The organism is Pseudomonas sp. PA-7-1E (genome assembly GCF_021605325.1).
GTDB lineage: Bacteria > Pseudomonadota > Gammaproteobacteria > Pseudomonadales > Pseudomonadaceae > Aquipseudomonas > Aquipseudomonas fluorescens_BV.
The window spans coordinates 57672-115342 of record NZ_WKFA01000012.1 but is presented as its reverse complement, the minus strand read 5'-3'; the positions used below and the strand labels follow the sequence as shown (position 1 = coordinate 115342).

General features: G+C 58.4%; 46 protein-coding genes (1 of these 46 only partly in view). 19 read left to right on the top strand and 27 right to left on the bottom strand.

Going from position 1 to position 57671, the window contains the following annotated elements; all coding sequences use genetic code 11:
- Together GIW79_RS10830 and GIW79_RS10825 are read right to left on the bottom strand one after the other, a co-directional pair.
- Positions 1-199, bottom strand: the beginning of a protein-coding gene (locus GIW79_RS10830; protein WP_236453583.1) for a methyltransferase. The gene continues 926 nt to the left of window position 1, outside the view; only the first 199 of its 1125 coding nucleotides appear in the window; it begins with the start codon at positions 197-199; the stop codon falls past the left edge of the window.
- A gap of 140 nt (positions 200-339) precedes the next feature.
- On the bottom strand, positions 340-1050 hold the full coding sequence (locus tag GIW79_RS10825) for a helix-turn-helix transcriptional regulator (protein WP_034126948.1): 711 nt from the start codon (positions 1048-1050) through the stop codon (positions 340-342).
- Positions 1051-1496: 446 nt separating this feature from the next.
- On the opposite strand from GIW79_RS10825, the gene GIW79_RS10820 reads away from it, so the two are divergent.
- Entirely contained in the window at positions 1497-2273 is a 777-nt protein-coding gene (locus GIW79_RS10820) for a ferredoxin--NADP reductase (protein WP_096144101.1), read from the top strand.
- A gap of 41 nt (positions 2274-2314) precedes the next feature.
- On the opposite strand, the gene mscL is transcribed toward GIW79_RS10820, so the two are convergent.
- Positions 2315-2731, bottom strand: coding sequence for a large-conductance mechanosensitive channel protein MscL (gene mscL / locus GIW79_RS10815; RefSeq protein WP_014720019.1), 417 nt, complete (start codon positions 2729-2731; stop codon positions 2315-2317).
- A gap of 287 nt (positions 2732-3018) precedes the next feature.
- Between mscL and katB the strand changes: the two genes are divergently transcribed.
- From katB to radA, 3 genes are read left to right on the top strand one after another with little or no spacing between them, the layout of a single operon-like run.
- The gene (gene katB, locus GIW79_RS10810; RefSeq protein ID WP_057975521.1) at positions 3019-4560 is read left to right on the top strand and encodes a catalase KatB; all 1542 of its coding nucleotides are present in this window, start codon (positions 3019-3021) and stop codon (positions 4558-4560) included.
- A gap of 57 nt (positions 4561-4617) precedes the next feature.
- Positions 4618-5157 carry an ankyrin repeat domain-containing protein gene (locus tag GIW79_RS10805; RefSeq protein ID WP_054918034.1) on the top strand — a complete coding sequence of 180 codons (540 nt, stop codon included), beginning with the start codon at positions 4618-4620 and terminating at the stop codon, positions 5155-5157.
- Between the two features lie 35 nt (positions 5158-5192).
- Positions 5193-6560 carry a DNA repair protein RadA gene (gene radA / locus GIW79_RS10800; protein WP_003194313.1) on the top strand — a complete coding sequence of 456 codons (1368 nt, stop codon included), beginning with the start codon at positions 5193-5195 and terminating at the stop codon, positions 6558-6560.
- A 128-nt stretch (positions 6561-6688) separates the two neighbouring features.
- Here the strand turns inward: radA and GIW79_RS10795 are convergent, their stop codons facing one another.
- Positions 6689-7057: a PilZ domain-containing protein gene (locus tag GIW79_RS10795; protein ID WP_034126952.1), complete on the bottom strand. Its 369-nt coding sequence runs from the start codon at positions 7055-7057 to the stop codon at positions 6689-6691.
- A gap of 174 nt (positions 7058-7231) precedes the next feature.
- Between GIW79_RS10795 and GIW79_RS10790 the strand changes: the two genes are divergently transcribed.
- The 3 genes from GIW79_RS10790 to yjiA all read left to right on the top strand — a co-directional run bounded on the left by GIW79_RS10790 (position 7232) and on the right by yjiA (position 10651).
- A complete protein-coding gene (locus GIW79_RS10790) occupies positions 7232-9298 on the top strand; it encodes a carbon starvation CstA family protein (RefSeq protein WP_003194310.1) in 2067 nt (688 codons plus the stop codon).
- A gap of 14 nt (positions 9299-9312) precedes the next feature.
- Positions 9313-9510 (top strand): YbdD/YjiX family protein, encoded by a 198-nt coding sequence (locus GIW79_RS10785; protein WP_003194308.1) that lies wholly within the window; start codon positions 9313-9315, stop codon positions 9508-9510.
- A gap of 184 nt (positions 9511-9694) precedes the next feature.
- Positions 9695-10651, top strand: coding sequence for a GTPase (gene yjiA, locus GIW79_RS10780; protein ID WP_014720013.1), 957 nt, complete (start codon positions 9695-9697; stop codon positions 10649-10651).
- 270 nt (positions 10652-10921) lie between these two features.
- Here yjiA and glyA read toward each other — a convergent pair whose 3' ends face one another.
- Together glyA and GIW79_RS10770 are read right to left on the bottom strand one after the other, a co-directional pair.
- Positions 10922-12175 (bottom strand): serine hydroxymethyltransferase, encoded by a 1254-nt coding sequence (gene glyA, locus GIW79_RS10775; protein WP_003194304.1) that lies wholly within the window; start codon positions 12173-12175, stop codon positions 10922-10924.
- Between the two features lie 242 nt (positions 12176-12417).
- Positions 12418-16269: a sensor domain-containing protein gene (locus tag GIW79_RS10770; protein ID WP_220382898.1), complete on the bottom strand. Its 3852-nt coding sequence runs from the start codon at positions 16267-16269 to the stop codon at positions 12418-12420.
- 285 nt (positions 16270-16554) lie between these two features.
- Between GIW79_RS10770 and ettA the strand changes: the two genes are divergently transcribed.
- On the top strand, positions 16555-18219 hold the full coding sequence (ettA, locus tag GIW79_RS10765; RefSeq protein WP_014720011.1) for an energy-dependent translational throttle protein EttA: 1665 nt from the start codon (positions 16555-16557) through the stop codon (positions 18217-18219).
- Positions 18220-18285: 66 nt separating this feature from the next.
- On the opposite strand, the gene GIW79_RS10760 is transcribed toward ettA, so the two are convergent.
- Positions 18286-19215 (bottom strand): LysR family transcriptional regulator, encoded by a 930-nt coding sequence (locus tag GIW79_RS10760; protein ID WP_205548070.1) that lies wholly within the window; start codon positions 19213-19215, stop codon positions 18286-18288.
- A 95-nt stretch (positions 19216-19310) separates the two neighbouring features.
- Between GIW79_RS10760 and GIW79_RS10755 the strand changes: the two genes are divergently transcribed.
- From GIW79_RS10755 to gdhA, 7 genes are all read left to right on the top strand, one after another.
- Positions 19311-20504, top strand: coding sequence for an MFS transporter (locus tag GIW79_RS10755; RefSeq protein ID WP_236453581.1), 1194 nt, complete (start codon positions 19311-19313; stop codon positions 20502-20504).
- 34 nt (positions 20505-20538) lie between these two features.
- Positions 20539-21363: a hypothetical protein gene (locus tag GIW79_RS10750; RefSeq protein ID WP_019818016.1), complete on the top strand. Its 825-nt coding sequence runs from the start codon at positions 20539-20541 to the stop codon at positions 21361-21363.
- 33 nt (positions 21364-21396) lie between these two features.
- Complete coding sequence (locus GIW79_RS10745) at positions 21397-22614, top strand: MFS transporter (RefSeq protein WP_236453579.1); 1218 nt, start codon at positions 21397-21399, stop codon at positions 22612-22614.
- Between the two features lie 39 nt (positions 22615-22653).
- Positions 22654-23883, top strand: coding sequence for a pyridoxal phosphate-dependent aminotransferase (locus GIW79_RS10740; RefSeq protein ID WP_236453577.1), 1230 nt, complete (start codon positions 22654-22656; stop codon positions 23881-23883).
- A 24-nt stretch (positions 23884-23907) separates the two neighbouring features.
- The gene (locus tag GIW79_RS10735) at positions 23908-24753 is read left to right on the top strand and encodes a hypothetical protein (RefSeq protein ID WP_072448311.1); all 846 of its coding nucleotides are present in this window, start codon (positions 23908-23910) and stop codon (positions 24751-24753) included.
- Between the two features lie 48 nt (positions 24754-24801).
- Complete coding sequence (gene aepX / locus GIW79_RS10730) at positions 24802-25692, top strand: phosphoenolpyruvate mutase (protein ID WP_072448313.1); 891 nt, start codon at positions 24802-24804, stop codon at positions 25690-25692.
- Between the two features lie 350 nt (positions 25693-26042).
- Entirely contained in the window at positions 26043-27380 is a 1338-nt protein-coding gene (gdhA, locus tag GIW79_RS10725) for an NADP-specific glutamate dehydrogenase (RefSeq protein WP_034126961.1), read from the top strand.
- Here the strand turns inward: gdhA and GIW79_RS10720 are convergent.
- From GIW79_RS10720 to GIW79_RS10705, 4 genes are all read right to left on the bottom strand, one after another.
- Positions 27377-27874, bottom strand: coding sequence for a GreA/GreB family elongation factor (locus tag GIW79_RS10720; RefSeq protein WP_072448315.1), 498 nt, complete (start codon positions 27872-27874; stop codon positions 27377-27379). The two genes, gdhA and GIW79_RS10720, sit on opposite strands and share 4 nt — an antisense overlap.
- 172 nt (positions 27875-28046) lie before the next feature.
- Entirely contained in the window at positions 28047-28403 is a 357-nt protein-coding gene (locus GIW79_RS10715; protein WP_072448317.1) for a hypothetical protein, read from the bottom strand.
- Positions 28404-28600: 197 nt separating this feature from the next.
- Positions 28601-30454, bottom strand: coding sequence for an Lnb N-terminal periplasmic domain-containing protein (locus GIW79_RS10710; protein WP_236453575.1), 1854 nt, complete (start codon positions 30452-30454; stop codon positions 28601-28603).
- A gap of 92 nt (positions 30455-30546) precedes the next feature.
- A complete protein-coding gene (locus GIW79_RS10705) occupies positions 30547-31035 on the bottom strand; it encodes a DUF3015 domain-containing protein (RefSeq protein ID WP_003194274.1) in 489 nt (162 codons plus the stop codon).
- 263 nt (positions 31036-31298) lie between these two features.
- Here GIW79_RS10705 and GIW79_RS10700 point away from each other — a divergent pair, with 263 nt between their 5' ends.
- Both GIW79_RS10700 and GIW79_RS10695 read left to right on the top strand, forming a co-directional pair.
- The gene (locus GIW79_RS10700; protein ID WP_034126964.1) at positions 31299-33737 is read left to right on the top strand and encodes a Lon protease family protein; all 2439 of its coding nucleotides are present in this window, start codon (positions 31299-31301) and stop codon (positions 33735-33737) included.
- Between the two features lie 400 nt (positions 33738-34137).
- Positions 34138-34455, top strand: a complete 318-nt coding sequence (locus tag GIW79_RS10695) for a PA4575 family protein (protein ID WP_003194269.1) — start codon at positions 34138-34140, stop codon at positions 34453-34455.
- A 59-nt stretch (positions 34456-34514) separates the two neighbouring features.
- On the opposite strand, the gene GIW79_RS10690 is transcribed toward GIW79_RS10695, so the two are convergent.
- Positions 34515-36338 (bottom strand): hypothetical protein, encoded by a 1824-nt coding sequence (locus GIW79_RS10690; RefSeq protein WP_236453562.1) that lies wholly within the window; start codon positions 36336-36338, stop codon positions 34515-34517.
- A 162-nt stretch (positions 36339-36500) separates the two neighbouring features.
- Here GIW79_RS10690 and GIW79_RS10685 point away from each other — a divergent pair, with 162 nt between their 5' ends.
- Positions 36501-36989, top strand: coding sequence for a TIGR00645 family protein (locus GIW79_RS10685; RefSeq protein ID WP_014719996.1), 489 nt, complete (start codon positions 36501-36503; stop codon positions 36987-36989).
- 15 nt (positions 36990-37004) lie between these two features.
- Here GIW79_RS10685 and GIW79_RS10680 read toward each other — a convergent pair whose 3' ends face one another.
- The 5 genes from GIW79_RS10680 to GIW79_RS10660 form a co-directional block, all read right to left on the bottom strand.
- The gene (locus GIW79_RS10680; RefSeq protein ID WP_198790909.1) at positions 37005-38438 is read right to left on the bottom strand and encodes an ArnT family glycosyltransferase; all 1434 of its coding nucleotides are present in this window, start codon (positions 38436-38438) and stop codon (positions 37005-37007) included.
- Positions 38439-38554: 116 nt separating this feature from the next.
- Positions 38555-39580, bottom strand: coding sequence for a hypothetical protein (locus tag GIW79_RS10675; RefSeq protein ID WP_236453560.1), 1026 nt, complete (start codon positions 39578-39580; stop codon positions 38555-38557).
- A 106-nt stretch (positions 39581-39686) separates the two neighbouring features.
- A complete protein-coding gene (locus tag GIW79_RS10670; RefSeq protein WP_236453558.1) occupies positions 39687-39941 on the bottom strand; it encodes a DUF6124 family protein in 255 nt (84 codons plus the stop codon).
- A 368-nt stretch (positions 39942-40309) separates the two neighbouring features.
- Complete coding sequence (locus GIW79_RS10665; protein ID WP_236453556.1) at positions 40310-41167, bottom strand: NYN domain-containing protein; 858 nt, start codon at positions 41165-41167, stop codon at positions 40310-40312.
- A 271-nt stretch (positions 41168-41438) separates the two neighbouring features.
- Positions 41439-41957, bottom strand: a complete 519-nt coding sequence (locus GIW79_RS10660; protein ID WP_236453554.1) for a cysteine hydrolase family protein — start codon at positions 41955-41957, stop codon at positions 41439-41441.
- Positions 41958-42336: 379 nt separating this feature from the next.
- On the opposite strand from GIW79_RS10660, the gene GIW79_RS10655 reads away from it, so the two are divergent.
- The gene (locus GIW79_RS10655) at positions 42337-43140 is read left to right on the top strand and encodes an HNH endonuclease (protein ID WP_236453551.1); all 804 of its coding nucleotides are present in this window, start codon (positions 42337-42339) and stop codon (positions 43138-43140) included.
- A gap of 663 nt (positions 43141-43803) precedes the next feature.
- On the opposite strand, the gene GIW79_RS29665 is transcribed toward GIW79_RS10655, so the two are convergent.
- The 10 genes from GIW79_RS29665 to mads1 form a co-directional block, all read right to left on the bottom strand.
- On the bottom strand, positions 43804-44049 hold the full coding sequence (locus GIW79_RS29665) for a hypothetical protein (RefSeq protein WP_042608884.1): 246 nt from the start codon (positions 44047-44049) through the stop codon (positions 43804-43806).
- An 812-nt stretch (positions 44050-44861) separates the two neighbouring features.
- Entirely contained in the window at positions 44862-44957 is a 96-nt protein-coding gene (locus GIW79_RS29795) for a transposase (protein WP_150804654.1), read from the bottom strand.
- Between the two features lie 274 nt (positions 44958-45231).
- Positions 45232-45534, bottom strand: a complete 303-nt coding sequence (locus GIW79_RS10645) for a hypothetical protein (protein WP_200645675.1) — start codon at positions 45532-45534, stop codon at positions 45232-45234.
- A gap of 713 nt (positions 45535-46247) precedes the next feature.
- Positions 46248-46679 carry a hypothetical protein gene (locus GIW79_RS10640; RefSeq protein WP_150804655.1) on the bottom strand — a complete coding sequence of 144 codons (432 nt, stop codon included), beginning with the start codon at positions 46677-46679 and terminating at the stop codon, positions 46248-46250.
- A 75-nt stretch (positions 46680-46754) separates the two neighbouring features.
- Positions 46755-49529: a DEAD/DEAH box helicase gene (locus GIW79_RS10635; RefSeq protein ID WP_200645674.1), complete on the bottom strand. Its 2775-nt coding sequence runs from the start codon at positions 49527-49529 to the stop codon at positions 46755-46757.
- 9 nt (positions 49530-49538) lie between these two features.
- The gene (locus tag GIW79_RS10630) at positions 49539-50057 is read right to left on the bottom strand and encodes a hypothetical protein (RefSeq protein WP_034115125.1); all 519 of its coding nucleotides are present in this window, start codon (positions 50055-50057) and stop codon (positions 49539-49541) included.
- On the bottom strand, positions 50054-53266 hold the full coding sequence (locus tag GIW79_RS10625) for a DUF1156 domain-containing protein (RefSeq protein WP_236453547.1): 3213 nt from the start codon (positions 53264-53266) through the stop codon (positions 50054-50056). Before GIW79_RS10625 ends, GIW79_RS10630 begins: the two co-directional genes overlap by 4 nt.
- Before the next feature lie 67 nt (positions 53267-53333).
- Positions 53334-54341 (bottom strand): hypothetical protein, encoded by a 1008-nt coding sequence (locus GIW79_RS10620; RefSeq protein WP_042608839.1) that lies wholly within the window; start codon positions 54339-54341, stop codon positions 53334-53336.
- Positions 54341-57085, bottom strand: a complete 2745-nt coding sequence (locus GIW79_RS10615; RefSeq protein ID WP_034115122.1) for a DUF499 domain-containing protein — start codon at positions 57083-57085, stop codon at positions 54341-54343. Before GIW79_RS10615 ends, GIW79_RS10620 begins: the two co-directional genes overlap by 1 nt.
- Entirely contained in the window at positions 57085-57351 is a 267-nt protein-coding gene (mads1, locus tag GIW79_RS10610) for a methylation-associated defense system helix-turn-helix domain-containing protein MAD1 (protein ID WP_325167889.1), read from the bottom strand. Before mads1 ends, GIW79_RS10615 begins: the two co-directional genes overlap by 1 nt.
- Positions 57352-57671: the final 320 nt, after the last annotated feature.

Below are 57671 nucleotides of genomic sequence, written 5' to 3'. Positions count from 1 at the left end.
CCTGGCCTTGAAGGCTGGCTGCCAGGGCGCCGAAGCTGTCATTGAGCACCAGCACGCGGGTGGCGGCAGTGGGCTGTTGCGCGGCGAGGTGGCTGAGCAGGTATTCGTCGGCGGCATCGAAGGCTTGCAGCGGATCATTGTGTTGCTCTGGCTGACGAATCAGGTCGAGCTGGGCGAAAGGGCTGTCAAGCAGGGGCATGGCGGGGCGAGGCTCTGGGTAATCGACGGACCGTCTGAGTGAACGGCGGGGCCACCGTGGAAAGCGCACCCTCAACACTCAGAATTGGCCGTAAATGTTACGTTTTTTTCAACGCGATGACATGCGGTGTTTTACGTGGGCTAAAACAGCCCGGCTTTAGCGGCGCGCAGCACCGCCTGGATCTTGTTATGCACGCCCAGTTTCTTGAAGGTACTGCTGATATGAAACCCCACGGTGCGCTCGGACAGGCAAAGAATCGCGGCAATCTCCGAGGCGGTCTTGCCCATCGCCGACCACTTGAGGATTTCTGTTTCCCGGGCAGTCAATTTGCTGGGCGCTTTGATGTCGGGGGCGTCGGCGTACTTCTGCGCGACGACCGCATGCATCGCATGGCAAAGCCACAACACCTGGCCGGCTTTTTCGTAAAGCTCTTCAGGGCTGACCTCGCCCTTGCTGCGAACCAGGGTCAGCATGCTGAATACACCCTGGAAGTCATGCACGGCTTGGGTCCAGCCTAAATGCACCCCGCATGACTGGGCCAATTCCCACAGCTTGGGGGTGTTGGCAAAGGTTTTTTGTTCCCAGAGAATAGGCAGTACCGAGGTTTTACAGTGGGTTACAACGGGGTCTACATCGAAGAAGTGCGCTTGTTTATAAATACTAAGCCATTCATTTGGGTAGTTATTAAACAAAATGGGTTTTGTTTGAGTGCTTTGTGATTGGGAACTCATGGTAAAGGAGCAATATTCGAAACCTAGTTCATAAGTGTGGTTTATCACCATCTCAAACACACTGGTGATTTCACTCTCGCCGTCCAGCTTGGGCAGCCGGGCATTATGCCAATTGACCATCGGTGACTCTCCATGCGTGTATATGTGACCTGGGTACGTCCTGATCCCCCATTGCAGCTCGAAAACAAGTGTAGGGTAAGTCCTACAACTGAGCTTGAAAAATATTTTACTTGTAGGGTTTGTCTAGTTGGCCGGTTTTGTACAAGACTTGGAGCTTTGTATAAGAGCGCTAGGCAGGTATCTTTTTTTCAATACTTTTAAGGTCTTGAAGGTAGTGTCAAAGTGATGTCGCTTTAAGTACCGCTTCATCTAGTGAGGTATTCAGGGCGCGTTAATAGCCAAATAATTAGTGCCAGCGTGGAGCCATGGCTGACCTGTTGGACTGGTTAAAAAACGCGCAGGCCACCCGCGTGAACCTTGAGTGACGGCAAAGCCAGTACCAATCATCAGTGTTTGCGCGGTCTGTTTTGAGGGACACTAACGGCCTGTGCAAAACGGAGCCCCCCATGACGGCCAGTGCTGAGAAATTTACCCGCCAGACCCTGCTCGATGTGCAATCGCTGACCCCCAGCCTGTTCACCCTGCGCACCACCCGCGATGCCGGTTTTCGTTTTACCGCCGGCCAGTTCGTGCGCCTGGGCGTTACCAAGGCGAATGGCAGCACCGTCTGGCGTGCCTATTCCATCGTGTCTTCGCCGTTTGACGAGCATCTGGATTTCTTTTCCATCGTGGTCCCCGGTGGTGAGTTCACCAGTGAACTGAGCCGCCTGAAGGTGGGCGATACCTTGCTGGTCGAGCGCCAGGCCACCGGGTTTCTGACCCTCAACCGCTTTGTCGACGGGCGTGACTTGTGGTTGCTGGGAACCGGAACGGGCGTCGCGCCGTTCCTGTCGATCCTGCAGGACTTCGAAGTGTGGGAAAAATTCGAGCGCATCATCCTGGTGTACAGCGCCCGGGAAGCCAAGGAACTGGCCTACCAGTCGCTGATCGACACGCTGGGTGAGCGCGAGTACCTGGCCGAGTACGCCCACAAGCTCACCTACATTCCCATCGTCACCCGCGAGCAGCATCCGGGCGCGTTGAATGGGCGTATTACGGCCTTGATCGAAAATGGCGAATTGGAGCGGGCCGCCGGCGTGGAGCTGACGGCACAGGATTCGCGTGTACTGATTTGCGGCAACCCGCAGATGGTCGATGATACGCGCCAATTGCTCAAGCAGCGGGACATGCAACTGAGCCTGAGCCGACGACCTGGCCAGGTGGCGGTAGAAAATTATTGGTAGAAAAAAGGCGCCTTGCGAGGCGCCTTTTTTGCATCCGCAGGTTAAAGCGGCTTGTTGTTCTGTGCCTTGAGCAGATCGCGGATCTCGCCCAGCAGCACTTCTTCTTTGCTTGGCGTCGGCGGCAAGCTTGGGGCCACGGCTTCTTCACGTTTCAGACGGTTGATCGCCTTCACACCCATGAAGATTGCAAACGCGACGATTATAAAGTCGATGATGCTCTGGATGAACTTGCCGTAAGCCAGCACAACAGCGGGTACATCACCCTGTGCTGCCTTGAGCGTGACGGCCAGATCGGCAAAGTCCACGCCACCGATCAGCAGGCCGATGGGAGGCATTATCACGTCGCCTACAAATGAGGAAACAATCTTGCCGAAGGCAGCACCGATGATGATACCGACGGCCATGTCGACCACATTACCTTTGACCGCGAAGGCCTTGAACTCACTGATCACGCCCATAGGTTATTCCTTGTTACAGTTGAGGAGGGTGGAGGTCAGTGTAATTCAGTCGAACAGCGCTTGCTCGAAACAACTGTTAACACTGTCGGTTTTTATCGACACATCAAATCGCAAATAGTTTGCAAAGTGCCACTAGTCGCGCGCGAATTAGCCGCTATTTCAGCGGGTTACCAGATTTTTTTCTTAATCGGGCCTGTGGTGTTTTTCTATTTATCTTCTGACTCGCAGGTCACTAGCCTCTGGCAAGCACAACTGAATGTGCATTAAAAAAACCAGAGGAAACCTCGATGAATACTCCAATCAGCCGCAGGCCCGTGTCGGCGCGCCACGCGCTGGCACTGGTGACCGCCAGCCTGCTTTCCCTCTCCGTACAAGCCGCCAACCTGACCCGCGATAACGGGGCCAACGTCGGTGATAACCAGAACTCCCAAACCGCCGGTGCCAATGGCCCGGTGCTGCTGCAAGATGTGCAACTGATCCAGAAACTGCAACGCTTCGACCGCGAACGCATCCCAGAGCGCGTAGTGCACGCACGCGGCACGGGCGCCCATGGCACCTTCACCGTGACCGACAACCTCAGCGACCTGACCAAGGCCAAAGTGTTCGCCGCCGGTGAAACCACACCAGTGTTCGTACGCTTCTCGGCCGTGGTGCATGGCAACCACTCCCCGGAAACCCTGCGTGACCCACGGGGCTTCGCCACCAAGTTCTATACCGCCGAAGGTAACTGGGACCTGGTCGGTAACAACTTCCCCACGTTCTTTATTCGGGATGCCATCAAGTTCCCGGACATGGTCCATGCCTTTAAACCGGACCCACGCACTAACCTGGACGATGACTCGCGCCGTTTCGACTTCTTCTCCCATGTTCCAGAGTCCACTCGTACACTGACCGAGTTGTACTCGGACTCCGGCACCCCAGCCAGTTACCGCGAAATGGACGGCAACGGCGTACATGCCTACAAGTTGATTAACGCCAAAGGCGAAGTGCACTACGTCAAGTTCCACTGGAAGAGCCAGCAGGGCATCAAGAACCTTGATCCCAAGCAAGTTACCGAGGTGCAGGGGCGTGACTACAGCCATATGACCAATGATTTGGTCACGCACATCAACAAAGGCGACTTCCCTAAGTGGGACTTGTATGTGCAGGTGCTCAAGCCTGAAGACCTGGCCAAGTTTGATTTCGACCCACTGGATGCCACCAAGATCTGGCCGAATGTGCCCGAGCGCAAAGTCGGGCAAATGGTGCTGAACCGCAACCCGGCCAATGTGTTCCAGGAAACCGAGCAAGTCGCGATGGCCCCGGCCAACCTGGTACCGGGTATCGAGCCGTCGGAAGACCGCTTGCTGCAGGGGCGCGTGTTCTCCTACGCCGATACGCAAATGTACCGCCTGGGCGCGAACGCCCTGCAGTTGCCGATCAACGCTCCACGGGTCACCGTCAACAACGGCAACCAGGACGGCGCGATGAACGTCGGCAAGACCACCACCGGCGTCAACTACCAGCCAAGTCGCCTGTTGCCGCGGGAAGAGCCGCAAACCGCACGCTACAGCCAGTCGCCGCTGTCGGGCAGCACCCAGCAGGCCAAGATTCAACGTGAGCAGAACTTCAAGCAGGCCGGTGACCTGTACCGCTCCTACACCAAGAAAGAGCGCGAAGACTTGATCAACAACTTCGGCGGCTCATTGGCCACCACCGATGACGAGAGCAAGCACATCATCCTGTCGTTCCTCTACAAGGCGGATCCGGAATACGGCACCGGCGTGGCCAAGGTCGCCAAGGGCGACCTGGCTCGCGTGAAGGCGCTGGCGGAAAAACTGACTGACTGATTCGTTGGTTGCGGTCGGCGCCTTCACGGGCGTCGACCTTTGGCAGGAGAACACCCTATGCGTATCTCTATCGGCTTACTGATGGCCATGCTGGCCTTTACCGTTCATGCCGAGTCCCCCGACCCGGTGGCGCTCAAGGCGCAGTTGCAGGGCTACTATTTCGACGCCGCCCGTCGTGGCGACCTCGACATGCTCAACACCTTCATAGAGTCCGGCTACGGCCTCAACGCCCAGGATGACAAGGGCTACACCGCGTTGATCCTGGCTGCTTATCACGGCCAGGGCCCGTATGTGGGGCGTCTGCTCGATGCCGGCGCGGACGCCTGCGTCCAGGATAAACGCGGTAACACGGCGTTGATGGGCGCCATCTTCAAAGGCGAGCTGAAAATCGCCCAGCGCCTGTTGGCCACCGACTGCAACCCTGACCAGCGCAACGGCGCAGGGCAGACCGCCGCCATGTACGCCGGGTTGTTCAAGCGCGTCGAATTGTTGGGGGCGCTGCAAGCCAAAGGCGCAGACCTGAACGCCGAGGACCCCGTGGGTAACAGTGCTTCACGTTTAGCCAAGGGCGAAATCCGGACCCCAGCGTCGCGCTGAGCTATCATCGCGGTTTTTCGGTTGGAGGTTCTCACATGGCAAAGGCCAAGCGCATGTACGGCTGCACAGAGTGCGGCGCGACCTTTCCCAAATGGGCGGGCCAGTGCTCCGAATGCGGCGCGTGGAACACCCTGACTGAAACCATGATCGAGAGCGGCGGTGCCGCGGCCCCCACTGGTCGTGCCGGCTGGACCGGGCAACAGGCGCAGATCAAGACCCTGGCCGAAGTCAGCGTCGAAGAGATTCCGCGCTTTTCCACCGCCTCCGGCGAGCTGGACCGGGTCTTGGGCGGTGGTCTGGTGGACGGCTCGGTGGTGCTGATCGGCGGTGACCCGGGCATCGGCAAGTCCACGATCCTGCTGCAAACCCTGTGCAGCATCGCCAGCCGCATGCCTGCGCTGTATGTCACCGGCGAAGAGTCCCAGCAGCAAGTGGCCATGCGCGCCCGGCGCCTGGGCTTGCCCCAGGACCAACTGCGGGTCATGACCGAAACCTGCATCGAAAGCATCATCGCCACGGCGCGCATCGAAAAGCCCAAAGTCATGGTCATTGACTCGATCCAGACGATTTTCACCGAACAACTGCAATCGGCACCCGGCGGCGTGTCTCAGGTGCGCGAAAGCGCGGCGCTGTTGGTGCGTTACGCCAAGCAGAGCGGCACGGCGATCTTCCTGGTCGGCCACGTGACCAAAGAAGGCGCACTGGCCGGGCCACGGGTGTTGGAACATATGGTCGACACCGTGTTGTATTTCGAAGGGGAATCCGACGGTCGCCTGCGCCTGCTGCGGGCGGTGAAGAACCGTTTTGGCGCCGTCAACGAACTGGGTGTGTTCGCTATGACCGATCGGGGGCTGAAAGAAGTCTCGAACCCCTCGGCGATTTTTCTCACCCGCGCTCAGGAAGAAGTCCCAGGCAGTGTGGTGATGGCCACGTGGGAAGGCACCCGGCCGATGCTGGTGGAAGTCCAGGCGCTGGTGGATGACAGCCATTTGGCAAACCCACGGCGGGTCACACTGGGCCTGGACCAGAACCGCCTGGCGATGTTGCTGGCGGTGCTGCACCGGCATGGTGGCATTCCGACTCACGATCAGGATGTGTTCCTTAACGTGGTGGGCGGGGTCAAGGTGCTGGAGACTGCGTCCGACCTGGCGTTGATGGCGGCGGTGATGTCCAGCCTGCGTAATCGGCCGTTGCCCCATGACTTGTTGGTGTTTGGCGAGGTGGGTCTGTCGGGCGAAGTGCGCCCGGTGCCGAGTGGGCAGGAGCGCTTGAAGGAAGCGGCCAAGCATGGCTTCAAACGGGCGATTGTGCCCAAGGGCAATGCGCCGAAGGAGGCGCCGCCGGGGTTGCAGATTATTGCTGTGACGCGGCTGGAGCAGGCGTTGGATGCCCTGTTCGAATAATCCGCAGCACCGCTGAACCCCTGTGGGAGCTGGCTTGCCTGCGATCGCGGCGGGTCAGCTCACCCATCCTTGTCTGATACACCGCCATCGCAGGCAAGCCAGCTCCCACCCTTGATTCATGTTGGCGGCTAGAACTCCAGCAGGGCGCCCAGCTCGCGCTCCAGTTCTTGCTCATCACCCAGGTTCAACTCAACGAACCTACGCAAATGGCTGATCGAATCCAGATCAATGTGTTTGCACACAAAGCCCAATTGACCCTGCTCTTCATGGGTCAGCCGCGCTTGCATCTTTATATGCGTCTTCTGGTCCAGGCGTATGTCGACGTCAAAGGGCAGCGCTTTATTTCCCTTCCAGTTGTCAGGCCGTTCCACCAGCAATCCCTTGAGTGATAAATCCACCAGTTTTACCGGCCATTCGCTGCCGCTTTGCCGAAGTTCGGCCGTGGCATCAAAGGCGATCCGGCGAAAACGGCGACGTTCGGACGCATGCTCGGTCATGGTAAAGCCCTCTGTGAATGGGAGGAGTGTAGCCCGGGGCCATCAAGGGGCGTTTATTTCGGCTTTTTTTAGCGGTTGAAGGCTCTAGACCAACGTAGGGGGCTGGTCTTTGAGGCCAGTAGCGCTAAACTCGGGCTGGCTGTCCTTTCTGTCCACCCTGGCTGGAATATAAAAATGAAAAATAATAATAGCCTGCTACGCCACTTACCCTGGCTGGTGCTGGCAATTGTAGGAGCGTGCGCCCTGGGCGTAGTGGCCTTGCGCCGCGGCGAGGCGATCAACGCCTTGTGGATTGTGGTCGCTGCTGTGGCCATCTACCTGGTTGCGTACCGTTACTACAGTCTGTTCATCGCCAACAACGTGATGCAACTCGATCCACGGCGGGCAACCCCTGCGGTGGTCAACAACGATGGTCTGGACTACGTACCAACCAACAAACACATTCTTTTCGGTCACCACTTTGCGGCGATTGCCGGTGCAGGCCCGTTGGTCGGCCCGGTGCTGGCGGCGCAAATGGGCTATCTGCCCGGCACCCTCTGGCTGATTGCCGGGGTGGTGCTGGCCGGTGCGGTGCAAGACTTCATGGTCCTGTTCCTGTCCACTCGTCGCAACGGCCGTTCCCTGGGGGACATGGTTCGCGAAGAGATGGGCCGCATTCCGGGGACCATCGCGCTGTTCGGCTGCTTCCTGATCATGATCATCATCCTCGCGGTGCTGGCGCTGATCGTGGTCAAGGCCCTGGCCGAGAGCCCATGGGGCATCTTCACGGTGATGGCGACCATCCCGATCGCGATGTTCATGGGCATCTACATGCGCTACATCCGCCCGGGCCGCATCGGTGAAATCTCGATCATCGGCGTGCTGTTGCTGCTCGGTTCGATCTGGCTGGGCGGGCAGATTGCCGCTGATCCGGTGTGGGCCAAGGCGTTCACCTTCACCGGTATCCAGATCACCTGGATGCTGATCGGCTACGGTTTCGTGGCCGCTGTGCTGCCGGTGTGGCTGATCCTGGCGCCCCGCGACTACCTGTCGACGTTCCTGAAAATCGGCACCATCATCGCCCTGGCGATTGGCATCCTGGTCACCATGCCTGACCTGAAAATGCCGGCACTCACCCAGTTCATCGACGGCACCGGCCCGGTGTGGAAGGGCGGCCTGTTCCCGTTCCTGTTCATCACCATTGCCTGTGGCGCGGTCTCGGGCTTCCATGCGCTGATCTCCTCGGGCACCACGCCCAAGTTGCTCGCCAGTGAGAGCCATGCCCGTTACATCGGTTACGGCGGCATGCTGATGGAGTCGTTCGTGGCCATCATGGCGATGGTTGCCGCCTCGGTGATTGAGCCTGGCGTGTACTTCGCCATGAACAGCCCGGCTGCCATTGTCGGCACCGACGTGGTCACCGTGGCGCAAACCGTCAGCAGCTGGGGCTTTGCCATTACGCCTGAGGCGCTGTCGGCCGTTGCCCACGATATCGGTGAAACCACCATCCTGGCACGTGCCGGCGGTGCACCGACTTTGGCGGTAGGTATCGCGCAGATCCTGCACAGCGTGCTGCCGGGTGAAAACACCATGGCGTTCTGGTACCACTTTGCGATCCTGTTCGAAGCGCTGTTCATCCTTACGGCAGTGGATGCCGGTACCCGCGCCGGTCGTTTCATGCTGCAAGACCTGCTGGGGTCGTTCGTGCCTGCGCTCAAACGCACCGAATCCTGGACCGCCAACCTGATCGCCACGGCCGGTTGCGTGGCCATGTGGGGCTACTTGCTGTACCAAGGCGTGATCGACCCGCTGGGTGGCATCAATACCTTGTGGCCGCTGTTCGGTATCTCCAACCAGATGCTGGCCGGTATCGCGCTGATGCTGGCGACCGTTGTGCTGATCAAAATGAAGCGTCAGCGCTACATTTGGGTGACCATGTTGCCGGCTGTCTGGCTGCTGATCTGCACCACCACCGCAGGCTTCATCAAGCTGTTCGACGCCAACCCGGCGATCGGCTTCCTGTCGCTGGCCAAGAAATACAGCGATGCCCTGGCTAACGGCCAGATCCTCGCCCCGGCCAAGAGCATCGACCAGATGCAACACGTGATCTGGAACGCCTACACCAACGCAACGCTGACGGCGCTGTTCCTGTTCGTGGTGTTCAGCATCCTGTTCTATGCGCTCAAAGTCGGCGTCGCCGCCTGGGGCAACAAAGAGCGTACGGATAAAGAAGCCCCGTTCCAGGCTGTACCGGACGCATAACGAGGATTGCAGACATGTTCAATGACATCAGTCGCCTCGGTAAATACCTCGGTCAGGCCGCCCGCCTGATGGTCGGCATGCCCGACTACGACACCTACGTCGAGCATATGCAAACCAAACACCCGGACAAGCCGGTGATGGACTACAAGGCGTTCTTCCGGGAACGCCAGGAAGCCCGTTACGGCGGCAAGGGTGGGCCCAAATGCTGCTAACCCGGTAACGCGGGCCAATGCGATACCCCTGTGGGAGCAGGGTTTTCTGTGGGAGCTGGCTTGCCTGCGATAGCATCACCTCGGTCTGACGCAAGCACCGAGTTGTCTGCATCGCAGGCAAGCCAGCTCCCACAGAGGCCTTTGCTCCCACATTTGTTTCTGTGTTTCTTCAAGGAGAATCTCTTTGTCCTCTCCCATCCCCGTCACCATCCTCAGCGGCTTCCTCGGTGCCGGCAAGACCACCTTGCTGCGCCACCTGCTCAAAGCCGAGCACGGCTTGAAAATCGCTGTGATCGAAAACGAATTCAGTGACGCCGGTATCGACACCCAATTGCTGGGCGACGAGCCAGTGCAAGTGATGACCCTGTCCAACGGCTGCGTGTGCTGCACCATCCACACCGACCTGACCAAAGCCCTGTACCTGTTGCTGGAACGCCTGGACAGCGGCGAGATCGCCTTCGACCGGCTGGTGATCGAATGCACCGGCCTGGCCGACCCTGCGCCGGTGGCCCAGACCTTCTTCATCGACGAAGAGCTGCGCGAACGCTATATCCTCGACGGCATCATCACCCTGGTGGATGCGGCCCACGCCGAGCATCATCTGACCCAGACTATTGCCCAGGCCCAGATCGGCTTTGCCGACCGCCTGCTGGTGAGCAAGCGCGACCTGGTAGACGACGCCAGCTTCGACGCCCTCAGCCAGCGCCTCACCCGCATCAACCGTCGTGCGCCAATTCGTGTGGTGGATCACGGCAAGATTGACCTGGCCGAATTGCTGGATGTGCGCGGCTTCAACCTCAATGCCGGCATGAGCCTGCGCCCGGTCAGTGCAGCGCCTTCGGTCGACCGTATTTCCAGCCTGGTGCTGCGCACCGACCAGCCGCTGGATATCGACCGTCTCAGCGAGTTTATGAACGAACTGCTGGAAGACCATGGCAAGCAACTGCTGCGTTACAAGGGCGTATTGAACATTGCCGGAGAAGACCGACGCATGGTGTTCCAGGGCGTGCTGAAGCTGTATGGCTTCGACTGGGATACCGAATGGGCCGAGGGCGAGGCGCGGGAGAGTGTGATCGTGTTTATTGCCGATGAGCTGCCCGAAGACAAGATCCGCCAAGGCTTTGAGCGGGTCTACCAATAAACCCGACTTGAAATGCACTCCAATGTGGGAGCTGGCTTGCCTGCGATAGCGGCGGGTCAATCACTGATGGGCTGACTGCAAAACCGCCATCGCAGGCAAGCCAGCTCCCACACTTGACCCTGTTTCAAATTGAAATCGGCATAAAAAAGCCCACTTGTAGGAGCGAGCTTGCTCGCGAAGAACTCACAGGCAACGCGTGCACCCAAGATGCACGCGTTATCGTTGACGTTTTTCGCGAGCAAGCTCGCTCCTACAGTGGGCTTCTTGGTATTACGCGCCGTATACCGGCAGCTTCTTGCAGATGGCCTTGACCTTCTCACGTACCGCGTCGATCACGGCTTCGTTGTTCAGGTCGGCCAGGATGTCGCAGATCCAGCCCGCCAGTTCCTTGCACTCGGCTTCCTTGAAGCCACGGGTGGTCACTGCCGGGGTGCCGAAGCGCAGGCCGGAGGTGACGAACGGCGAACGTGGGTCGTTCGGCACGGAGTTCTTGTTCACGGTGATGAAGGCTTTGCCCAGGGCAGCGTCAGCATCTTTACCGGAAATGTCCTGCTTGATCAGCGACAGCAGGAACAGATGGTTTTCAGTACCGCCGGACACCACGTCAAAGCCGCGCTCGATGAACACGCTGGCCATGGTCTTGGCGTTCTTGACCACTTGTTGCTGGTAGGTCTTGAACTCAGGCTGCAGTGCTTCCTTGAAGCAGATCGCCTTGGCCGCGATCACGTGCTCCAGCGGGCCGCCTTGGGCGCCCGGGAAAACGGCGGAGTTGAGCTTCTTCTCGATCTCGGCGTTGGCGCGTGCCAGGATCAGGCCGCCACGTGGACCGCGCAGGGTCTTGTGGGTAGTGGTGGTGACCACGTCAGCGTAAGGCACTGGGTTGGGGTAAACGCCCGCAGCTACCAGACCGGCCACGTGGGCCATGTCGACGAACAGGTAGGCACCGACCTTGTCGGCGATTTCACGGAAACGTGGGAAGTCCAGGATCTGCGAGTAGGCAGAGAAACCGGCCACGATCATTTTTGGCTTGTGCTCGACGGCCAGGCGCTCGACTTCATCGTAGTCGATCAGGCCGTTGGCATCGATACCGTACTGAACGGCGTTGTACAGCTTGCCGGAGGACGAAACCGTGGCACCGTGGGTCAGGTGACCGCCATGGGCCAGGCTCATGCCCAGGATGGTGTCGCCGCCTTGCAGCAGGGCCAGGTACACGGCGCTGTTGGCTTGGGAGCCGGCGTGTGGCTGGACGTTGGCGTAATCGGCGCCGAACAGCTCTTTTGCACGATCGATGGCCAACTGCTCAACCACGTCGACGTACTCGCAACCACCGTAGTAGCGCTTGCCTGGGTAGCCTTCGGCGTACTTGTTGGTCAGAACCGAACCTTGAGCCTCCATCACCGCAGGGCTGGTGTAGTTTTCCGAAGCGATCAGCTCAATGTGCTCTTCCTGGCGCACGGCTTCTTGCTCCATGGCGGCGAAGAGATCGGCGTCGTACTTGGCAATAGTCAAATCACGGCTGAACATGGCGGTCCTCAAGGATCGGGGGCAGAAAAGGAGGGCATTCTAACTCAATGGGTTTTAGATGGCATATGAAAGGACATCATGTCGCGGACAAGTGGGGTTCATCTGGGGATGATCGTTCCCACGCTCTGCGTGGGAATGCATCCCGTGACGCTCTGCGTCACATTTAAAAGCGGACGCAGAGCGTCCAGAATTGCGTTCCCACGCGGAGCGTGGGAACGATCAGGGAAGCCCCGGCACAGCTTTTAGTCAAACATGAACAGCGCATCATTACTGAACTGCACTTCAAACCGATTCGCCGGCATTGGCCGCCCGAACAGGTAACCCTGCACCTCATCACAGCCATGCTCACGCAGGAAGTCCAACTGCTCATGGGTTTCCACGCCTTCGGCAATCACCGCCAGGTTCAGGCTGTGGGCCATGGCAATGATAGCCCGGGCAATCTGTGCGTCCTGCTCACCCGAGGGCAGGCCGTCAACGAAGGTGCGGTCGATCTTCAGCACGTCGATGGGGAATTGCTTGAGGTAGTTGAGCGACGAATAGCCGGTGCCAAAGTCATCCACCGCGATGCTCAGGCCCAGGTTTTTCAGGCTGGCGAGGATCTGCAGGGCTTCGTTGACTTCACGCATCAGGATACTTTCGGTCAGTTCCAGCTCCAGGCACGCCGGCGGCAGGCCGGTGTCCTTGAGGATGGTGGCGATGCGCGTGCCCAACTGGCCGTCGGAGAACTGCCGCGCCGAGATGTTCACTGATACTTTCGGCACGCGCACTTTGTTCTGGTGCCAGGTCTTGAGCTGGCGGCAGGCTTCGCCGATCACCCAGTCGCCCACATCCACCACCAGCCCGAGCTCTTCCAGTACCGGGATAAAGTCCCCGGGCGGTACCAGTCCACGGCGCGGGTGGCGCCAGCGCAGCAGGGCTTCGGCGCCGGTCAGGCGTTTGCCGTCTCCGCTGAATTGCGGCTGGTAATAGAGCACGAATTCGTTCTGGTCCAAGGCGTGGCGCAGGTCGCTTTCCAGTTCCAGGCGCTCCAGGGCGCTGGCGTTCATGTCGGCCTGGTAGAACTGGAAGTTGTTCTTGCCGCGCTCTTTAGCGTGATACATCGCCGTGTCGGCGTTTTTCATCAATTGGCTCAGCTCGTTGCCGTCTTGCGGGCTGAGGGCGATGCCGATACTGGCGGTCACGAAGAATTCGCGGCCCTCCAGCACAAAAGGTTTGACCAGGCTGGCGAGGATCTGCTCGGCCACATGGATCGCACGGTTCAGCGCCATATCGCGGCTGACCCGTGGTTGCAGGAGCAAGGTGAATTCGTCGCCGCCCATGCGCGCCACGGTGTCGTCCTCGGCCACACAACCGAGCAGGCGCGTGGCCATTTCCTTGAGCATCCGGTCGCCGGCCGCGTGGCCGAGGGAGTCGTTGATCGGCTTGAAGCGGTCCAGGTCGAGGAACATCAGCACCACCCACGACTTCTGCCGTTCGGCGGACTGCAACGCGGTGTGCAGGCGGTCCTGGAACAGGGTGCGGTTGGGCAGGTGGGTCAGGGCGTCGTAGTAGGCCAGGCGGTGGATGCGCTGCTCACTGGCCTTGCGCTCGCTGATATCGCTGAAGAAACACACGTAGCTGGCCAGGTCGCCTTCGTCGTCGAACACCGCGGTAATGCCGACCCAGGCCGGGTAATGCTCGCCATTGAGACGCTTGAGCCACACCTCGCCTTCCCAGGTGCTGTGCTGGTGCAATTGCTTGAGCACATAACGCAGATGGGCTTCCTGCTGCTCATCGACGGTGAGCATATTGGGCAACTGGTCGAGCACATCGCTCACCGCATAGCCGCTGACCCGGCTGAACGCCTCGTTGGCCTGCACGATATAACCGGCTGGGTCGGTGATCAGGATCGCCGAAGTGGAATGTTCGAACACCGTGGCTGCCATGCGCAGATCTTTTTCGGCGCGTCGTTGCTGGCTGATATCGCGGCCCACGCCGAGGATGCCTTCAAACGCGCCATGTTCATCCCACACCAGCACCAGGCGCAGTTCGATCGGCACTTTGCGCCCGTCGGCGCGCAGGCAGTCGAACAGAAACAGTTGGGTCTGGACTTCATCGCGCAAGGTGTTCAAGGCGTCGGGGTTGCCGAGGGCGCGGCTGACCTGTTCCATCAGGCTGTAAATGCCGGTCAACTGCTGAGGGTTGGCAACGATCGACTGCCAGCCGTTCTTGAACACCCAGTCCACGTCATAGCCCAGGACGGTGTTGACCGAGGGGCTGATGTAGTTGAGGGCCAGTTGGCTGTCGGTGGAGCAGATCACGTCGCTGATGCTTTCGGCCAGCATCCGGTAGCGCTGTTCACTGTCGCGTAGTGATTCACTGGCCTCGATCTGGTCGGTAATGTCCTTGGCCACGCCGATGATCCGGGTGACCACCGTAGAGGTATCGCGGGCCAGCGCCTGTTCGCGGATATCGAAGCGGCGCCACTGGTTATTGCGGTGGCGAAAGCGCAGTTGGCAGTGCAGTTGGGTCGTATAGCCGACCTGGCGTTGCTGTTCGCGCGCGTCATGGTAGTGCTCGGCGTCTTCGGGGTGTAGCAGGATTTCCCAGAAGTACTCACCCATTTGCTGCAGTTCGGCTTTGTTGTAGCCCAGGGTGTGACCCAGGTGATGGTTGCTGAAAATCATGCGCTGGCTGATCACGTCCTGCACATACAGGTGATCGGGCACGGTGCGCACCACATCCGACCAGAAGCTCTCGCGCTCCACCAGCGACAACTCGATCAGCTTGCGGCTGGTGATGTCGCTGATGCTGAGAATCACGGCCTTGACGTCATCCTGCTGCTCCGGCAAACGCATCACCAGCCACAGGTACTGTTCGTTGCCGGCTACGTCGTTGAGCTGGATTTCCAGCTCCAGCTGTTTTTGCCGGGTCAGTACCGCTTCCAGCACTTGATAGCCGATGGACGTGGCATTGCTCGGGCAATCATCGATCAGGCGCTCCCACGCCTCCTCGCAAGACGCGACGTTGAGCAGGCGCACGGCCATCTGGTTGACCTCGGTGACGCGCAACTCCTTGAGCAGTTGCTTGCGCTCGGCGGGGTTGGCCTGCAACCAGGCGTGCAACTGCTCACGGCTTTGCACCTGGGTCTTGTTGCAAAACGCCTTGAGCCCCGACAGGTCCAGCACGCACAACGCGACGCCGGTGCCTTCGAAGATGTCCTGGTAGCGTCGCCGGCCTTCGTTCACCTGGCGTTGGCGACGGCGCATGTTGAGCAGCACGATCACCGGGATCAGCGAAAACGCCAGGCCGAGCAGGCACTTGCCGATAAAGGCCGGCAGCAGTTGTTCCAGCACCGCACTGCGGTCAAACATGCCGCGCAGTTGCCAATCGCTTTTGCTCAACGGCGTGACCAGCACGCTGCGGTTCAATTCTTCCGGCGTGAGGGCGCCGGACCACTGCGCCGGCATGCCGCTGTCACGGCTGACCACACGATGGTTCAGGCTGTTCTCGATCGCCCACATCGGGCGCTGGCCCTGGACATCCTGGCGCGTGAGGTTGGCCAGATAATTGGGCGCCAGGCGCAAGGCCCAGTACACTTTGGAGCCACCGCTGGGTTGGTGCAGCAACAGATAGATGACCGTGCCGTCATTGTCGTTGCTCAGGTAGTAGGACTGGGCGTGACTGCGCTTGACCAGGTCTTCGAGCAGGGCACTGTCTTGGCTGCCTTCGGCAGTATCGCTGATCAGTGCGCCGCTGGGGGCGAGCAGGGCGAAGCTGCGCAGGTCCGGCAGTGAGCGCTGCAACGTGCGCATCAGGGCCTGCTGCTGTTCGGGGTTGCGCGGCGGCTCGACAATCGGCAACAGGTTCAGGGCGATCTGCGCGCTCAGGGCCATGCTCTGGCTGATCTGCTCGGCCAGGTCGGCACTGTAGTCGATGGTGTATTGCTGTTGGTTTTTCTGGTTTTGCTGCAATTGGTCCAGCAGTTGCCAGAACAACAAGGCGAGCAACAGCAGGACAAGCGTCGCCAACGCGCCTTTCAAGGTGCCGTGCAGGGGCGCTCCCGGCGCAATATGAGCGGCGCGCAAGGGCGTGGGCGGCGTGACGTTGGACAAACTGTGATCCTGCGGTTTGGCTGGACTGGCGCGCGACGTGCACTATAAGCCGGACGCCCGAAGGGCGGCTAGCATGCCTTGAGTTGTGGCAAAGTGCCAGTCCTGCCTGGCTGGACTGCCCCAGCGCATTCAGGTAGCTTTGCCGGTTACGCGGGGGCGTTCCAGCCCCAGACATTCAGGCTTTTTTTGCTCGCTGGCATTGATGATAGTCAAAGGCCCGCGCGGCGCATGGCCTGGCACGGGCTTCGTCCGCTTAATTCATCAGTCACTGACGCTAGGTTCACCATGGCTCAATACGTCTTCACCATGCATCGGCTGGGAAAAGTTGTTCCGCCGAAGCGGGAAATCCTGAAAAACATTTCGCTGTCCTTCTTTCCAGGCGCCAAGATCGGCGTGCTCGGCCTCAACGGTTCGGGTAAGTCCACCCTGCTGAAAATCATGGCGGGCGTCGACACCGAGTTCGAAGGCGAAGCCCGCCCGATGCCGGACCTGAACATCGGTTACCTGCCTCAAGAGCCGATCCTGGACCCGACCAAGACCGTGCGCGAAGTGGTCGAAGAAGCCGTCAGCGTGATCAAGGACGCCCAGGCCCGCCTCGATGAGGTGTACGCCGCCTACGCCGAACCGGATGCCGACTTCGACAAGCTGGCCGCCGAACAGGCCAAGCTCGAAGCGATCCTGCAGGCGGGCGATGGCCACAACCTGGAGCGCCAACTGGAAGTCGCCGCCGATGCGCTGCGCCTGCCAGCCTGGGACGCCAAGGTTGAACACCTGTCCGGTGGTGAGAAGCGTCGTGTGGCCCTGTGCCGCCTGCTGCTGTCGGCCCCTGACATGCTGCTGCTCGACGAACCGACCAACCACCTGGACGCCGATTCTGTCGCCTGGCTGGAGCATTTCCTCCACGATTTCCCGGGCACCGTGGTTGCGATCACGCACGACCGTTACTTCCTGGACAACGTCGCCGGCTGGATCCTGGAGCTCGACCGCGGCGCCGGTATCCCTTACGAGGGCAACTACTCCGGTTGGCTGGAAGCCAAGTCCGACCGTCTGGCCGCCGAATCCAAGCAGCAATCGGCCCACGAAAAAGCCATGAAGGAAGAACTGGAGTGGGTGCGCAAAGGCGCCAAGGCCCGCCAGTCCAAATCCAAGGCGCGTCTGCAACGCTTTGAAGAAATGCAGTCGCAGGAATTCCAGAAGCGCAGCGAAACCAACGAGATCTACATCCCGGCTGGTCCGCGCCTGGGTGACAAGGTCATTGAGTTCAAGAACGTGACCAAAGGCTATGGCGACCGCGTGCTGATCGACAACCTGTCGTTCGCCATGCCAAAAGGCGCGATCGTCGGCGTTATCGGCGGTAACGGTGCGGGTAAATCCACACTGTTCCGCATGCTGATGGGCAAGGAAACCCCGGACTCCGGCAGCATCGAGATCGGTGACACCGTGCAGTTGGCCTGTGTGGACCAGAGCCGCGACGACCTCGACGGCAGCAAGACTGTGTTCCAGCAGATCTCCGACGGTTCCGACCAGATCCGCATCGGCAACTATGAAATCCCGTCGCGCACCTACGTCGGCCGTTTCAACTTCAAGGGCGGCGACCAGCAGAAGTTCGTCAAGGACCTGTCCGGTGGTGAGCGCGGTCGCTTGCACCTGGCCCTGACCCTGAAAGAGGGCGGCAACGTCCTGCTGCTCGACGAACCGTCCAACGACCTCGACGTTGAAACCCTGCGTTCCCTGGAAGAAGCCCTGCTGGACTTCCCGGGCGCCGCCATTGTGATCTCTCACGATCGGTGGTTCCTTGACCGCGTCGCGACCCACATCCTGGCGTACGAAGATGACTCCCAAGCGGTGTTCTTCGAAGGTAACTACACCGAGTACGAAGCCGACCGTAAAAAGCGCTTGGGTGAGGCCGCTGCCCAGCCGCACCGCGTACGCCACAAAAAACTGGCCTGATGCTGCAATAGCCGCAACAGCCTGTTGAAAAAATACCCCTCACGCAGGGGTATTTTTTTGCCCGCGTTATGCCGGGAGCGTCGTGGGCGCCAGCGCTGGGCGGCTGCGCAGCAATTCTTCGACCACCCCCATGAACGCCTCGACCAACAATGAGCGTGACGGTGAGCGCGTGAGTATCAGCAGGTGTACCCAGGCTTCGGGGTCTGCCAAGGGGCGGTAGACCACGCCTTTCCTGGCCAGGGTTCGGGTGCACTGGGGCACGAGCGAGACACCTTGGCCTGCCGCCACCAGGGCGATGATCGAGGTGATCTGGCGCCCCGCAGGGCCCGGGCGCAGCGCCAGGCCACGGCGTTGATACAGGTGCTCGATGGAGCCGTTGAGGCCCGAACCGTAATCGCTGGGGAACAGAATCAACGGGTACTCACTGAGCTGGGCGAGGGTGACTTCGCTCTGCTCCGCCAGCGCGTTGTCGCTGCAAAGAGCCGCCACCAGCGGTTCTTGCCCCAACGACAAAGCCTCGACGCCGGTTTGCCCGGCCTCAGGCAGCAGGCGGCTCATGCCGACGTCGATGCGCCCGTCCAGCACGTGCGTGTGCAGGCTGCCGGAAGCGCTCTCCACCAGGGTCAGTTGCACATCGGGAAAACGCTGGGCGAAGGCTTGCAGGGTTTGGCTGAAGAGTTCCGACAACGCGATCGAGCTGGCATAGCCTACGACCAGTTGGCCGGTCGAGCCGGCAGCCAGTTTGGCGGCGATGTCTTGTGCAAGCCTGGCGTGTTCCAGCGCTGCGCGGGCATACGGCAAAAAGTGCTGGCCTTGGGCGGTCAGTGTGACCGTACGACTGGTGCGGTCGAACAGGCGAAAGCCAAGCTCGGTTTCCAGGGCCGAAATCTGCCGCGTCAGGGGCGGCTGGGCAAGGTGCAGACGCTGGGCTGCGCGGCCGAAGTGCAGCTCTTCGGCGACCGTCAGGAAGTACCGTAACTTGCGTAGATCAAGCATTCTGTTTCCTGGGTATTGATCGGTCCGAATTCGGTATTGGTGTTCGCTGCGCTGGGTATTCTATAAACATCCTCGACTATAAGACGAGAGGCCACATGAACCCGCGCATGCATCACGCCCGCTTCGCCGTGTTCCTGTGTGGCTGTGCGGCGTTTCTGAATCTCTATGCGACACAGAGCATCCTGCCTGCGTTTGCCGAAAGCTTCCAGGTGAGTGCCCGGCAGGCAGGGTGGAGCATTACGGTGACCACGCTGGCGGTGGCGGTGACCGCGCCGTTTGTCGGGCGCCTGACCGGCCGTTTCGAGCAGCGCACGGTGATTGCCGTGGCCGCGTTGCTGCTGGCGCTGCCGACGCTGCTGACGGCCTATGTGGACAGTTTTGCCGAGCTGCTGGTGTGGCGTTTTGTCGAAGGGATGTTGATCCCAGTGGTGTTCGCCACCAGCGTGGCTTATATCGGTGATCGCTGGCGTGCGGCCACGGTCACCGAGATCACCAGTTTGTACGTCGCGGGGACGGTGCTCGGTGGGTTTGCCGGGCGCTTTGTCTCGGGTGTCATGACCCAATATGTGGGCTGGCGCGAAGCCTTCGAACTGTTGGCGGTGATCAGCCTGCTGGTCGGCCTGCTGATTGTGTGGCTGTTGCCGGCCAATTCGGTGGCGCGGCCCGGCGTTGCGGCCGTGGGCATGCACGGGGTGCGCCGGCTTCTGCGCAAACCCTTGCTGGCGGCCTATGGCGTCGGTTTCTGCGTGCTGTTCTCCCAAGTCGCAACCTTTACCTATGCCGGGCTGTATCTCAGCCAGGCCCCGTTCAACCTGGGCGCCGCCGCCTTGGGCACTTTGTATGCGGTGTTCCTGCTGGCGCTGGTGGTCATTCCTGTTGCGGGGCGCTTGAGCAAATCGCGACCACAATCGCAGTTACTGACCGGCGCTGTTGCGCTCGGCATCTGTGGCTCGGCGCTGACATTGTTGCCGTCCCTGTGGCTGATCGTGTTGGGGCTGGCCCTGAGTTCGACCGGCGTATTCCTGGCACAGGCATCCGCCAATGCGTATATCGCCACCACGGCAGGCCCGGACAAGTCCGGCGCCGTGGGGCTGTACCTGACCGGCTATTACCTGGGCGGCAGCGCCGGCGCCGTGGTCCCGGCCATGCTTTGGAATCAATGGGGCTGGCCGGGCTGCGTCGCGTTGGTCGCAGGTTTTCAGCTGTTGTCGCTGGCGATTGCCCTGCTGGGCTGGAAACCGGTAAAGCCCCAGGCCCTGATCGCCGGACAGCGCGGCAAACCAGCCTGATTTTTCATCCAATAAAGGACTATGAGAGGTGAACATGACTAACACCGTGATCAAGCGCAGCCAGTTGTTGAAGCTCATCGAACCGGTATTGAACGACATGCCGGCCGGTGCCTTGCGCCACGCGCTATTCGAAGCCTTCTGGGCTCAGGAAGACGCGCTGGTGGATATCGAAGACGCTTTTGCGCGACTCACCTCGCGTCGGCATTCGCCGGCGGTACTGCGCAAGTTCTTCGCCAGTTGGTCCAAGACCAATAATTCGGCGGCCAGTGTGTCCGGCCTGGCCAACCGCATTACATTGCTGGCGCGCTCCGATGAAGGCTCCGCCGCCGCCGCGCAGTTGTACCGCGCCTGCGGCAGCCTGCAACGCATCACCGATGAAGATCTGGGCGCGTTGGGTAATACCTTGCACGCGGACCTGTTCTACACCATGGCCACCGCGCTGTGCGGTGATGACCAGTGGATATTGAAGGACAATTGCCTGCCCTCGGCACAGGCGTTCAAAGACTGGACCGACACCCGCCGCCTGCGTGATCGCGACCTGTTGCAGGGGTTACTGACCACGTTGATCCACGAGGTGTACACCCACGGCGAAGTGGAATTCATCCACCCGCTGTACTCGCAGTGGTTCGTGCGGGACATGGGCGTGCCGCCGGAGAAATCCCGGGCGACGGTGGCCTGGGTCACGGTGCACACCGGCGGTACCGAGAGCAACCATTTCGCCCATGCGGTGGCGGCGGTGAATGAGTTCACCACTGCCATGCAGATTGAAGTGGACCCCGCCACGGCGCGCGACATTTTTGCTCAATACCTGCAGCGTAAAGCCAGTGTGATGAGCGACTGTGCGCAGTTGCTGGGTTAACCCGGCCTTTTTGCCTGAGAGCCTCTGACCCAGATGAACACCCTGAAGCAGACCGCAGCGCCATCGTTGTCGCCGCCGGACCCGGTCAGCGTGCGTCGCCGCGCTCTGGTGGCAGGCTGCGGCGCGCATGCCGTGCATGATGGGCTGACCGATGTGATTTATGTGCTGTTGCCGATCTGGCAAGCGCAGTTCGGCCTCAGCTACGCCCAGATCGGCCTGTTGCGTGGTGCTTACGCGGGCATGATGGCCGGTTTTCAGTTACTGGCCAGCCGGGCTGCCGCGCGCTGGGGGCGTGAACGCTTGCTGGTAGGTGGCACGGCGTTGGCGGGCCTGGCCTACCTGCTGGCCGGCCAGGCCGGTGGGCTGGGCGTGTTGCTGTTGGCGCTGCTGCTGGGCGGGCTCGGCGCGAGTACGCAGCACCCGCTGGCCTCGTCGTTGATCACCGATACGCACGAGGCCGGCGGGGGCGTCAAACAAGCGCTGTCGCAGTACAACTTCAGCGGCGATATCGGCAAGACCCTGATCCCGGGGCTGATCGGCCTGTTGCTGGCGGTCATCAGTTGGCGCGCCAGTGTCACCCTGCTGGGTGTACTCGGGCTGCTGGCGGCAGGCCTGTTGTGGTGGCTGATCCCGGCACGCGCCGAGGCTTCGGCGGCGCCGGTGAAAGCCACCCGTACGGGCGGCGGCGCCGGCTCCGCGAGCGGCCTGCGTGCGCTGATCGTGACCGGCACGCTGGACAGCGCCGTGCGCATGGGTTTCCTCACGTTCCTGCCGTTCTTGCTCAAGGCCAAGGGCGCCGGGCCTGCGGGCATCGGCCTGGCGCTGACCATGCTGTTCGTGGGGGGCGCCTTCGGCAAATTGCTGTGCGGTTACCTCGGTGCGCGCATCGGCATGATGAAAACGGTATGGGCCACGGAGTTCACCACGGCCGTGTTGATCGTCATGGCGGTGTACTTGCCCTACGCCGGCTTGATGGTGATGTTGCCGCTGCTGGGGCTGGCGCTGAACGGCACGTCGTCGGTGCTGTACGGCGCAGTCCCGGACCTGGCAGGGCCGGGCAGGCGCGATCAGGCGTTCGCCGTGTTCTACACCGGCACCATCGGTGGCGGCGCCTTGGCGCCGGTGCTGTTCGGCAGCCTTGGGGATGCCACCGGTGTGCCCATGGCCGTCCTGTTGCTGGCCGCCACCCTGTTGCTGACCTTGCCGCTGTCCTGGCGGGTTCAGCAAGGGTTGGAGGCCCAAGCCCGGTAGGGCGAACGAATTTTTCAGCGTGTTCTGGCAGGTATAACAATGAATAATAGTGAACCCTCTGCCGTGTCATTGCCGTTGTCCCAGCGTGCGCAACGTCTCAGCGCACCCGGCACGTCCAACATGCGCAGTAAAGCCAATGCCTTGAAAGAAGCCGGCGTCAACGTGGTCAACTTTGCCGCGGGCGAATTGTCCTTCGATGCCTGCCCGGTCATGAAAGCCGCCGCGGCCGATGCGCTCGCCACTGCCCGCAACCGCTATACGCCGCCCATCGGCCTGCCCCAGTTACGCCACGCGCTGGCGCAGCAGGTCACTCAGCGCTGCGGGGTGAATTACGCCGCCGATGAAATAGCGGTGACCGCGGGTGCCAAGCAGGCGCTGTATAACGCTGCAATGGTGCTGCTCAATCCGGGGGATGAAGTCATCGTCGCGGTGCCGTACTGGGAAACCTTCCCCACCCAGATCCAACTGGCCGGTGGCGTTCCCGTCTATGTCGACACGGCTGCGGATGACTATCGCCTCACCTGCGCAGCGGTCCAGAAGGCCCTGACCCCGCGTACCCGGATGATTGTGATCAACACCCCGAACAATCCGACGGGCACGGTTTATCAGCGCGAAGAACTGCTGGGTATTGCCCGGCTCGCCTTCGCACACAGGCTTTGGGTAGTGTTCGACGAGTGTTACCGCAAACTGGTGCGCGCGCCCCATGAACATCACAACATCGTGTCGCTGTTTGCGCCGCTCAAACATCAGACGGTACTGGTCGATTCGTTTTCCAAGAGCCACGCGGTCACCGGCTGGCGGGTAGGGTATGCGTGTGCGCCCGCCCCAGTCATCGCCGCCATGCACAACCTGCAAGGGCATACGACGTCCAACCCCAGCAGCCTGTCCCAATATGCCGCGCTCGGCAGCCTGATGGCGGACGTGCCGCACTTTACCCGCCAGGTCAATGCCTTCCTCGACCAGCAATTGCTCGCGGCCTGCACTTGCCTGGGGCATGTCGACGGCATTCGGTGCGCCCCGCCGGAAGGGGCGTTCTATCTGTTTATCGATGTGTCCCGCAAGTTGGGGGGGCGCTACCTGGGCACCGTTATTCGTGACGTCGACCACTTGGCCGATCTGTTATTGACCGAGGCCCATATTGCGGTAGTGCCAGGCTCTGGCTGTGGTGACGGCAACAGCATCCGTATCTCCTACGCCGTTGAGCGTGAAGCGCTGATTGAGGGCCTCACACGCTTCGCTTGTTTCATGTCAGAAATCGTTGCGCATTAACCCCACCTTAAAAGGATATGAGCCGTGGAAAATCTGAGCCGCCAATTTATCGGGTACGTGAACCAGGCGCTGGTGGATGTCGAGGACGGACATCTGGCCCAGGCCCTGCTCAGCGGTTTCAACAGTCAAACCGACGCGCTGGACACGTACTGCGAGACCTATGTCGACATGACCTCCAGTAATTGGAGCGAGTCGTCACTGTGTACGTTCTTCTGTGGCTGGCGTAGCCCGGACGGCGCCGCCCATGCCGTATCGAGCATCATCGTGCGCATCCTCCAGGAGTCGGCATCGTTGACGGATGACGCCCGGTTGAAAATGCTCGAGGCGGCGGCCCATTGTGGGGAGATCATTGTCGAGGACATCGGGCTGGGTGAAATGCATGGGCATCCGCACCATTCCAAGCTGTATTACCGCATGGCTTCGGCCATCTGCGGCTCCGATGAATGGCGCCTGCAAGACAAATTCCTCAACCCGATTACCAAGGAGTTCTCCGGTTGGGTGGGGGAAAAGCGCCCGCTGGCGCCGCTGCTCATCGAAGCGCTGGAAATGATGGCCATGACGGAGTTGTTCAATACTGGCGAATACAACCTGATGACCCCGCTATGGAAACAGTGGTTGCGCGATGTACGGGGCTATAGCGCCGGTGAGGCCAGCCGCGTCGCGAGTTTTCTCAGTGTGCATTGCGGCAGCGTGGAAGCACGCCACTTCAAGCATGCCGCTGAGGCGTTGCGGCTGTATGCCAGCGCCACCGGGCAGGCCGTGGATTACGCGCGTATCGCACGGCTCTCCAGGGAGTACGTGGCCAGGGCCTGCGAACATCTGCAAAAGATGGCGTCGGTGCTCAAGTGCGAACAGCCCGCCTGGGATTGAGGCTGTCCGATAACCCTTGTTGTGCCGCTGATAAGGAGCCTGAACCCTATGATGGATACCGAAGCGCGCCGACGCCCTCTGTCGGCGCTGTTGGATAGCAACCGTTGCCTGCGTGTACTCGAAGCCCATAGCCCGATATCGGCGTTGCTCGCGCAACGCGCCAGGCTGGAGATCAGCCCCGGGCATACGGTGGGGTACGACGCCATCTGGTCGAGTTCGCTGACCGACTCGACCCAGCGCGGGTTACCCGACATCGAAATTCTTTCGCCCAGTAACCGATTGCCGGGGATTCGCGAAATATTCGACGTGTGCTCGCTGCCGCTGATCTTCGATGCCGATACCGGCGGCAAGGCCGAACATTTCGCGATTCATATCAAGATGCTGGAGCGTGCGGGCGTCTCGGCGGTGGTGATCGAAGACAAATGCGGCCTGAAGAAGAACTCACTCTTGGGCATCGAGGTCGACCAGGCGCAGGAGTCCATCGAGGCCTTTTGCGCCAAGCTCCAGGCCGGGTGCACGAGTCGCACCGGCTCAGGGCTGATGATGATTGCCCGGTGTGAAAGCTTGATTCTGAATCGCGGCATGGAAGAGGCGATGGCGCGATGCCTGGCGTATGTCGAGGCGGGGGCGGATGGCATCATGATCCACAGCCGCAAGCAGGATGGCCTGGAAATCCTGGAATTCGCCCGGCAGTTTCGCCTGCAGCGGCCCAGGGTACCGCTGATTTGCGTGCCGACCAGCTATGTTCACCTGAAGTTCGAGGTGCTGGAGCGAGCAGGTTTCAACGCGGTGATTTATGCCAATCACATGTTGCGCAGTGCCTACCTGGCCATGCGCGATACCGCCGTCGGAATCCTCGCCAATGGCAGGACGCTGGAACTGGAGCCACGTTGCCTGGGCATTGACGAGATACTCGACCTGGTGCCGGGCACGCGCTAGCGCCCTGCGCCAGGCTGTGGGCAAATGCTGTGGGAGCGGGCTTGCTCGCGAAAGCGGTGGGTCAGTCGCTGCCTCTGTTACTGCACCACCGCTATCGCAGGCAAGCCAGCTCCCACATTGGATGGAGTACACCGGTCATGTGGGAGCTGGCTTGCCTGCGATGGCGGCCTACCTGTTGGTGCGAAATTCAGAGTGAAATCCCCATTTAAGGGCAGAAAGCGCGGGTTATTTATACTTATTGCACCATTTAATTTCACAAAAGCGACATTTTGCCCTGTCGCGGTGCGAAACGAATTGATAAAGTCCGGCTCATTCTCTGTTTAACAACAATCAATTTGCCGAGACTGTTCATGACCGAATCCGTCGATTCCTTCCTTGCCCGCCTCAAGAAACGCGACCCGGACCAACCGGAATTCCACCAGGCTGTAGAAGAAGTTTTGCGCAGCCTGTGGCCCTTTCTTGAAGCCAACCCGCACTATCTGACCTCGGGCATCCTGGAGCGCATCTGCGAGCCGGAACGCGCGATCACGTTCCGAGTGTCGTGGGTGGATGACCATGGCAAGGTCCAGGTCAATCGCGGTTTCCGTATCCAGATGAACAGCGCCATTGGGCCCTACAAAGGCGGTTTGCGCTTTCACCCCTCAGTCAACCTGGGTGTGCTGAAATTCCTCGCCTTCGAACAGACCTTCAAGAACTCTCTGACCTCGCTGCCCATGGGCGGCGGCAAAGGCGGCTCGGACTTCGACCCCAAGGGCAAGAGCGACGCCGAAGTGATGCGCTTCTGCCAGGCATTCATGAGCGAGCTGTACCGCCATATCGGTGCGGACGTGGACGTACCGGCCGGTGATATCGGCGTGGGCGCACGGGAAATCGGCTTCCTGTTCGGCCAGTACAAACGCCTGAGCAATCAATTCACCTCAGTGCTGACCGGCAAGGGCATGACCTATGGCGGTAGCCTGATCCGCCCTGAAGCCACAGGTTTCGGCTGTGTGTATTTCGCCGAGGAAATGCTCAAGCGCCAAGGCCAGCGCGTCGAAGGCAAGCGTGTGGCGGTGTCCGGCTCCGGTAACGTGGCGCAATACGCGGCGCGCAAGGTCATGGACCTGGGCGGCAAGGTGATTTCCCTGTCGGACTCCGAAGGCACCCTGTACGCCGAAAGCGGCTTGACCGAAGAACAATGGTCGGCGCTGCTGGAGCTGAAAAACGTACAGCGCGGGCGTATCAGTGAACTGGCCACACGTTTCGGCCTGGAGTTCCGCAAAGGCCAGGCGCCTTGGGAACTGGCCTGCGATATCGCGCTGCCCTGCGCCACCCAGAACGAACTTGATGCCGACGCTGCGCGCACCTTGCTGCGCAACGGCTGCCTCTGCGTGGCCGAAGGCGCGAACATGCCGACCACGTTGGAGGCTGTGGATATCTTCATCGACGCGGGCATCCTGTTTGCGCCGGGCAAGGCGTCCAACGCGGGGGGCGTGGCGGTGAGCGGCCTGGAAATGTCGCAAAACGCCATGCGCCTGCTGTGGACCGCCGGGGAAGTGGACAGCAAGCTGCACAACATCATGCAGTCGATCCACCATGCCTGCGTGCATTACGGTGAAGAAAACGGCCGTATCAACTACGTCAAGGGCGCGAACATCGCGGGCTTCGTGAAAGTGGCTGACGCGATGCTGGCCCAGGGTATCGTCTAGGCCTCGGGTTCGATGCGCAGCACTTCGATCAACTGCTCGCCGACGGGGCGCTGCCACAGCACCTCGTCGCCCACCTGGGCGCCCAACAAGGCACGGCCCAGGGGCGAGCCCCAGTTGATCAAGCCTGCGTTGGCATCGGCCTGGTCTTCCCCGACTAACTGGATGCGCTGCTGTTCGTCCTGCTCGTTGGCGAACGTGACCCAACTGCCGATCTGCACCTTGTCGGTGGACGTGGCCGGCGCGACTACCTGGGCGCTCTGCACCCGCTGGTTGAAGTAACGCAGGTCCCGCTCAAGGTCAGCCTGACGCTGTTTATCAGCCTGTTCGCCCTTGGCGGTTTCGTCGCTGTGCTCCCCTTGCAACTGTGCCACCCTGGCCTGCAATTGCGCCAACCCTTGCGCGGTCAGGCGGTTAGGTTGCGCGCTGACCTGACGCTCCACCGGCTGATCAGCCTGGGCCGCCGCGTTATCTTCATTTACAAAAGCTCGGCTCATGGCGTTCTCCTTCCTATGAAGGTTGGGCCACGTTCGCTGCCTGATCGTTCCCACCGGCGCTGATCGTTCCCACGCTCCGCGTGGGAATGCATCCTGTGACGCTCCGCGTCACGACCTCGCGAGCGGACGCGGAGCGTCCAGGGCGGCATTCCCACGCGGAGCGTGGGAACGATCAGCGTGAGCGATAGGCTTTGGCGGCGTCACGATCTTTTTCCTGCTGCCAATCGTGTTCGCGGTCGTCCCTGCGGTTTTCCTCGTAATCGCGCATTTCCTGGCTTTCGCGCATGGCCTTGCACTGACGAAACCCATCTTCCCAACCTTCGGCGTATGGCCGGTCTTTGAGGTAGCGCGGCACATTCTTGCGAAACGCCCCGGTAATCACCCCAGCGGCCTGGCGACCGCTGCTGCAACCGTCGTCGAAGCCATCGGCGAAGGCGGGTGGGTAACCTTTGGCCAGCAATTCCTGATGGGTTGACTGGCAACCCGACAACCCCACCACCGCGCACAGCATGACCGCATACCGCCACATGGCGTACTCCCTGGCCGTTTTACGGCTGATAAGGGAAGTCTAGAAGGGGATTTGTTGGGGCGGTGTGAAAGGCAGGTCAGAAAGTTGTGGGCCGAGTATAAAACCTGTGGGAGCTGGCTTGCCTGCGATGGCGGTGCGTCAGTCACTTGAACCTTGGCTGATATACCGTATATCGCGAGCAAGCCCGCACTCATTAATCAGTAGTGGTACCACTTCAGCTCAAGCATCACTTCATTCACTGGCGTGGACAGGTGGCTGTACTCACGCTGGGCACTCAGGCGCAGGCCCAGGTTGCGCGACAGTTCCCACTGCTGGTTGAGGCTGATGCTGCGCCGCACTTCGCCATTGGTGAAGAAATCACCCTTGGCTTCCAGGCTCAGGTTGCCCAACGGGTTTTTCCACAGCACACCGGTGTTGAAGCCAGCGGCCGGGGAGATGGCTTCGCTGAAGTCGTTGTTGTGCTCCACGCGCACGGTGCCGAGGGCGAAGCCGAGCATGTCGTCGGAGAGTTGCCAGGTGCCGCCCGCGCCGCCGTTGACGTGGGCCACCAGGGTTTCGTCGTCGTGTTTGCCCGGTACGCGTTCCAGGCCGCCGGTGACTTGCCACGACCAGGGTTGCAGCAGCGCATTGCGCGGCGTCAGCGAGCGGATGGTGGCAAGGTCCAGTTGCTGGAGCTGCCAGTGATTGCCCTCGTACTGGCGCAGTTTCATTTGCAGGATTTCGATCTGCGCGCCCAAGGGGAAGCCTTCGGCGTTGTCGTTGAGGTCGTGATAGGCCATGCGCAGGCCATATTCACCGAAGGCTTTGTCGCCGCGGGTGCCGATGCCGGCTTGCCAGGTGCGCGACTCATGGCCATTTTCCGGCAGGCCAGGCGGGGTGATCTTCAGGTCTGGCGCCGGGTTCTGGTTGATCGCACGCAGCAGTTCGAAGCTGCGCTGGGAGCGTGTCGCATCGCGCTCCAGGCCATTGGCGCGGTAGCGGCCCAGGCGGTAAGCAGCATCCACGATCAGTGCCTGGCGCTCGCGGGGCAGTGCTTTGAATGCAGGCTCTTGCAGTTGCTTCTGGTCATCGCTGACTTTCAACACCCACTGCTGCTCATCGCCGTCCAGCGGCTTGGCGCGTTCGAGCAGTTCGCGTTCACGCGAGGGGCGATAGTCGATCTGTTCGACCAGACCTGCGTCCTTTACCGCCTTGACGGTATCGGTAGGGATCGCGGTGAGTGGGAATTGCTCAGTCAAACGCAGGCCAGGGCGGGCCACTTGCAGCAGTTCGAGCAGGCGATAGGAGCAGTTTTCGTCGAAGAAGAAGTAATCGAACTGGATCTGCTTGAGCTCCCACACGTGCTCGACCATACGCTTGGTCTCGACCTCGGTGAGGTTCAGGCGGTATTCCCACAAATCGCGGTTTTCGAGGCTGCGGTATTCCGAGAGTTTCTCCTGATAGGGCACCAGGGCGAACAGGCCGGGATAGCCGCCCATCAGGCCCTTCCAGGCATAGAGGATGCTGTTGTCGGAGCCTTCGATATAGGCGCCGAAGTTGATCGCATAGCTGAGCAGGGCGGTGTTGTTGCTTTGCACGTCGGCCTGGTCGATGCGCAGCAGGGTGTGGCCGAACATCGACGACGGGCTGTTGAGGTAGGCCGCCGGGAAGATCATCACTGCGCTATGGGGCGCGACGTCCTTGAACCACTGGGTGAACTCTTTGCACTCCAGGGCGGGCAGGTCGTTCAGTTGCAACTGCGCTTTGAGCCAGCGGGTACGTGCGGGGTAGACGCACTGGGCGTGCTTTTCACCCAGGCTGGCCGGTGCATACAGCGCATCAACGGTGGCCTTGAGTTCGGCGTCCGGATGGTGTGCGCCATCGGGAGCGATGAAGAATTTCTTGTCGCTGACATAGCTGCGCCAGCCACTGACTTTGCCGGCTTCGTAGTGCCCCAGCGACAGCCAGAATGGATCATTGGCCAGTTGCTGCAAACGTTGATCGTCGAGGTGCGGTGCCGCATGCAGCGGGGCGCAGGCGAAGAGAGCCAGGCAAGCGAGGCGTTTGAGCATGGAGGCTACTTAAGTCGGACGGAAAAAAAGACCCAAGGTGGGCGGGTCGAAAAAATAAAACCCGCGCCTCGAAAGACGCGGGCAGGTCGAGCTTAAGCCTGGGTTGCGTATTTCGCCAGACGGGCATCGCTTTTCAGTACAGCAATGGTGTTGTTGTGCACGTCGTCAGCGGTCACGTCAGCCTTGCTGAAGATCTGCTGGAAGTGCTCGTGGGTCACGGCCGCGAAGTGATCGCGATCTTCCGGCGCAACACCCAGTACCACCGCGTAGGTGGTCAGCGCTTCGCCGTTGCCTTTGGCCATGTCTTCGGACAGCTCGTTCATCATGCCATTCATGGCAATCCAGGACTTGCCGCCGTAGGTCAGGGCGCTGTTGGTGCTGCAACCGTTGGTGCCCGAGGTCATGCCGAAGGTGGCGTTACCCGAAGTACCGTTGGTGGTGGAGGCGAGGAAGTGGGCCGGAGTACCGCGCTGGCCTTCGAACAACATGTTGCCCCAACCGCAGTTCGGGCCACCTGGTGCTTCTGCCATTGCATTGAGGGAGACGACGGTGAAGAGAGTACCAAGAAGGATCCGTTTCATAGCTTTGTTCTCTTTGTGTGCAAACCAATGGACAAGGGTTCAGGTGCTCAACGCACCCTAGGGGCCAGTTATTAGTCCAACCCGCGCAGTTTGGAGTTTAGGCACGTTCCCAGGGTTCCGTGTTTTTTTATAAACATTCAGTGGCGGGCGATTTTTTTGCAGGACGCATGCGATGGCTATGCTTTCCCGAAAGCGCGCCTTGCCAGAGCGCTCAACCGGGAGCCAGAATGCCCCATCTGCCCCGCCTGATGTAAGGAAGCCCGATGCCTGATCCTGTTGCTGCCAGCTTGCGTCTAGCGCCCGAAGCGCTGACTCGCCCTTTCTCCGCTGAACAGTTCAGCTTCTCGACCACCAATGATTTGGAGCCCTTTCGCGGTGTGCTTGGCCAGGAACGTGCGGTTGAAGCCTTGCAGTTCGGCGTGGCCATGCCACGCCCCGGTTACAACGTGTTTGTCATGGGCGAGCCGGGCACCGGCCGCTTTTCGTTCGTCAAACGCTACCTGAAAGCCGAAGGCAAGCGCCTGCAAACCCCGGCGGACTGGGTTTATGTGAATAATTTCGATGAGCCCCGCGAGCCCCGCGCCCTGGAATTGCCAGGTGGCGCCGCCGCGGCGTTTATTGCCGATATCAACGGCCTGGTCGATAACCTGGTCGCCACCTTCCCGGCGGTGTTCGAGCACCCGACTTATCAACAGCGTAAAAGCGCCATCGACCGGGCGTTCAACCAGCGCTACGACAAAGCGCTGGACGTGATCGAGCGCCTGGCCCTGGAAAAAGACGTGGCGCTGTACCGCGACAGCTCCAATATCGCCTTTACGCCGATGCTCGACGGCAAGGCGCTGGACGAAGCGGAGTTTTCGCAACTGCCGGAGGCCGATCGCGAGCGCTTCCACACCGATATCTCCGAGCTGGAAGAACGCCTCAACGAAGAACTGGCCAGCCTGCCGCAGTGGAAGCGCGAGTCCAACAACCAGCTGCGCCAGTTCAACGAAGAAACCATCACCCTGGCCCTGCAGCCTTTGCTGGCGCCATTGTCGGAAAAATACGCAGAAAATGCCGGCGTCTGTGGCTACCTGCAGGCCATGCAGGTGTACCTGCTCAAAACCGTGGTGGAGCAATTGGTGGACGACGCCAAGACCGACGCCCAGGCGCGCAAGCTGCTCGAAGAGCAATACTGCCCGAGCCTGGTGGTGGGCCACTCGGTCAACGGTGGCGCGCCGGTGGTGTTTGAACCGCACCCGACCTACGACAACCTGTTCGGCCGTATCGAATACAGCACCGACCAGGGCGCGCTCTACACCACCTATCGCCAGTTGCGTCCCGGCGCGTTGCACCGCGCCAACGGCGGTTTCCTGATCCTGGAAGCCGAAAAAATGCTCAGCGAGCCCTTTGTGTGGGATGCGCTCAAGCGTTCCCTGCAATCGCGCAAGCTGAAGATGGAATCGCCTTTGGGCGAACTCGGCCGCCTGGCCACCGTGACCCTCAACCCGCAGATGATTCCCTTGCAGGTCAAGGTGATCATCATCGGCTCGCGCCAGTTGTATTACGCCTTGCAAGACGCCGACCCGGACTTCCAGGAGATGTTCCGCGTACTGGTGGACTTCGACGAAGACATCCCCATGGTCGACGAGAGCCTGGAGCAGTTCGCCCAGTTGCTCAAAACCCGTACTTCGGAAGAGGGCATGGCGCCGCTGACCTCGGACGCGGTGGCGCGCCTGGCGACCTACAGCGCACGCCTGGCCGAACATCAGGGGCGCTTGTCTGCGCGTATTGGTGATTTGTTCCAGCTGGTCAGCGAGGCGGATTTCATTCGCCACCTGGCCGGCGACGAAATGACCGATGCCGGGCATATCGAGCGCGCCCTCAAGGCCAAGGCCACGCGCACCGGCCGCGTGTCGGCGCGGATTCTCGACGACATGCTCGCTGGCGTCATCCTCATCGACACCGCAGGCGCCGCCGTGGGCAAGTGCAACGGGTTGACGGTGCTGGAGGTCGGCGACTCGGCCTTCGGCGTACCGGCGCGGATTTCCGCCACGGTGTACCCGGGCGGCAGCGGCATTGTCGACATCGAGCGCGAAGTTAACCTTGGCCAGCCGATTCACTCCAAGGGCGTGATGATCCTCACCGGTTACCTGGGCAGCCGTTATGCTCAGGAGTTTCCGTTGGCGATCTCCGCGAGTATCGCCCTGGAGCAGTCCTACGGTTATGTGGATGGCGACAGTGCTTCCCTGGGCGAGGCGTGCACTTTGATTTCGGCCTTGTCGAAGACGCCGCTCAAGCAGTGCTTTGCCATCACCGGCTCGATCAACCAGTTTGGTGAAGTGCAGGCGGTGGGCGGGGTCAACGAGAAGATCGAAGGCTTCTTCCGCCTTTGCGAAGCCCGCGGGCTGACCGGTGAGCAGGGCGCGATCATCCCTCAGGCCAACGTCGCCACGCTGATGCTCGACGAGAAGGTGTTGCAGGCCGTGCGCGCCGGGCAATTCCATATCTATGCGGTACGCCAGGCCGACGAGGCGCTGAGCCTGCTGGTGGGCGAGGATGCCGGTGAGCCGGACGCCGAGGGGCAGTTCCCGGAAGGCACCGTGAATGCGCGGGTGGTGGAACGCTTGCGGGCGATTGCCGAGATGATCAGTGATGAGGATTTGAAGGAGGCGGAAAAAGAGCTGGCGCAGCAGGCGTTGGCGGAAGCCAAGCCGACCTGATTGCTGTCATCACTCGGTCAAGGTGGGAGCTGGCTTGCCTTAAGGCCAGTCAGTTAAGACTTTTTTGTAGGAGCGAGCTTGCTCGCGAAAAACTTTCAGGCGCCGCGTTCATTCAGCAAACACGCGTTATCGTTGCCGTTTTTCGCGAGCAAGCTCGCTCCTACATAAGGCGATGACCGCTTAAGCCAGCTCCCACACTGGTCCGTGGTGTTTTTGGGAACGGTTAGCGTGCCACAAAATTGACTCCACCCTCAGGGACCAACGCCCGTTGGTCCCTACAACCTTGGTTTGTCGCGTTTTTATTCTATTCTCAGAGTCAGGGATATCCACAGGAGTCGCAGGATAGAAACAGCCTCGCCTTGCGCTGGGGCTGAACACCGATCTACCGAGGGGCGCCGCCATGTCGCGCAACCTTTGCCTTACTCGCCAGTGCCTGGGCCTGGTCACCCGTATCGAATGCTCCATTCGCCCTCTTGCCGGGGATAACGGGATGTGGACGCTATTGTTTGCCGCCGGCATGTCGGGCGAGCAGCCTTCCACTGTCAAATCCCAGGGCCCGTTCCATGGGCCCTTCGTGGCAGAACGCATGCTGGGCACCATCGTTGATAGCCTGACCTTGCACGGCTACGAGCAAATGGACGAGCCGCAGATATGGTGCCTGCACCTGCAGGCCCATCTGCGCCAACTCAATGGCGGCCAGGAGCGACTAGCCCTCTGAGGATCGTTCCCACGCTCCGCGTGGTAACGCCGCCCCGGACGCTCCGCGTCCACCCAGGGCTATTTGCTCTCAGGCCTGTCCAGCTTCACCTCAAAACCGTACTGCACGGTGCTGAGGTCGGTGCGCTGGTAACTTTCCAGCGTGGTCGGCTGGCCGTAGAAGTAATGCACGTCAAACATCGCCGTGCCGTATTCCTCGGCGCGGTGGCTGACACCGAGAATCTCCTTGAGGTAATTGCCGCTGGCATCCTTGGCATAGAAGCGCCAACTGTCGGCGGGGAAGTCCTTCTGGTCGACGATCAGCGCGTTGTCCTTGAGCGACAGGCCCTTGGGCAGCTTGGCTGCGTCAATCGTGGCCTTCTCGATGGTGGCCAGAAACAACGGTACCGAGCCCACCACAAACGCCGGGGTTTCCGGGAACAGGTTGAGGTCGTAGGTGAGCGTGCCGCTTACTGCGTTCAGCTCGAACGCTTCGGTCGGCAGCTCGATAGGCTCGCCCCGTTCGCCCTTGTCATCGGCGGTGAAAAAAGTGATAGGCGCGTCACTGTTGTTGCGTTCGGCACCGACCAGGTCGTCATTGAAGGTGAACGGGTGGTCGAACACGATTTTTGCGGCACTGGCGTCTTCGGTCGATTGGCTGATGGTGACGCTGTTTTTCAGTTGGTCCTCGGTCATCGAGGCATCTTTGAGCCAACTGGCGGCGCCGTCGTCATACACCGTGACCGGCATTGGCAGGGGCTGTACGGTGTTTTGCAGGCTGTTCCTGTCAAAGCGCATCACCGGCAGGTCCAGGTCTTTACGGGTGAGCGTGGCCTTGGAGAAATCCAGCACATTCACCTGCAGGTTATCGATCAGCCCGTTGAAATACACCTTGGCGTAATGGCTGGTCTGCTGGCGCTCGAAGGCTTTTTGCGCGTCGGTGAGCTGTTTATCGAAGGCATCGGACCACGCGGTCTGTTTTTGCATCTCGGCCAGTTGTTTCTCATAGAACGCCACTTGCGCGGCACTCTCGTTGATCGAGCCTGAGCGGGTCAGAAACTGCCCGGTGCTGTCCCGTGCCTGCACCAGCAGTGGGTTGGGTGACGCATCGCCCACTTCGGCGGCCAGGGGCTGGCTGTTGGTCAGTTCGATCTCGGCGTAGTTTTTTTCCAGCGTCAGCAGGTTGAGGGTGATATTGCCGTCGGTGCGTTTATGGCCCACGTCTTGTTTGGTCAGATCAAACGTCAGCACCTTGCCCGGGGTGATCACCTCCACCGCGCCCTTGAGGCTGATGGGTTGTGGCTGGCTCTTGTTTTCCGTCTCGATCCCTTCAATAAACGGGTAGGTCACCGTCAGGTCGTCGGGGTTGGTCAGGTTGGAACTGCTGGGGCTCAGTTGGATGCCGGGGTCGGTTTCTGACCATTCCGGCTGGAAGGGAATGACTTTATTGTTGCTCAGGGTGACCGACTGCCATTCCAGGCCATGGGGGAAGGGGAACTGGTCAGGGGCGTTGAAGTTGAACGGGAAGACCGGCTGCAAATCCGTCAGGTAGTCGGAGTGCGAGGTTTTGCGCAGCACGAACAGGCCATTGATGTAGGTGTCCACCAGCGCTTGGGGCGTAGGGTAATGCTTGAGCAGGGCCAGGCTGTCTTCGCCGTATTCGGCTTCGATGGGCTTGCTGGCGAGCTTGGCGCGCGCACGCTCCAGCAACAGCAGCGAGCCGCCCAGGTCCGCAATGGCATCGCGCAGCTTGGGGTCCTGGATGGTGTCCAGGGACTGTTCGAACTTCGTGGTTTTCTCTTCGAGGGTCGCCTGCTTCTGCTCTTCTTTGGGGGAGCAGCCGCTGGCCATCAGCAACGCCGCGCACAGGCCGAGAGTGGCCAAAGGGGATCGCACATCCATCATCTGAGTTTTCCTGTCCGACATCATCGAGCCGAGTGAATGGCCTCGACACTAGCAGAAAAATTCTCTTACAGATGCCACTTGGGTCAGTTTTCTCGCGGTGACAGGGGCCGGGTGGCGGCTGGTATACTCGGCGCCATTTTTAGCCAAGCTGTGTGAGATTCAATGGAACGCTTTATCGAAAATACAATGTACGCCTCGCGTTGGCTGCTGGCGCCGATCTACCTGGGGCTGTCCTTGGGCCTGCTGGTCCTGGCGTTGAAATTCTTCCAGGAAATCATTCACGTGATTCCCAACATCTTCACCATGTTGGAAGCCGAAGTGATCCTGCTGCTGCTGTCGTTGATCGACATGGCCCTGGTGGGCGGCTTGCTGGTGATGGTGATGATCTCCGGCTACGAGAACTTCGTGTCGCAGCTGGATATCGACGAAAACAAAGAAAAGCTCAACTGGCTGGGCACCATGGACTCTTCGTCGCTGAAGATGAAAGTGGCGGCCTCCATCGTGGCGATTTCCTCCATCCACCTGCTGCGCATCTTCATGGACGCCAAGAACGTCGATCCACAGCACCTGATGTGGTACGTGATCATCCACATGACGTTCGTGGTCTCGGCGTTTGCCATGGGCTACCTGGACAAACTCACCAAGCATTGATACCCCGCGCTGGCCTTACTGCTCCACGAAGTAATAAGGCTGGCGGTTGACCGCTATTTGTTTGATCACCGTAACCTTCTCGTTCAGCCGGTCGGTGTGGTCCGTCAGCGCAACGTTGCCGGGCTTGGCGCTGAGGAAGGCGCGCAGTTCGGCTTCGGTGTTCAGGATCGGCAAGTAGGCCTGCAGGTAGAACACGCTGGCGCCGTCGATGCGCTCGTTGGGTTGGTACATCGCTACCGTCCTGCCTTCGTCTTGCAGGATCTGGATCTGACTCATCACTGGTACGAATGAATGGCGCACATCGGCTTTGGGTGCAAACCAGAACGCCGCGCTCAGGTAGCAGGCGATGGCCAGGCTGAAAACCCCGCCGATGATCTGCCGGTGATAGCGGTACAGCCCCGGCTTATGGTCTTTGGCCCACTCCAGCAGCACCCGCGCATATTCGGCAGCCAGTACAGCCGCGGCTGGCGTCAGCGCCATCAAATACACGGTGCGTTTACTGGAAGCCAGGGTCAGCAGGGTGAACTGCGCCACCAGCCACACACTGAAAAACAGGCGGTAGCGGTTGCGTACCAGGCTTTTGCGGAAGTGCCACAGGCCCAAGTACACCAGGATGTTCCAGGGCAGGAAGGCCTCGGGCAGTTTCGCGAGGTAATAGTAGAAAGGTTCGTAATGCCCGGCCTCGACGAACGAACCACTGAAGCGCCCGACGCTATTGGTCCATAACACCTCACCCACCGCCTGCATCCCACCGCGCTGAAACAGAAACCCCAGCCAGATCAGCAGCGGCACCAACGCCAACAGCGTGAACAGCGCCGGCTTGAGCCAATCGCCCAGCCGCAGGCGTTTATCCATCAGGCTGGTGCTGAACAGGTACACGAAAATCACAATGCCCGGCATCGCCAGGCCCAACACACCCTTGCTCAACGTAGCGATGACCATCCCGGCGGTAAACAACGCCCAGGCCCAAGTACTTGAACCTTCACGATCGGGCCGTACCGCCTGGTAAAACCCCAGCAGGGCAGCGGTGACACCGAGGCTGAGCAACGAGTCCTCACCCACACCCCGCACATTGCCCCAATAACTGGCCATGGTCGCCAGGATCAGCGCAGCGCTGAACGCCAACGTCTGCGGCCGCCCGAACCGCCGCAGCATCCCGTACAACAGCATCACACTGAACAACCCGGCAAACGCCGACGCCAAGCGCACCGCCCCGGTGCTGGCGCCAAACAGGCGAATCGCCCCGGCGTCTAGCCACAGGCTCAGGGGCGGTTTTTCCAGGAAGGGTTCACGAAACAGGCGCGGCACCACCCAGTCATTGTCCAGGTGCATCGCCATGGCGATCCCGGACACCCGGGCTTCGGTAGAGCCTTGCAGCTCGTGGTTGCCGAGGGCGAAGAAGAACAACAGAGCAGCAAGCAAGAGCAGCAGGGGAGCGGGGCGCGTCATGGAGTCTGGCTACCGAGGCATGAGACCGATCGGGCGACCGGTCATGGGTAGTCAGGGAGTATACGAGCGCGATTCTTAACCTTTGGTGAACGGCCGTAGGGTTTTTCTCCGGCGCGTCAGGGCATTTTCAAGCTGGGCACCGCCGCTTTGCCTTGTGCGGTCAGCACCGGCTCCAACTGCTCCCAGGTGAAGGCCAAGTCGTTGTCGCAACCGTCACCATTGGCCGGTGTCGAGAGTTGCAGGCCCTGGGTGTTGAAGCTGAGGTGAAAGTTGGAGTAATCGGTGATCGCGGGGCAGCCCTCGTCGGTGGTGGTTTGCTTGGCCAGCCAAGTGCTGAAGGCGGCCGGCAGCTTCAAATGGCCGGAGTAGGCGTCATGCCATTGCTGATGGCCGCCGAGCCAGGTCCATGGGTCCACACTCTCGCCGGTTTGCAGGTTCCAGGAGTGCAGGCCCCAACTGATGCCCATGGCGCCTTGGCCTGCGGCCCAACGGTAGAACCGCACGGTGAGAAATTGCGATGACCAATAGGCAGGCTCAACCTCGATCTCACTGGTATAGACCGAGCCGTTTCGACCCAGGTATTCACGCCGTTCATAAAAATAGTCGGTTAGATCTTCGTCATTGACGGCCAGGGCGGCGAGTTGCTGGTTGATCTTTTGCACCGCCGGGCCGTCACCTTCCAGCTTGAGCGTGACGCGGGGGCCTTGGGTCTTGAGCTGGTAGGGATGGTTGTGGAAAGTCTTCTTCTCAGTCTTGATTGGCAGCGGCGCAGCTTCCATGGGCGCGTTATAGGCATCGCTACCGCAGCCGTCCGTACCAATGCGGCGCAGGGCCAGTGGCAGCGGCGCACCGCCATCGGTTTTGCTCCAAGCACCAGAAAGAGTATCGCCCTGAGGTTTTTGCAGGGCCCAGAAACCGGTGTTTCCTTCTTCCACCCACGGCGCGTTGTCGTTGGCCTGAGTCAACTGAATAGGGGTACGGATGCGCTGGTAGTAATAACTGCCATGCTCACCATCGGCGCCGTTGAAACAGACGGTGATAGCGGATTTGCCCAAGGTGCCTTGCCAAACCCCGGCCAACTCGGCGGCGGTGGTGAGTAAGGGCATGACGGTGAGGGCGATGACGGCGAAGGGCTTGAGCACGGGTATCTGACTTCCGGTTGTCTGATAAAGGCCGTCAGGGTAATGGGAAGTGTGGGGGGATGCCAGCGGGCGAGATGCGGTGAGGCGTCTCGCCCGTTTGCGTGTTTTAGGGCTGTGGCGTCTGGCTGGTGAATGGTTGGGTGTTCAAGACTCGTTCTACCAGTAGCTCACTCAGAACGATCAATTGTTGGGCGCCCAGCAACTTGTGGCGGTGCGCGCCTTCAAGTTCGAAAGCCAGGTCGGTGGTCATGGCGTTGAGGGAGGCGAGGGTTTCGCTGGCTTGGATTAGCAGGGTTTCGGGGTGGATGTTTTCGGCGAGGGTGAAGAGGGTGGTTGGGGGATTGGGGGTGATCTTTTTCATGGCTGAAACTCCTTGATTGATGGAGTCGCCAGACATCGCTGCTAAACGAAAAGGGTGGCGACCGTACGCGGGTTAGCAGACCAGGAATCAAGGAACCCGGCGCACCCGAAAGTGCCCCACGCACAGCCGCCATGACACGAACCAGCGGATGCTGAAAGCATCGCTCGAACGGATGGTTGCTTTGCAGGCCTTGATATTAACCGAGCTGCTAAACCCGGTCGCTGATTTTGCAGCGACAGGGGAAGGCTAGGCTTGTTGGTTGGAGTGCGCTAGTTCATCAACAGCGCGGTATCTTGCGGGAAAATTCCGAAGCCTGGCCCTGTACCGCTTCTAGACGAGCGACACAATGGAAGCCGTGAAGTTTGAGCTCAGTCCCTGGCTTCCAGGCATGGCTTTTTAACGTGCACCCCTGGATCAGCTTCCAGGTTACCCGCAATTGCGATTTCAGTGGCCTCATCACGTTGGTGTCGCATATCTGGTCGTATAGCCCACCACTCCGGACTCTTAATGACATCGGCGCCGGTGATATCCCTGATCATCTTCACAATGTCGAAGGATCGAAGTCCATCTACGTGTTCGCTAAGACTGCTGGTCGTATTGGCCCACATGGGATCCAGAACGAAATCGATCCCTTTCATCCTGGCCAGCTTTGCAGCAGGTACGAAATCAGCGTCGCCGGCCACCAAAACAATGACGTCAACCAGTCGGTCCATGGCCAGGGTCGTGATATCCATGCCCAGTTTGGTATCTACGCTTTTTTGCTCCACGTTGTAGTGAAAGTCTGTATTGGTGAGCTCGCTCCAAGCCTTTTGGCCATTGAGCAAAGCTTTGAGTGAGTGGGAGTTGAGCCGCCATTCTCCACTTTTGGCTAGCTCGCCGAGCCTGAGCGCTGTTTTCCTGCTGCACCTGAGATTGTCATGAAGGGCACGTCGTAACTGGTAGGGCGGATGGGTATTGAAATTCAAATGTCCTGGCGTTTTGTGGCCTGGTGGTATGAGTGGGAGGCGTACCTGATTGGAGGGCGGCGGACAGTCGTAGTAATAGACTCGGTAGAGTTCCCGGCGGGCGGATCGCTCGTCCTCAATGTGAAGCCTGACCAGCTTCCTGATGATCTGCGCCAAATGTTCCGCGTTCGGCAGCAGGCTGTCCCGGAAATACTTTCGCCCGAAGAACAGCACGCGCTGAAAGAAAAAACCACCATCGATGAGAACGGCTGTTCGCTTCACTCACTTTTCTCCGGGCAAAAAAAAGCTCAGGACTGCTGGGCAGGTTCTAACAATTGCCTGCGCGCTGTACTGAGCTGGTAGATAGTTTTGTTCAGTCGCCGCCTGAGCGTCAAGGACAAGATGGAAGCCATCTTAGAGCTGGGCGCTGCCATTGCTGCGACAGTTGAAGGTTATCTGCGACAGGCGGAGTTGACCAGTTCACCAACAGCGCGACATCTTGCAGGAAAATTCCGAAGCCCGGGCCTGTTGACCTCCCCGCCGTCAGGCTCTGTTAAAAACTCCAGTCCTCAGCCCGAACCAACTGGCAGAACGGCCCGTTGAGCGTGGCATTGTGATGAGCCACGATGGCCTCGGCTTTCATCAGGGGCGTATCAGAACAGGTATGACCGTCGGCGATAAGCACCGCATCAAAGCCAAGATCACGTGCGGCACGGCAGGTGCTGTCGACGCAGTATTGCGTTTTCATCCCAGTGACTACGACGCCGGTGGCGCCGCTGGAGCGCAGATGGTCAGCCAGGTCAGTCATTGCAAAAGCGTTAGGCCGACGCTTTTCGAACACCACTTCCCCACCCAGCAACTTCAGTTCCGGTGCAACCAGCGTAAGCGGGCTGCCCGGCTCGATTGGCGAGCCAGCGGGGCCGATGTGGCGAGCGAGAAAAATCGGCGCACCTGCGCTGCGTGCCTTGTCCATCAGGGTATTGAGGGTTTCCAACAGCTCGTCGCAACGCCAGGGTTTGTTCGGACCGTGGATGAGTCCGACTTGGATATCCAGTATCAACAGGGCGTACATGGGTGCATCTCCTTGCGTGTGAACCAGCGACACAAGGGCATAAAAAAAGGCCCTGTCCATCGCTGGCGGGCCTTTGAAGTGTTCGTTGGTTATTGGCTCACGACACCTCGCACGCTCCGCTTGATGCGGTCGTGGTGGTGGTTGTCGAGGTGAGGCAATGGGTAATCATGGTTTGACACTAGCATCGTGGTTGTGGAATGCCAAGTACAAAAAAGACGTCCTTGGGCGTCTTTTTTGTTGATGCCGGGGGACGTTGAAAAGCTTTCTCATCTTATTAATTTATTTAAAGAATAAGAATCTTAAAAAGTTGAGCCGGAATATTTTGTAAGAAGTTTCCTCATTTTTGGTAGGCTTTTGCCATCAGTCGAGAGGAAATGGAATGCCCGCAGTCATCGTTGAAAACGACACATCGCAATGGCAAGACGAGACCGGTGCTGTCTATCACTTCCCCAAGCGGTACCAAGCCTGGCTTGCTGAAGGAACCGAAGTGATCTATTACAAAGGACGCATCCAGGACAAAACCTTTGCTTCTGCCCGCCTCAGCGCCGATCCGCATTATTTTGGTATGGCACGCATCGGCAAGGTCTACTCAGACCCGAGGAGTGATAAGGGGGACCTTTTTGCTTTGATCGAAAACTTCACTCCGTTTGAAGGCGCTATCCCCTCGAAAATTAACGGAGCGTACCTGGAGACGATCCCCGCTACTCGCGTGAACAACTATTGGCGTGACGGAGTTCGGTCCATTTCCCAACTGGATTACGATGCAATCCTAAGTCATGCGAAGCTCCTGTCTTCCCAGGCTGACCAGGCCATACCAAATATCGACGGCGATCCATTGACCTTTGAGTCTGCCAATGAAGGCAGCAAATCAAGTTACTTTGGAACCCGTTACGAACGCCGGAAAGATCTAAGGTTGAAGGCCATTGCTATCCACGGACTTGACTGCAAGGCATGTGGCTTTGATTTCGAAAAGGCGTACGGCGAGCACGCGAAGGGCTTCATTCACGTTCACCATATAGTGCCGATTTCGGACTTTGGTGGTGAGAAAGCCGTGAATCCTGAGACTGACCTCGTTACCTTGTGCGCCAACTGTCACGCCGTGGTCCACCGCAAGCGGGATATGACGCTGAGCGTTGATGAACTGAGAGGTATGTTGCGCGGGCGATGGGTAATCGAGCCTTAGTTTTCTACTGTGTTCAGCCTACGGTTGTGAGGCTGAACCCTGGATAGTGACATCCTACCGGCGGGCCCATTAGCCGTTACTGTACCCGGCAAGTTGGCTCTCAAGGTATTACGCGGTCTCCTGATCGGAGCAGTATAGGTAGCAGCCTTTCATCCCTCTGGAAAATGGGACTGGAACTGGAAGAAGGAGACGAGGTTTTTTTCCGTATTTACTGGCCTTCAGTCAAAAAGAAGACGTGCATAGCCATCTTTTTTCGTTCATTGGTGGGCCGGGGTAATTTGAACCTGGCTTTTATCTTATTGATTATTATGATTAATAAACGGTTTGTTTTTTATTTGGGATACCAATTGGAATGCCTTTCAGCTGTTGAGGTGTGCTGTTCACGTTTTCTCTTGGAGTGTTGTCTATGACAATCCCGGAAGCTCGTAAGCGTCCGGCGAGCTCATCTGTCAAAGTCCGAGGGAGTAAAAGGCCACCAGACGCAGACTGATCTGTAAGCAATGTGAAAAATTTGCATATTGCATTTGTCGTCCAGGCATTACGCTTGAATGCGTCATTGGTACAGACATCATGGTGATAAGGCAGTTGTGTCCGCTAAAAGCGGGTATACCCATCACCAATGCCAGAATGCTGACGTTATGTTCACTGGATGCTTTGTTGACGTCAGTCAGCGGCTTCAACCTCAGAGGAAACCTCAGTTGCAGCTTCCCTGGCCTTGCTCAGAAGCTTCTCCTGCCTTTTGCTCCTTGCCTCGAGCTTCTTGAACGACTCGAACTCTGACTGAATCAACTCGTAGCATTTATGGGTGGAATAGACTTCATCCAGCACGCGGCTCTGAATCTCAGCATGGTTATCAGCTTCATAGAGCTGCCAAACGCTTTTGCCCGGCTCGAATTTCGTCCCGTACATGTATTTATTCAGAATGTGATTTTTGGACTTTGGATATAAGAGGTTGCTAGGATTGTTGAACGTCCCGATGACGAGCAGGGAAAGGTCTACGACTCGAAAACTGTTTTGGAACGCGAAGGCTTGCTGATTCGAAAGGATATGAAAGCGTTTGAACAGCTCGAACAGAATCGGAACGTCTGAGGAGGTAATTCCGATCCCGCACAAAATTGCGGACACCGCACCATCATGGGCGTTTTTCACCTGGTCACATGCTGTTTTGAGTAAGGCATAGATATGCTCAAGCATCTCCTTCTCTGTCGCATGCTCCCATAGCCAGAAGGATTTGGTCTTCTTAAGGACTTCGGATTTTGCGATGCTGAAGTCCCGCTCGGGGTTAGCCACCAGGAATGAGCCACCGATGAACCTGCAATCCTTGTCCCATGGGTTGTAGCAGAAACCCGATGCTGTGCGCTTCTTCTCAGGAACGTAAAACTCCAAATCGAAGAACACCACTTTGCATTTTCCTGGCCTGAGTCGACCTTTTTGACTTGCCATCCTTGCTTGCCGCCTTCCACGTTGCGCCAGTTACAGAGGGTCGCATCATCGCAATTAACACGAGTAGCGACAAGCTCAGCCGCATGTTCAGTGGGGCAGTTCACTTTGACCGTGCCACGCGAGTGCTGGATTTCAACGCAGATGCTCGATGACGCAACCTGGGAATGCCCTCCGGCGAGCTGTAAAGGTAGCGGAATGAAAGCAGGTTGTAGCTGCGTGACTTCGTTCGTTTTTACCCGAATCCATTTATGGACGAGGTTCGCGTTAAGGCTGTGGTGCTACGCAACGCTGGCAATCGACGCGCCGGGCTGAGCGCACTCTTGGACTACCTGGGCCTTGAAGGATTTGGAATAGGATCGGCGTTGTGGCTGCATAGAAAGACCCGCTTAAAAGGCTAGAAATGGTGTCCACCCAAATTTAAGTGCATACCATGTCTTGGCCTCGCGGGGCTGGATAGATGACTTGGCTGGACGGATACGGAAGCTCCTCAGAAAGTGAGTTTTTTGGTTTTTGGCCGGAGGGGATATGCATTCGTATTCTTGTCAAGAAGGCAGCGGCAACAAAAAACTTTATTTGAGCCGCTTTCTGGAGATTAAGATAAATATCTTCAAAGGGAAGGTTTGAAACTAGGACTCCATGAGTACTATTTTATAGCCAGTGTGCCGGCAATTTGGTCCCGTAACTCTTTTCTACCATCCTCAATGTGGTAATGATCTCGGTATGCCTGGCTTGGTCGGCGGGCTTCCAGTCGTCTCGGTGATCCAGCAGAATCTTCAGCTCTCCAAGATTGTACATTCCCAAGCGGTGGAAATTGCCCCAGTTGGGGATACCGAACAGATTGTATATAGTTACTGTAGCGTCTCGTTCACTGGCAAGCCGCTTATCTCCAGTCACCTTTGCGGCGGCGTCTTCGGCTTCGTCACGGTCTTCGTAAGTGTTGAGAAGTTTCATAGAATTCGGGTGCAATGATAGCTGGGGTGAGGATTCTGCCTGGATATAGGCTGTTATGAACAGGTAAAGGATCAAAGAATACGTCAAAAGTTGGCGCCAGGGCAATGACTTTGATTCTGCCTAGAAAATGCCTAGGGCATGATGAATGGAAAGTTTATGCGGATGGGCAGGGTATTTCTTTTTCTGACTATCCAGAAACAGTTCTTAGATCCAACATGCCAGTCCAAGAAAGTGCACTATTTGGGTGGTCTTAATATTACTTAACATAACTAATCTACTGTAGCTGGATAAAGCGCGCTAAAGGGATCTCAATTTCGAGGCGGCGTCGGCCTGCCGTCAGGACTTGGCGCGATGCGACAATGTCACGGGCTATTTGAGGAAGTAATCACCGTTCTTAGGGAATTTCTGCAAATCACTGGTGACGGGTATTATTTTTTTCCGCACAAGAGTAACAGGTCGATACGAAGTTGGGCATGCACTTTAGTGAATCAGAAAGTAGCGGCCGAGACTTATGGGAAGTCACTCCGGTTTCTACAAGCAAGGTCGAGTTGTCGAAATGACCAATGAAGCGTTCCACTAGTAAAGATGGCACGCTTCATCGAGATCCTCCGTTGTGAGCTTGCTCCCGTTGAGCTAAGAATGCCATGGGAACTATTTGAGCTAGGAGTTATATTTGCTCACGTTTTCCAGTCACGGCCTCTTCTATATGTGTATCAAAGGTATTCCGCCATCAAGCGGAGCACTCTCTTAAACTCGTCGTCTGCACCCCCACCGCCAGTTCGCGTCCCTCCCAAGGTTGCAGTTGTGTTTCTCTTAAATTTGTCGTAGTCGTACCCATAGGTAGCGCGTCCTAGGGGGCCACTCTGGTCAGCAATCCATGTCCTTAAATCGTTCTGAAGATCTGGATTACTTGTCACGTCATATGGCTTTGTCGGATCAGTTGACCTGATGTTTTCAATGTGTTCGGGGTGGGTTTGCAGGAACTGCTGGGCAACACCCACTGCTTGTGTCACATGGCCCCGGGTACCATCAGATTGGCCAATACCCTTTTCAACCACAGCCCACGCCATGTGTGAGTTGGGTGTGTGAGTCTTGATTTCTGCCAAACATTGTTTGTAAAACCATTCCTTAGACTTAAGTGCCATCGTAGTTTTCCTTTAAATTATAAAGCTACGTCAGACGTAGCGCCGAGCATCCGCCCTGATGGGCGGCGAAAAATATTACTTATTTGGAAATATCTCAGCATACCCAATTAAATCGAATGAGTAGCTTCCATCGCTGAGAAATCCGCCTTTGTGTTTTAGATCTCGTTCCAAGGCAGGTTCAATGATATTAGAAAATAGCGTGAGTCGATGCTCTAGTAGTAGTTTCGGCGATGTCGTAGGAGCCTGTAGATACCGTTCGCATTGTCGTTCGACTCCAGGAACCCGTGTACCGTCTAGCTTGACAGCAATAGGTTGGACGACGGTGCGGCGCTCTCCGTTGCCAGCGGACGCATCTGCTATCCACAACGATAGCAGCACAGGTTCGTCCACATCAGCAGTTACTGAAATGCCGATGTCTTCCGGCGGTACGCTGCGCCATCGGCCAAGTGCCTCCTGCATCAACGGGTGATCCAGACCAAGCAGCTCCAGATCCCTCTGACTGGTGGCCGCGTCCCGGTTCAGGGTGAAACGAGTTCGACGGCTTCCGTCAGCAAACACCAAATCGTATGTTTCATCGTCGACCTTGATCAACTGTTGTTGGTTATCTGTCACCGCTACCGACAAGAATCGGACCAGCCTATTCAAGCTTGACGACACGTCCGAGAACGGCTGGTAATCGTCGAGGCTGAAACCATCGAGGTCTTGGAACAAGTCGAATACCACTTGCCGAGCCTCGCGAGAATTTGACAGTGCGGCTTCAAGCTCCACCTGAGTTCGCTTCAGTTCGGGATCCGAGAGCGCCTCTTGGTAAAGCCGGTCATAATTCAGTCGCTCGGAAAGCTGTCCAAGAATCTGGGCGCGCAAGTCTTCAGCGATATTACCTTGGTCATCCACCTTGCCGACCGTGCGCGCAATTTCGACTAGCTTTTCATCAAGTAGTAAGAAAATTCGACCCTCGATGGTGTCCGACAGTACCAAGTTGTATACCTGTGCGGTGTCGCGCTGGCCATAGCGATGAATGCGTCCGATACGCTGCTCCATGTCCATGGGGTTCCACGGTAGATCGAAATTGAATAGGACACGTGCGAACTGCAGATTAATACCTTCTCGCCCCGCCGCTGTGCACACCAAAACGCGAGGGCCATCCTTTTGGCGGAAACGTCGTTCTGCTGCCAGCTTGGTACCGTGGTCGCCACCGCGCAACACTGCCACTCCTTGGCCAGGAAAGGTGTGCTCGATCTCACGGGCAATCAGGTCCACTGTGCCTAGGTAAGTGGCGAAGATTACAATCTTTTCGTTCGGGTTTTGCCGCCATAGATGGCCCAGACCGTCAAGGAGCTTCTGCGCTTTGGTCTCGCGCAGCTGCGGGAAGATGTTCAGCAAGTCGCCAATACGCAAGCGCTCCTCAGGAAGATGCAAATCAATCATTGTGGATGCAGCATCCTCGGCACCCGTGGACAAATACTCGCTACCGTAGGGGTCAGAGGCCATCTCTAATGCCTCTTCGTCCAGTTTCTTCACCAGCCTATACTTGAGATCAGCTAGAACCCGATCAACCTCGCTGCGACCGATGTTGTCATAGGCGAGACCAAAATCTTCGTGGATCAAAGCGCGAGCTTCATCTGTGAGCCTTTCGCGACCCTCAATATCCAGCTCCTTGTCGCGCAGCAACGCCTCGTGCAGCGTCAACATCAGCAGGCGACGTCTGAGCGTGCGACGAACCGCGGAAAAGCTTGATGCCGCGATCTTCTGGAAAATCGCCATTAGAAAGCCCAGAGCACGTCCCTGGTTACCCTGGCGCCGCGCCAGATCAAAGCCGTCCTCCAGATACTCGCGCAGCTTTTCGTAGAACAGCCGCTCTTCCTGATTCATCAGGAAGGACTCGGTGTGCACCCAACGCCGCGCAAACAGCGGTGAGCCATCGGGTTGGCAGGCATCGGCCTTTGTGCGACGGAACATCACCGTGTTGAGCCGATGACGGTGTTCAAGCATATCCTCCGGGCTACCAAACAGCGTAGGATTCAAAAGCTGTGCGAGCATCCAAAACTGGAAGTGATCCCCTTGGTGTGGGGTGGCGGACAACAGCAAGAGATCACGTGCATGGTCCTTCAATGCCTCGGCCAACTTGTAATTCTCGGTCTTGCGTACCTTGCCGCCCATGCGATGTGCAGTCAGGTGGTGTGCTTCGTCGAACACCACCAAGTCCCAGCGTGGGGCATCCAACAGACGTTTGATTCGAGCCGGGCGCTTCAGGGTGTCGATGCTGGCAATCAGTCGATCGTGTTTAGCGAAGGCATTGGTTTTGCGGTCGGTGATATCGCCCTCGGAGCCGAACACTTCAAAATCGAGGTTGAATACCTCGTTCAGTTCTCGATGCCAGTTGTTCACCAAGCCCGCAGGTACGACCATTAGCGCTCGTGTCAACTCGCCACGGCTGGCCAGTTCGCGCAGGATGAGCGCTGCTTCAATCGTTTTTCCCAGCCCTACCTCATCGGCAATCAGATAGCGCCGAGGCGAGGCGGTGGCAATGCGGTGGGTGAGTACTACCTGGTGTGGAAGCAGATCTATGCGAGCTGAAGTAAGCGCCGAGGCGCTTTCCATCACTGGCAGCGCGTGCGCCTCATAGCACAGCCACGCTTTGCGCCCCCGTTCTGCACTACCATCTACGGTGCGCAAGATGCGCTCAGTGCGCGAGAGTTCGCGTCGTAGTGACGCATCTGGTACTCGTCGTTCGCCGACGCCAAAGAACGCGCGCACGTAGCCATCACGTGGGAGATCAAGAACGACTCCTTGGCCATACTCGTGGTGAGTGATGCGCTCACCGGGCTGGAACAAGTCTTCTGTATGCACGCGCCGACCTCAAGTAATCCGCAAATGGAACAGACCCGCAGTTTGAGCCCCTTCGCGCAGTAGTATTTCCTGTGGGTACTCATTGGCTTCCCCCCAGAGGAGGCGGCCAAAGTCAAGCTGTTGACCTCGATTTGGTGCCTCGCATAGCCAGCTCACTGCATCGGTCGAGGCTTGCACCTTGAGACGTCCGTGCTTCTGCGGCAACCAGAATATCAATGCGGCCTCGCCGGCGTATTCATCCTGAAACGAGAGGATGGCACGCTTGATGGTATCTCCTAGCCAGACTTCACCCTGATCCGGGGCTAGTAAGTCAAGGCTACCCTCAAGCCCGGCCACTATCAGTGTCCGGCTATTGTTGCTGGGCAGGTCATCGGGCCAATGGCTTGGCTTACCCGGTGCCTGCGCGGACAATAGAAACTGACGCAAGCTCCATACTTCTTCCGCCTTGCAAACTTGATTGCGCGCTTCCTCATCCCACAACCAACTTGTGCCGCGCCGTTGCCACACTGTATCGAGGACCTGCCTCATTGCGCATACTCCCAATCGTCATCGAACAACGATACCTGCCGTGGTTTGGGTGCTTGGCTACTTTGCCACGTGATGTAGATCGACAGCGCACGTGAAGCAGCATTGCGTGTGATTTGATCTGGGCCATTTTTTTGCAGCCATTCCAACAACGGTTTCAAGGCCACGTGTGCCTTGAAATTCTCATTTTTTAGCGTGTCTGAGGCATTGACTCCGCTGCCGTCTACACAAGCACCGATCAGCACCAATGCCTGGTCAAGGTCGGAAATCAGCTTACGTTTGTGTTTGCCTTGCCAGTCACGGGCGAAATCGAGAGGCGCGGTGCGGGTGAAAACCTTCTTCACTTCGCTGCACCAACCACGCTGCTCAAAGTCATCAGGTGTAGTAATCGTGCCGCGCAAGAATTTCTGTAACTGGTCGCGCTTCATTTCGGTGACCGTACCGAAGGTGCGGAGGAACTGACGGGTCATCGGTTCGGCGTTCACGGGCGGAGGTTCTTTACCCTTATCGGCGTCTTCGTCAATGAGTTGATTGATACCGACCAGCGCGTCCCTAACGGAAATAGTCCGGCCTTCATCCACATAGACCTTGCCATAGTGGCGCGAGAAATATTCCAACGCCTTGCCGCGGCGGATGACCTGGATATCAGCTGCAGGCAGTCCTTCCTTGGCATGGTTCTCCAGCATAGCCTGTAACTGCCGCACGTCAGCCATCACCTCGCGGCGCATGCGTCCCCAGCTCACGGGCTTAGGTTCCTCGGTTCGCTTGCGGCAGACATGAATGATGTCGTACTCGATAGTCTTGGAGCCGAATTCGCCGTCTCCTTTAGTTTCGTCGGAGCGGATCGGATACGTTGCTTCGAGGTAATAGCCGGCGTCGAAAAGTGATTCCAGCACCGCTACCCACGGCTCATCCTCGCTATGGTGAAATGTGAAGGCGAGAATGCCGCCGGGCTTCAAGAGCCGATGCGCCTCACGCCAGCACTGCGTGAGCAATCGCTGGTAGAAACCATCTGGATCTTCCGGCTCGCGGGCGCGGTTGGCCACTGCTTCCAACGACTTGGGGGTGTACTCTGGGCCGAAGATTTCTGGGTACTTATTCTTAAGTGCCAAACGCAGCCAGACGTAGAAAAAATCTGCAAGCTCCGAATAGTGCAACAGCCCGCCAAACGGTGGGTCGGTGATGATTAGGTCAAGGCTACTGCTTTCAAGCTGGGCCAGATCAGTCGACGAGCCCTGATACAGATCCACAGCCTGCACCGGATCCCCCGGCATGACTTTTTCACTCTTGCCGCTCAGTTGGTCAGCCAGTACAGGGTTTTTGCGCTTCAGTGCCTCAATGCTCACCGCCTCCCATGGCTGAACAGCCCATTCGCGGCCTTCGAGAATACCTTCAGTACTGGATGCCCAGTTGCCTCGACCCAATGAGGGAAAGACGCAGTTCTCTACCACCGTCGATTTCGGGTGATAGTTGTTGTTCGCAAACTGGGGTTCTAGCTTGTCGCCTTGGACATTCCACAAAGTGAATAGACTTTGATTACGCAGGTATTGCTGAAACGCACCTAGCACAAACTCCCGTACTGCCCAGTCGTAGTTCCCTACTTCACCGATGGCTTTTAGTAGCTGTGCGTGGACAAGCAACTGGCGAGGGTTGAACATGGTCCACCAGTGGGTGAAGCCGTGATTTGGCACGCCACCTTGCAAGTGGTGGGTCATGAAGCCGTAGGGAAGCTCCGAACGTGGCCAGTATTCTTTCAGATCGGCATCTTTGCGCGCTTCCCATTCAGCAAGCGCAGTGTCGTGCTGCTGTGCTTGCGCTGTGCCGTAGGCTGCGAAAAAGCGTCCATTGTAAGGTTTACCTGACGCACCGCGTTTGGGCGCATAGCCTTGCACTGCATAGGCTGCCATCGGTCCTGTCTTGCCAGTGGCCTTGACGGTGGTCAGTACATCCTGCACCGTGCCGCAGGCTCCACAGGCGTAGTGTGATCTCTTTGGTACGGTGCCGCTTTCCGGAGCGAAACTAATTCCGGTTTCCGGGTCGGTCACTTCTGCCGGCAGGGCGCCGCGCACTTCCAAGAGGCGAATCTTTTTGGCGCGTGCTGCATCCCATCGCGTAGTAGCCGCTACGTCATCCTGCGCAGAGCCACCAAAGGGCTGGCCGTTGGCATCTTGCTTTGCTTCGCCTGCGAGCCACTGCGGATGGACCAGCAGGCTCAGTTCCACCTTCTTATTCTTACCTTTGCCGAGGTTGACCAAGGCCGTGTGGCCGCATTGTGGACAAATCACGCCCTTCTTACGGTCGAGAACGGAATAGGGATATTCGCTTGGTGAGACGTAGAGCAATGCGTCAGGTGCCATGCGAGCGGCATCTTCCTCTACGTCGAACGCTTCACCACACTTACCGCACGAATGTTTCCAGTGCTTGACCGTGAGTGTTTTTACCGCCATCACCGGGCTGGTCATGATCGGAGTACGATGACCGCAACCCGTTACCTGACAAGGCCCGTGTTTGGACCAGAAGGTGTAGATGATCTCTGGTCCTTCATAGCTATAGTTTTTACGCTCTTCACGCGGAATGGCGAGCGGGTCGAAACCGGCTGGCATTACCTTGTCCGTTGGGAGGTGGGTCCACTTGCCTTTTTCACCATCAGGGCCGTCGCAATAGTAGTAAGGCATGATCTGCGGCTTGACCTCTGCCTCAATGTCAGCGAGGAGTTTCTTCACATCACCGAGATCGACGTCAGCCAGTTCTTGCTTGACCACGAACCACGCTACCGGATTGAGGTCGTTGCCGACCATCTGCATACCGAGGCGAGAGCCTTCCACTAGTGTGGTGCCGCCACCCATGAAGATGTCCGCCACCTTCAGGTGCTTGAATGTGCCTTTCTTCTGATGGTTGGCGTAGTAGTTGTCCCACACGAGTCGGGCGGCATGCGATTTGTCTTCCGGAGCCTTCGTTGCCGCCGCTATCAACATAGAGCGGAACACACTGGAGCGACGTCGTGCCCACCACTTCGACATTTGGTAGATCGGCTTGCCTGCATTGCCCTCTATGATCGCTACCTGATTGACAGGCAGGATGGGGAAGTCCACTTCTAGGCAGGTCTTAGGGCGCTTGGGGTCGTTGAAATCGACTGTTTCTAGCGCGACGGCCTTGCCCGCGCCGACTGCCTTAGCAACCTCTTGAGCGAGCAACTGTTTTTTGGTGGCCATTCAAAGCTTCCTTAGTTTTTCTTGCGTGCACGACTGTTCGCGCGTGTTCTCTACGAAGGCTATATGCCTACTTCGATAGTTCTATGAAAGGCGACAGAACTTCCAACAGCGACAAGCCACCATGTGTGAGCGTCGGGTAACCGCCCTGGCTGCGCCATTTTCTTCGACCCAGTGCCAACAGGTGTGGGCCATGCGGACCGTCTATTTGCAATGCGACCGGTGGGACGAAGGGGCCGGGATCACTTCTGCCTACCTTGCTGCGTCCGCTCGAAAATGTTTGTTTTAGATGTGTCGCGACATCACCATCGGCATCTGGGAAGTAGCCGGTGGCGGCGTAGCCGTGGTCGGAAGTGATAATTAAACGTCTCCCGGTGGCTAGGTGTTCGACAAAAGCCCAGAAGTCGTCGCTGGAAAGCTGCTGTGCGGCGTCCTTAGTCAGTAGTTCCAGCCCTTGGCCTGCACCGTAATCATGCAACTTGGCGTCCGGCCAGTGGTGCCAGAACACCCAGTTCTTCGCGCCTGAGGCATTGTCGAGTAAACCTTCACAATCTTTCCAGGGGAGATCAATGCTTTCTGTCTGCGCCGGTTGTAGTTTATGCGCCAAGCCGCCGCCGTTGGCTTGCAATTGACTTCGGCTGGCCAATCCCAGTGCGCGGGCAAACTCGTTTGTTTCACCGGGTAGCTCAGATGCCGTGGCAGTAACTCCATGAATAGTAAAACCGCGCTCTTTAGCTCCCTGCAATAACCACGGAAGCTCACGCAGGCTCAGGGCATCCAGTATTAAGACTGCCCGGGCCGAAAAGGGCTCATCCCACCACCGTGCGAGGCGCTCCGATGTGCGTTCTACGCCACTGATATTGGGCTGCCCGAAGGCCTGCCACAAATCCCATCCGCTGGACGCCAGGAAGAGATCGAGCTCTGCAATTTCGCGCTCGCGCTTTATCACCTCCCCTGGCGCATTGCCCTCAGCTAGTGGCCTGGAGGCAATGTTGATGGTGCGTTCAATGATCAAGCGCCAAGCTTCGGAAGGCGTGCCTTGGGTCAGTTTTTGCAATATACCTGCATCGAGCGGCATCAGTTGTCCTCCTTCTCAAGGCTCAGCTCGAATGTCATGCCATCAGGTAGCTTTTTGAGCAGTTCCTTTAGCTGCGCGCCTGTTGCAGCAGATACTTTTAGCGAGACTTCTGCCAGAGGGGTGGCTGGGCCTATGCCCCAGCCTTCAAGCTTGCCAATCAGGTTGAGAGGCGAAGTGGGCGGATTAGAGAACGGGATGCGTAGCTTAGTGGTGTTCTCTGTGTTGCCACCGAAAATGCCGCCGTTGTCCGTCGGCGCGACGCGCCCGAAACGATTGTCGCCATCGACTGACGAGGGTTGCGATGTACTCGTTCGTCCGCCAAAGATGTCACCGCCATTGTCCCCTACGAGCGGCAGTGGCACAGACGGTGCGCTGCCTCCTGTGGCGGATACTGCCGAGGGCTCCATCAGATACACCTCATCAAGCTGACGTCCGGTAAAGGAGAGCTTAGGCCGCAAACGTCGCCATGCGGTATCTTCATCTTCGCCTGCGTGAGTTTGCAGGTTTTCAAGGTTACGCAGGTTGATGGCAATCTTGCCGCGTGCACACAGGCGGAGGATACGCTCCTTCATCGCTGTTTCACCCAGCCAAGGAATACAGTCTTGTCCTGCTGGACGAGGCTCTTGCAGCTCACGCAGCAATTTTCCTACTGATGCGTTTTCTGAGGAAGCTTCAAGCACGAGGTCTTCAAAATCTTCAGGTACGAAGAGATCGTTGATCAATGTCTCCTCGATGCCTTCAGGGATTTGCGCGCCTTGCTTTTTCAGATGCTCCACACTGAACAAAGACTGCTGCGGGCTTTGGTGGTCGTAGCGGTGCAGGACAGCAAAGCGGTCAAAACGCTTTTTCAGGTTTTCGCGCAGCGTGCTCTCGAATTCCTTATGCAGTTTCTTATACTCGAGGTTTTGGCTACTCCACTCCTGCGCCTTCATCTCGGCGCGTGCGAGGATGAGCAGATCGCGATCCAGAAAGGCATTGGAGGAGCCGGCTCGGGGCATAAGAAAGCGAATGGTGTTGCGACGCTTCTGTAGATGATCCCTGAGCCAGCGGCCTAAAGTCTGTTCGATCTTTTCTGGCTCTTCCGGCAATACCAGAATGGGTAAACGGTCGTCCCATCGTTCAGGCTGTTCAGTTTCACCCAGCGATGTCCAAGGATCGTTCTGCCAAGATTTAGGTAGAGCGATCACGCGGAAGGTCTTGGCTACCTCATCGCTGCCACCGATGACGTAGCACACCTGTTTGGCTAGCTGTGCTTGATCGGAGCCGTCAGTGAACAGCTTGTCGTTCCGGACGCAGGCCATGAGTTTTGCACGCGGGTTTTCCTCTTCTCGGAAGACCAGGCGCGAACCATCCTGGTGGATGTTGAAGCTGTTTTCGAGAATGGTCGCCAGCTCAACCTGAAAGGCATTGCTGTCCACCGGTTTGTCCCTGGTTATATCTACCTGCAGTGTGGCGGGGTCGGCCCCGGCAAGGTTGCCGACGGCAATTGAGCGCAGCCACAACGCACCCACAATTTCTTGCAGGTGTGGCGCCAAGTTGGCGTGGTCGTACACCGCTTCGGTGACCGAGATGATGTTGTGCTGCGCTTTCTCACGCAGACTTCGGTGATGCTCGTTGGATACCGAATCCAGCAGTGCACCAATGCCCGATGCATCATCGTCGAGCCGGAAATCCGCAGCAGTGAGCACCGGAACTGCTTCGCCTTGGCTCTTGTAAAGATTGGCCAAGATGCGAATCATGTCGCGGGTTTCTTGCGCGTCAGTAGCGATAAGAACCTGCTCTTCCAGCAGGCGCAACAGGTGAGGCGCGTATGGCCAAGACTCAGTGAATTCGCGGCGCTTGCGGTCCTGCTCGGCTGGGGGGACGTCGAGCAGACGAAAAGACTCGGCCACGTGCTGAGCGATCAGAGATTCGATGGTTCCATCGGCAATTTGCATGCGATTGTCGAACAGACGGTGCAACAGCATTCGCCGCCGATCCCGCTGAATTCGCTCGGCGTTGCCACCTGCTTTGAAGTCGATAGCGACTGGGTTGACACGGTGCACCTGTTGGTAGGCATCGCTACCCCCGTTGCGCACAGAAATAACCAACACCAGCAGATCAGGGCGTTCCTTGGCGATCTCCGACAGTATTTGGATGAAATTAAACGCCCAATTTTTCCAAGGGTATTGCTTAGTGTTGGTCAGGCCGTCGTACCAGGTCTGGAATTCGTCGAGTAGCAGCATTGTTGGCGTGTGTTCGAGCAGCTCGATGATAAGCTTGTCAGAGGGAATATCGGTTTGGGCTGCGCCCATACCCTCCCACTTGCCTTTGATGAATTCACCACGCGGATGGCGCTCGAACAATAAGTCCCAAAGAAATTTGTAGCGTTGGCGGTGCAGACTCTCGCCAATGACTAACATTCCTTCCCGAAGGGCGATCTTCCCGATGTTGGCATCACCCAGCGCACCGGCCCAAGAATTGAGCCACGCCCTGGTCGATGCCGCGTCGTTAACGGAGTGGTAGAGCGCAGCCATTAAGTGGGACTTACCCAAGCCGCGCTCACCGATTACCACGACGGGGCGCCCCTTATCGGGGCCAACTGCCTCTATACCCTTTAGCAGGTCGTGCGTCGGATAGGTGATCTCCAGAAACTGCTGAGCTGCGATCTGCGTCGCGCCAGTGTTTGAATCGTTAGAGAGCTCAATAGCTGTCCCTCTAAGCCGTTTACCCCGAAATTCATCTCGTAGTATCAGTCCTAGCATTACTTGCGCTCCCCATCATTCATTTGGTCTTTGGCTACGTCATCTCCTTCGCGTCCAGCATCGAGCCCTTCTAAGGACTGCAGCTTGATCCAGCTGTCGATGTCAGCACGCGAAAAACGCCAAGTTCCACCTACTTTGAAAGCAGGGATTTTCTTGGCTGCAGCCAGCCTGTAGATCGTCCGCTCCGTAACCTTCAGGTAGTCGGCGACCTGTTTAATGGTGAGGATCTCGCCTTCACTGCTATTTGTGAGCATGGTGGTTGCCATTCAAGGTCAAACGACGACAGGGTAGTGTAAAATTTTCAAATCTGCGGCAAGAATTGCATGTTTTGCGTAGATTTTTCAAGATATTGACTGACGCACGACGCTAGTGAGGATCAATAGATGCGGCATTGGCGTCCCTGCAACCGGCTGCATGAAAGCGTTCAGGTCGCCAAAGGTTAATTGCTTAAATTAATGAGTGTCAGCTTCAAGAGCCAAACTATCTACGCCGGACATCATGCAAACGTGCAGCGGGACAAGGGTTTTGATCGGACCCTGCGTGCTGCGGCCTGCCAATGAGGTTGCCACACATACCGTTGTCCAAG

Bases quoted from the DNA above. Each gene is read 5' to 3' on its own strand.
- radA (WP_003194313.1), top strand. From the start codon at position 5,193: ATGGCAAAGGCCAAGCGCATGTACGGCTGCACAGAGTGCGGCGCGACC.
- GIW79_RS10625 (WP_236453547.1), bottom strand. From the start codon at position 53,266: ATGGCCACCAAAAAACAGTTGCTCGCTCAAGAGGTTGCTAAGGCAGTC.
- GIW79_RS10655 (WP_236453551.1), top strand. From the start codon at position 42,337: ATGCCCGCAGTCATCGTTGAAAACGACACATCGCAATGGCAAGACGAG.
- GIW79_RS29665 (WP_042608884.1), bottom strand. From the start codon at position 44,049: ATGTACGGGACGAAATTCGAGCCGGGCAAAAGCGTTTGGCAGCTCTAT.
- GIW79_RS10660 (WP_236453554.1), bottom strand. From the start codon at position 41,957: ATGTACGCCCTGTTGATACTGGATATCCAAGTCGGACTCATCCACGGT.
- mscL (WP_014720019.1), bottom strand. From the start codon at position 2,731: ATGGGCGTGATCAGTGAGTTCAAGGCCTTCGCGGTCAAAGGTAATGTG.
- GIW79_RS10720 (WP_072448315.1), bottom strand. From the start codon at position 27,874: ATGAGCCGAGCTTTTGTAAATGAAGATAACGCGGCGGCCCAGGCTGAT.
- GIW79_RS10820 (WP_096144101.1), top strand. From the start codon at position 1,497: ATGACGGCCAGTGCTGAGAAATTTACCCGCCAGACCCTGCTCGATGTG.
- GIW79_RS10670 (WP_236453558.1), bottom strand. From the start codon at position 39,941: ATGAAAAAGATCACCCCCAATCCCCCAACCACCCTCTTCACCCTCGCC.
- GIW79_RS10785 (WP_003194308.1), top strand. From the start codon at position 9,313: ATGTTCAATGACATCAGTCGCCTCGGTAAATACCTCGGTCAGGCCGCC.
- GIW79_RS10740 (WP_236453577.1), top strand. From the start codon at position 22,654: ATGAATAATAGTGAACCCTCTGCCGTGTCATTGCCGTTGTCCCAGCGT.
- GIW79_RS10710 (WP_236453575.1), bottom strand. From the start codon at position 30,454: ATGCTCAAACGCCTCGCTTGCCTGGCTCTCTTCGCCTGCGCCCCGCTG.
- aepX (WP_072448313.1), top strand. From the start codon at position 24,802: ATGATGGATACCGAAGCGCGCCGACGCCCTCTGTCGGCGCTGTTGGAT.
- GIW79_RS10755 (WP_236453581.1), top strand. From the start codon at position 19,311: ATGAACCCGCGCATGCATCACGCCCGCTTCGCCGTGTTCCTGTGTGGC.
- glyA (WP_003194304.1), bottom strand. From the start codon at position 12,175: ATGTTCAGCCGTGATTTGACTATTGCCAAGTACGACGCCGATCTCTTC.
- mads1 (WP_325167889.1), bottom strand. From the start codon at position 57,351: ATGGCAACCACCATGCTCACAAATAGCAGTGAAGGCGAGATCCTCACC.
- GIW79_RS10825 (WP_034126948.1), bottom strand. From the start codon at position 1,050: ATGGTCAATTGGCATAATGCCCGGCTGCCCAAGCTGGACGGCGAGAGT.
- GIW79_RS10760 (WP_205548070.1), bottom strand. From the start codon at position 19,215: ATGCTTGATCTACGCAAGTTACGGTACTTCCTGACGGTCGCCGAAGAG.
- GIW79_RS10750 (WP_019818016.1), top strand. From the start codon at position 20,539: ATGACTAACACCGTGATCAAGCGCAGCCAGTTGTTGAAGCTCATCGAA.
- GIW79_RS10645 (WP_200645675.1), bottom strand. From the start codon at position 45,534: ATGAAACTTCTCAACACTTACGAAGACCGTGACGAAGCCGAAGACGCC.
- GIW79_RS10685 (WP_014719996.1), top strand. From the start codon at position 36,501: ATGGAACGCTTTATCGAAAATACAATGTACGCCTCGCGTTGGCTGCTG.
- katB (WP_057975521.1), top strand. From the start codon at position 3,019: ATGAATACTCCAATCAGCCGCAGGCCCGTGTCGGCGCGCCACGCGCTG.
- GIW79_RS10640 (WP_150804655.1), bottom strand. From the start codon at position 46,679: ATGGCACTTAAGTCTAAGGAATGGTTTTACAAACAATGTTTGGCAGAA.
- gdhA (WP_034126961.1), top strand. From the start codon at position 26,043: ATGACCGAATCCGTCGATTCCTTCCTTGCCCGCCTCAAGAAACGCGAC.
- GIW79_RS10790 (WP_003194310.1), top strand. From the start codon at position 7,232: ATGAAAAATAATAATAGCCTGCTACGCCACTTACCCTGGCTGGTGCTG.
- GIW79_RS10690 (WP_236453562.1), bottom strand. From the start codon at position 36,338: ATGATGGATGTGCGATCCCCTTTGGCCACTCTCGGCCTGTGCGCGGCG.
- GIW79_RS10795 (WP_034126952.1), bottom strand. From the start codon at position 7,057: ATGACCGAGCATGCGTCCGAACGTCGCCGTTTTCGCCGGATCGCCTTT.
- GIW79_RS10805 (WP_054918034.1), top strand. From the start codon at position 4,618: ATGCGTATCTCTATCGGCTTACTGATGGCCATGCTGGCCTTTACCGTT.
- GIW79_RS10700 (WP_034126964.1), top strand. From the start codon at position 31,299: ATGCCTGATCCTGTTGCTGCCAGCTTGCGTCTAGCGCCCGAAGCGCTG.
- GIW79_RS10695 (WP_003194269.1), top strand. From the start codon at position 34,138: ATGTCGCGCAACCTTTGCCTTACTCGCCAGTGCCTGGGCCTGGTCACC.
- GIW79_RS10620 (WP_042608839.1), bottom strand. From the start codon at position 54,341: ATGCCGCTCGATGCAGGTATATTGCAAAAACTGACCCAAGGCACGCCT.
- GIW79_RS10705 (WP_003194274.1), bottom strand. From the start codon at position 31,035: ATGAAACGGATCCTTCTTGGTACTCTCTTCACCGTCGTCTCCCTCAAT.
- GIW79_RS10630 (WP_034115125.1), bottom strand. From the start codon at position 50,057: ATGAGGCAGGTCCTCGATACAGTGTGGCAACGGCGCGGCACAAGTTGG.
- GIW79_RS10715 (WP_072448317.1), bottom strand. From the start codon at position 28,403: ATGTGGCGGTATGCGGTCATGCTGTGCGCGGTGGTGGGGTTGTCGGGT.
- GIW79_RS10680 (WP_198790909.1), bottom strand. From the start codon at position 38,438: ATGACGCGCCCCGCTCCCCTGCTGCTCTTGCTTGCTGCTCTGTTGTTC.
- GIW79_RS10615 (WP_034115122.1), bottom strand. From the start codon at position 57,085: ATGCTAGGACTGATACTACGAGATGAATTTCGGGGTAAACGGCTTAGA.
- GIW79_RS10745 (WP_236453579.1), top strand. From the start codon at position 21,397: ATGAACACCCTGAAGCAGACCGCAGCGCCATCGTTGTCGCCGCCGGAC.
- GIW79_RS29795 (WP_150804654.1), bottom strand. From the start codon at position 44,957: ATGCAGCCACAACGCCGATCCTATTCCAAATCCTTCAAGGCCCAGGTA.
- ettA (WP_014720011.1), top strand. From the start codon at position 16,555: ATGGCTCAATACGTCTTCACCATGCATCGGCTGGGAAAAGTTGTTCCG.